General features: G+C 65.7%; 55 protein-coding genes (1 of these 55 only partly in view). 26 read left to right on the top strand and 29 right to left on the bottom strand.

From position 1 onward, the window contains the following. Positions 1-869 carry the 5' portion of an alkene reductase gene (locus tag FG93_RS11340; protein ID WP_043234519.1) on the bottom strand. The gene continues 241 nt to the left of window position 1, outside the view, so only the first 869 of its 1,110 coding nucleotides appear in the window; it begins with the start codon at positions 867-869; its stop codon lies beyond the left edge, outside the window. Between the two features lie 194 nt (positions 870-1,063). Between FG93_RS11340 and FG93_RS11335 the strand changes: the two genes are divergently transcribed. The 3 genes from FG93_RS11335 to FG93_RS11325 all read left to right on the top strand — a co-directional run bounded on the left by FG93_RS11335 (position 1,064) and on the right by FG93_RS11325 (position 2,774). After that, the gene (locus FG93_RS11335) at positions 1,064-1,873 is read left to right on the top strand and encodes a ComF family protein (protein ID WP_081881463.1); all 810 of its coding nucleotides are present in this window, start codon (positions 1,064-1,066) and stop codon (positions 1,871-1,873) included. Between the two features lie 62 nt (positions 1,874-1,935). After that, on the top strand, positions 1,936-2,193 hold the full coding sequence (grxC, locus tag FG93_RS11330) for a glutaredoxin 3 (protein ID WP_043234575.1): 258 nt from the start codon (positions 1,936-1,938) through the stop codon (positions 2,191-2,193). A 101-nt stretch (positions 2,194-2,294) separates the two neighbouring features. Next, positions 2,295-2,774 carry a DUF1178 family protein gene (locus FG93_RS11325; protein ID WP_043234574.1) on the top strand — a complete coding sequence of 160 codons (480 nt, stop codon included), beginning with the start codon at positions 2,295-2,297 and terminating at the stop codon, positions 2,772-2,774. A 296-nt stretch (positions 2,775-3,070) separates the two neighbouring features. Here the strand turns inward: FG93_RS11325 and FG93_RS11320 are convergent, their stop codons facing one another. Beyond that, entirely contained in the window at positions 3,071-3,784 is a 714-nt protein-coding gene (locus FG93_RS11320) for an RraA family protein (RefSeq protein ID WP_244448574.1), read from the bottom strand. Between the two features lie 122 nt (positions 3,785-3,906). After that, entirely contained in the window at positions 3,907-5,151 is a 1,245-nt protein-coding gene (locus FG93_RS11315) for a PLP-dependent aminotransferase family protein (protein ID WP_043234517.1), read from the bottom strand. A gap of 155 nt (positions 5,152-5,306) precedes the next feature. Here FG93_RS11315 and FG93_RS11310 point away from each other — a divergent pair, with 155 nt between their 5' ends. Both FG93_RS11310 and FG93_RS11305 read left to right on the top strand, forming a co-directional pair. Further along, positions 5,307-5,831: an Lrp/AsnC family transcriptional regulator gene (locus FG93_RS11310; protein WP_081881462.1), complete on the top strand. Its 525-nt coding sequence runs from the start codon at positions 5,307-5,309 to the stop codon at positions 5,829-5,831. A gap of 113 nt (positions 5,832-5,944) precedes the next feature. Next, positions 5,945-7,936: a protein meaA gene (locus FG93_RS11305; protein WP_043234514.1), complete on the top strand. Its 1,992-nt coding sequence runs from the start codon at positions 5,945-5,947 to the stop codon at positions 7,934-7,936. A gap of 144 nt (positions 7,937-8,080) precedes the next feature. Here FG93_RS11305 and FG93_RS11300 read toward each other — a convergent pair whose 3' ends face one another. Then, positions 8,081-8,701, bottom strand: coding sequence for a DnaJ domain-containing protein (locus tag FG93_RS11300; protein WP_043234512.1), 621 nt, complete (start codon positions 8,699-8,701; stop codon positions 8,081-8,083). Between the two features lie 175 nt (positions 8,702-8,876). Beyond that, positions 8,877-10,514, bottom strand: coding sequence for a M14 family metallocarboxypeptidase (locus FG93_RS11295; protein ID WP_081881461.1), 1,638 nt, complete (start codon positions 10,512-10,514; stop codon positions 8,877-8,879). A 116-nt stretch (positions 10,515-10,630) separates the two neighbouring features. Between FG93_RS11295 and FG93_RS11290 the strand changes: the two genes are divergently transcribed. Then, positions 10,631-10,903 carry a BolA family transcriptional regulator gene (locus tag FG93_RS11290; protein ID WP_043234509.1) on the top strand — a complete coding sequence of 91 codons (273 nt, stop codon included), beginning with the start codon at positions 10,631-10,633 and terminating at the stop codon, positions 10,901-10,903. A gap of 5 nt (positions 10,904-10,908) precedes the next feature. On the opposite strand, the gene FG93_RS11285 is transcribed toward FG93_RS11290, so the two are convergent. Together FG93_RS11285 and FG93_RS11280 are read right to left on the bottom strand one after the other, a co-directional pair. Next, positions 10,909-12,105: an MFS transporter gene (locus tag FG93_RS11285; protein ID WP_043234507.1), complete on the bottom strand. Its 1,197-nt coding sequence runs from the start codon at positions 12,103-12,105 to the stop codon at positions 10,909-10,911. 9 nt (positions 12,106-12,114) lie between these two features. Next, positions 12,115-13,284 (bottom strand): acetyl-CoA acetyltransferase, encoded by a 1,170-nt coding sequence (locus tag FG93_RS11280; protein WP_043234505.1) that lies wholly within the window; start codon positions 13,282-13,284, stop codon positions 12,115-12,117. A gap of 155 nt (positions 13,285-13,439) precedes the next feature. Between FG93_RS11280 and FG93_RS32860 the strand changes: the two genes are divergently transcribed. After that, positions 13,440-13,592, top strand: coding sequence for a hypothetical protein (locus tag FG93_RS32860; protein ID WP_161783808.1), 153 nt, complete (start codon positions 13,440-13,442; stop codon positions 13,590-13,592). 165 nt (positions 13,593-13,757) lie between these two features. Here FG93_RS32860 and FG93_RS11275 read toward each other — a convergent pair whose 3' ends face one another. From FG93_RS11275 to FG93_RS11255, 5 genes are all read right to left on the bottom strand, one after another. Then, positions 13,758-14,273: a DUF1801 domain-containing protein gene (locus tag FG93_RS11275; RefSeq protein WP_043234503.1), complete on the bottom strand. Its 516-nt coding sequence runs from the start codon at positions 14,271-14,273 to the stop codon at positions 13,758-13,760. Next, positions 14,273-14,503: a hypothetical protein gene (locus tag FG93_RS11270; RefSeq protein ID WP_043234501.1), complete on the bottom strand. Its 231-nt coding sequence runs from the start codon at positions 14,501-14,503 to the stop codon at positions 14,273-14,275. Before FG93_RS11270 ends, FG93_RS11275 begins: the two co-directional genes overlap by 1 nt. Before the next feature lie 48 nt (positions 14,504-14,551). Beyond that, a complete protein-coding gene (locus FG93_RS11265; RefSeq protein ID WP_043234499.1) occupies positions 14,552-14,962 on the bottom strand; it encodes an SRPBCC domain-containing protein in 411 nt (136 codons plus the stop codon). Next, positions 14,959-15,282 (bottom strand): helix-turn-helix transcriptional regulator, encoded by a 324-nt coding sequence (locus FG93_RS11260; RefSeq protein WP_043234497.1) that lies wholly within the window; start codon positions 15,280-15,282, stop codon positions 14,959-14,961. Before FG93_RS11260 ends, FG93_RS11265 begins: the two co-directional genes overlap by 4 nt. 263 nt (positions 15,283-15,545) lie before the next feature. Further along, complete coding sequence (locus tag FG93_RS11255) at positions 15,546-16,448, bottom strand: EamA family transporter (protein WP_043234570.1); 903 nt, start codon at positions 16,446-16,448, stop codon at positions 15,546-15,548. Positions 16,449-16,638: 190 nt separating this feature from the next. Here FG93_RS11255 and FG93_RS11250 point away from each other — a divergent pair, with 190 nt between their 5' ends. Genes FG93_RS11250 through FG93_RS11240 form a run of 3 tightly spaced genes read left to right on the top strand, consistent with a single transcriptional unit; the run spans position 16,639 to position 20,274 of the window. After that, positions 16,639-18,222, top strand: a complete 1,584-nt coding sequence (locus FG93_RS11250) for a D-alanyl-D-alanine carboxypeptidase family protein (RefSeq protein ID WP_052513631.1) — start codon at positions 16,639-16,641, stop codon at positions 18,220-18,222. A gap of 10 nt (positions 18,223-18,232) precedes the next feature. After that, positions 18,233-19,150, top strand: a complete 918-nt coding sequence (locus FG93_RS11245) for a DMT family transporter (RefSeq protein ID WP_043234495.1) — start codon at positions 18,233-18,235, stop codon at positions 19,148-19,150. Positions 19,151-19,158: 8 nt separating this feature from the next. After that, positions 19,159-20,274 carry a GTP-binding protein gene (locus tag FG93_RS11240; RefSeq protein ID WP_152579393.1) on the top strand — a complete coding sequence of 372 codons (1,116 nt, stop codon included), beginning with the start codon at positions 19,159-19,161 and terminating at the stop codon, positions 20,272-20,274. Here FG93_RS11240 and FG93_RS11235 read toward each other — a convergent pair. The 5 genes from FG93_RS11235 to FG93_RS11215 form a co-directional block, all read right to left on the bottom strand. Further along, positions 20,243-21,859, bottom strand: a complete 1,617-nt coding sequence (locus FG93_RS11235) for an AMP-binding protein (protein WP_043234494.1) — start codon at positions 21,857-21,859, stop codon at positions 20,243-20,245. The genes FG93_RS11240 and FG93_RS11235 overlap by 32 nt on opposite strands. Before the next feature lie 95 nt (positions 21,860-21,954). Further along, positions 21,955-22,725 (bottom strand): ABC transporter permease, encoded by a 771-nt coding sequence (locus FG93_RS11230; protein WP_043234492.1) that lies wholly within the window; start codon positions 22,723-22,725, stop codon positions 21,955-21,957. Next, entirely contained in the window at positions 22,722-23,510 is a 789-nt protein-coding gene (locus FG93_RS11225) for an ABC transporter ATP-binding protein (RefSeq protein ID WP_043234491.1), read from the bottom strand. The genes FG93_RS11230 and FG93_RS11225 overlap by 4 nt, the downstream gene beginning before the upstream one ends. Before the next feature lie 25 nt (positions 23,511-23,535). Beyond that, positions 23,536-24,594: an ABC transporter substrate-binding protein gene (locus FG93_RS11220; protein ID WP_244448573.1), complete on the bottom strand. Its 1,059-nt coding sequence runs from the start codon at positions 24,592-24,594 to the stop codon at positions 23,536-23,538. A gap of 194 nt (positions 24,595-24,788) precedes the next feature. Further along, positions 24,789-25,244 carry an Lrp/AsnC ligand binding domain-containing protein gene (locus tag FG93_RS11215; RefSeq protein ID WP_043234565.1) on the bottom strand — a complete coding sequence of 152 codons (456 nt, stop codon included), beginning with the start codon at positions 25,242-25,244 and terminating at the stop codon, positions 24,789-24,791. A 128-nt stretch (positions 25,245-25,372) separates the two neighbouring features. Here FG93_RS11215 and putA point away from each other — a divergent pair, with 128 nt between their 5' ends. Both putA and FG93_RS11205 read left to right on the top strand, forming a co-directional pair. Further along, entirely contained in the window at positions 25,373-28,492 is a 3,120-nt protein-coding gene (gene putA, locus FG93_RS11210) for a bifunctional proline dehydrogenase/L-glutamate gamma-semialdehyde dehydrogenase PutA (RefSeq protein ID WP_043234489.1), read from the top strand. After that, positions 28,489-29,004 (top strand): RNA pyrophosphohydrolase, encoded by a 516-nt coding sequence (locus FG93_RS11205; RefSeq protein WP_043234487.1) that lies wholly within the window; start codon positions 28,489-28,491, stop codon positions 29,002-29,004. The genes putA and FG93_RS11205 overlap by 4 nt, the downstream gene beginning before the upstream one ends. A gap of 81 nt (positions 29,005-29,085) precedes the next feature. Here FG93_RS11205 and FG93_RS11200 read toward each other — a convergent pair whose 3' ends face one another. From FG93_RS11200 to FG93_RS11175, 6 genes are all read right to left on the bottom strand, one after another. Then, positions 29,086-29,499: a F0F1 ATP synthase subunit epsilon gene (locus tag FG93_RS11200; protein ID WP_043234484.1), complete on the bottom strand. Its 414-nt coding sequence runs from the start codon at positions 29,497-29,499 to the stop codon at positions 29,086-29,088. 141 nt (positions 29,500-29,640) lie between these two features. Beyond that, on the bottom strand, positions 29,641-31,110 hold the full coding sequence (gene atpD, locus FG93_RS11195) for a F0F1 ATP synthase subunit beta (protein WP_043234483.1): 1,470 nt from the start codon (positions 31,108-31,110) through the stop codon (positions 29,641-29,643). Positions 31,111-31,183: 73 nt separating this feature from the next. Then, on the bottom strand, positions 31,184-32,053 hold the full coding sequence (locus FG93_RS11190; RefSeq protein WP_043234482.1) for a F0F1 ATP synthase subunit gamma: 870 nt from the start codon (positions 32,051-32,053) through the stop codon (positions 31,184-31,186). A gap of 43 nt (positions 32,054-32,096) precedes the next feature. After that, complete coding sequence (atpA, locus tag FG93_RS11185; protein ID WP_043234480.1) at positions 32,097-33,626, bottom strand: F0F1 ATP synthase subunit alpha; 1,530 nt, start codon at positions 33,624-33,626, stop codon at positions 32,097-32,099. Next, the gene (locus FG93_RS11180; RefSeq protein WP_043234477.1) at positions 33,626-34,198 is read right to left on the bottom strand and encodes a F0F1 ATP synthase subunit delta; all 573 of its coding nucleotides are present in this window, start codon (positions 34,196-34,198) and stop codon (positions 33,626-33,628) included. Before FG93_RS11180 ends, atpA begins: the two co-directional genes overlap by 1 nt. A gap of 211 nt (positions 34,199-34,409) precedes the next feature. Beyond that, positions 34,410-36,596, bottom strand: coding sequence for a primosomal protein N' (locus FG93_RS11175; protein ID WP_052513630.1), 2,187 nt, complete (start codon positions 36,594-36,596; stop codon positions 34,410-34,412). Between the two features lie 75 nt (positions 36,597-36,671). Between FG93_RS11175 and FG93_RS11170 the strand changes: the two genes are divergently transcribed. Beyond that, positions 36,672-37,598: a tyrosine recombinase XerC gene (locus FG93_RS11170; protein WP_043234476.1), complete on the top strand. Its 927-nt coding sequence runs from the start codon at positions 36,672-36,674 to the stop codon at positions 37,596-37,598. Between the two features lie 75 nt (positions 37,599-37,673). Beyond that, entirely contained in the window at positions 37,674-38,243 is a 570-nt protein-coding gene (locus tag FG93_RS11165) for a DUF4337 domain-containing protein (RefSeq protein ID WP_043234475.1), read from the top strand. 87 nt (positions 38,244-38,330) lie between these two features. Here the strand turns inward: FG93_RS11165 and FG93_RS11160 are convergent, their stop codons facing one another. From FG93_RS11160 to FG93_RS11140, 5 genes are all read right to left on the bottom strand, one after another. Then, positions 38,331-39,743 (bottom strand): amidase, encoded by a 1,413-nt coding sequence (locus tag FG93_RS11160; RefSeq protein WP_043234474.1) that lies wholly within the window; start codon positions 39,741-39,743, stop codon positions 38,331-38,333. A 20-nt stretch (positions 39,744-39,763) separates the two neighbouring features. Beyond that, positions 39,764-40,624: an ABC transporter permease gene (locus tag FG93_RS11155; RefSeq protein WP_052513629.1), complete on the bottom strand. Its 861-nt coding sequence runs from the start codon at positions 40,622-40,624 to the stop codon at positions 39,764-39,766. After that, the gene (locus tag FG93_RS11150) at positions 40,621-41,568 is read right to left on the bottom strand and encodes an ABC transporter permease (protein ID WP_043234473.1); all 948 of its coding nucleotides are present in this window, start codon (positions 41,566-41,568) and stop codon (positions 40,621-40,623) included. Before FG93_RS11150 ends, FG93_RS11155 begins: the two co-directional genes overlap by 4 nt. 3 nt (positions 41,569-41,571) lie before the next feature. Then, positions 41,572-42,957, bottom strand: coding sequence for an ABC transporter substrate-binding protein (locus tag FG93_RS11145; RefSeq protein WP_244448577.1), 1,386 nt, complete (start codon positions 42,955-42,957; stop codon positions 41,572-41,574). A 201-nt stretch (positions 42,958-43,158) separates the two neighbouring features. Further along, positions 43,159-43,899 (bottom strand): GntR family transcriptional regulator, encoded by a 741-nt coding sequence (locus FG93_RS11140; RefSeq protein ID WP_081881457.1) that lies wholly within the window; start codon positions 43,897-43,899, stop codon positions 43,159-43,161. A 166-nt stretch (positions 43,900-44,065) separates the two neighbouring features. Here FG93_RS11140 and uxaC point away from each other — a divergent pair, with 166 nt between their 5' ends. From uxaC to FG93_RS11095, 9 genes are all read left to right on the top strand, one after another. Next, entirely contained in the window at positions 44,066-45,469 is a 1,404-nt protein-coding gene (gene uxaC, locus FG93_RS11135; protein WP_152579392.1) for a glucuronate isomerase, read from the top strand. After that, on the top strand, positions 45,466-46,317 hold the full coding sequence (gene kduI / locus FG93_RS11130; protein ID WP_244448572.1) for a 5-dehydro-4-deoxy-D-glucuronate isomerase: 852 nt from the start codon (positions 45,466-45,468) through the stop codon (positions 46,315-46,317). The genes uxaC and kduI overlap by 4 nt, the downstream gene beginning before the upstream one ends. Next, positions 46,317-47,081: a 2-dehydro-3-deoxy-D-gluconate 5-dehydrogenase KduD gene (kduD, locus tag FG93_RS11125; RefSeq protein ID WP_043234470.1), complete on the top strand. Its 765-nt coding sequence runs from the start codon at positions 46,317-46,319 to the stop codon at positions 47,079-47,081. Before kduI ends, kduD begins: the two co-directional genes overlap by 1 nt. Further along, positions 47,078-47,419 (top strand): cupin domain-containing protein, encoded by a 342-nt coding sequence (locus FG93_RS11120; RefSeq protein ID WP_043234468.1) that lies wholly within the window; start codon positions 47,078-47,080, stop codon positions 47,417-47,419. The genes kduD and FG93_RS11120 overlap by 4 nt, the downstream gene beginning before the upstream one ends. A gap of 96 nt (positions 47,420-47,515) precedes the next feature. After that, positions 47,516-48,499, top strand: a complete 984-nt coding sequence (locus tag FG93_RS11115; RefSeq protein WP_043234466.1) for a TRAP transporter substrate-binding protein — start codon at positions 47,516-47,518, stop codon at positions 48,497-48,499. A 175-nt stretch (positions 48,500-48,674) separates the two neighbouring features. Continuing rightward, positions 48,675-49,208, top strand: coding sequence for a TRAP transporter small permease (locus FG93_RS11110; protein ID WP_052513628.1), 534 nt, complete (start codon positions 48,675-48,677; stop codon positions 49,206-49,208). Between the two features lie 3 nt (positions 49,209-49,211). Next, positions 49,212-50,492: a TRAP transporter large permease gene (locus FG93_RS11105; protein ID WP_043234465.1), complete on the top strand. Its 1,281-nt coding sequence runs from the start codon at positions 49,212-49,214 to the stop codon at positions 50,490-50,492. After that, positions 50,489-51,961, top strand: coding sequence for a mannitol dehydrogenase family protein (locus FG93_RS11100; RefSeq protein WP_043234463.1), 1,473 nt, complete (start codon positions 50,489-50,491; stop codon positions 51,959-51,961). The genes FG93_RS11105 and FG93_RS11100 overlap by 4 nt, the downstream gene beginning before the upstream one ends. Before the next feature lie 115 nt (positions 51,962-52,076). Continuing rightward, positions 52,077-52,913, top strand: a complete 837-nt coding sequence (locus FG93_RS11095; RefSeq protein WP_052513627.1) for a transporter substrate-binding domain-containing protein — start codon at positions 52,077-52,079, stop codon at positions 52,911-52,913. A gap of 7 nt (positions 52,914-52,920) precedes the next feature. Here the strand turns inward: FG93_RS11095 and FG93_RS11090 are convergent, their stop codons facing one another. Beyond that, positions 52,921-53,850: a LysR family transcriptional regulator gene (locus FG93_RS11090; protein ID WP_043234462.1), complete on the bottom strand. Its 930-nt coding sequence runs from the start codon at positions 53,848-53,850 to the stop codon at positions 52,921-52,923. Between the two features lie 128 nt (positions 53,851-53,978). Here FG93_RS11090 and FG93_RS11085 point away from each other — a divergent pair, with 128 nt between their 5' ends. The 3 genes from FG93_RS11085 to FG93_RS11075 all read left to right on the top strand — a co-directional run bounded on the left by FG93_RS11085 (position 53,979) and on the right by FG93_RS11075 (position 55,995). Beyond that, complete coding sequence (locus FG93_RS11085; RefSeq protein WP_348270474.1) at positions 53,979-54,509, top strand: ester cyclase; 531 nt, start codon at positions 53,979-53,981, stop codon at positions 54,507-54,509. Positions 54,510-54,610: 101 nt separating this feature from the next. Continuing rightward, entirely contained in the window at positions 54,611-55,366 is a 756-nt protein-coding gene (locus FG93_RS11080; RefSeq protein WP_043234461.1) for a 3-oxoacyl-ACP reductase family protein, read from the top strand. Beyond that, complete coding sequence (locus FG93_RS11075) at positions 55,363-55,995, top strand: NADPH-dependent F420 reductase (RefSeq protein ID WP_280114133.1); 633 nt, start codon at positions 55,363-55,365, stop codon at positions 55,993-55,995. The genes FG93_RS11080 and FG93_RS11075 overlap by 4 nt, the downstream gene beginning before the upstream one ends. Positions 55,996-56,082: the final 87 nt, after the last annotated feature.

Below are 56,082 nucleotides of genomic sequence, written 5' to 3'. Positions count from 1 at the left end.
CGCAGCGCCAGATAATCGAAGGGCAGATAGTCGCGCGCCTCGCGCGTCGCACCTTCGACGACATGGATGAAGGCGATGCCGGTCTCGTTGAGCCGCTCGACCAGATAGCCGAACAGCGCCTGCGGGTCGCTGTCGCGCGCATCATTGGCCGGACTTACCGGCGAGATGCGGAGGCCGATACGGCCTCTCGGGAAAACCGTTGCCACGGCCTCGATCACCTCAAGGACGAGCCGCACGCGGTTCTCCAGCGAACCACCATAGGCGTCGCTGCGCTTGTTGGAACCGTCGCGCAGGAACTGGTCGAGCAGATAGCCATGCGCACCATGAAGCTCGATGCCGTCGAATCCGGCCGCTCTGGCGTTCTCCGCCGCCCGGACATAATCGGCGATGATGCCCGGGATCTCGTCGGCTGCGAGCTCGCGCGGCGCGGAGACCGGGGTGAAGCCGCTTTCGATATAGGTCTTGGTATTGGCCGGGATTGCGGAAGGCGCGACGGGCGCCTGCTGGCCGGGCTGCAGCGAGACATGGCTGACGCGCCCGACATGCCAGAGTTGGGTGATGATCTTGCCGCCGGCCGCATGGACCGCGTCTGTCACCTGCTTCCAGCCGGCGATCTGCTGATCGTTGTAGATGCCCGGCGTCCAGACATAGCCCTGGCCCTGCTGCGAGATCTGCGTGCCTTCGGTGACGATCAGCCCGGCGCTGGCGCGCTGGCGGTAGTATTCGACGTTCAGGGCATTGGGAGCGTCGCTTCCCCGCGTCGCGCGGTTGCGCGTCAGCGGCGCCATGACGATGCGGTTCTGGAGTTCGATCTCGCCGAGACGGAACGGAGAAAACAGGGAGGCAGCATGATCACCGGACTGGCTCATCGGATGGTTCCTCTAGGCTCGCGGCTTTTGCCATGGGGCAATTGAAAACCGCATGACGCGACAAGTCACCCCATCTCGTCATGCGCTGGACGCAAGAGGAGACAGGGCTTGCGCGCGGAATTGGCAGGGGCGCAAATGCTGGCGTGGAATGAAAGCAATGCAGCCGCTCATTCCGGGCCGGGATCGACACAGGCATGGTCGCGCAGGGAACCGATGATAGAAAATCCTTCTCCCTGGCCGGCACCGGCTATCGCTGGCTGAGCGCTGTCGGGGCCGCCTCCCGGCTTGGCTTGCGCAGCGCGATCAGCCTCGTCTATCCGCCGTCCTGCGTTGCCTGCCGGGGTGCGACCGCTGAAGCTCAGGGCCTTTGCCCGGCATGCTGGAGCGGAATTGGCTTCATCGAGCGACCCTATTGCGAGCGTCTCGGCACGCCCTTTGCCATCGATCTTGGCCATGGCACCGTCTCGCCCGCGGCGATCGCCGAGCCGCCGGCTTTTGCCCGCGCCCGTGCCGTCTGCCGTTTCGACGGCACGGCGCGCGAGCTGGTTCACCGCCTGAAATATGGCGACCGCCTCGAGCTCGCGATCACGCTCGGCCGGATGATGACACAGGCTGGCCGTGAGATCCTCGTCGAGGCCGATCTTGTCGTGCCAGTGCCGCTGCACCGCACGCGCCTCTGGCGCCGCCGCTTCAACCAGGCCGCGGCCCTCGCCCAGGTCGTCGCGCGCCAGAGCGGCGTCGCCCTCGCACCCGACGCGCTGACTCGCGTCAAGCGGACGAAACAGCAAATCGGACTGACCCGTCCCCAACGTGTCGAGAACCTGCAGGGCGCCTTCAAGGTCCTGCCGGGAATGGCGCCCATGATCGCGGGCCGTCGCATCCTGCTGGTCGATGATGTCCTGACCACCGGCTCGACCGCCAATGCCGCCGCCCGCGCCCTGCTGCGCGCCGGAGCCAGCCATGTCGATGTCCTCACCTTCGCGCGGGTGGTGACGGATGGCTGATGGCACACTACATGATGTGTCACGACAGTATCATTTATCAGGACAGTATCGCCGGAACCGCCATGCCGCAGATCACGCTCTACACCACCAGCTGGTGCCCCTACTGCACCGCCGCCAAGTCGCTCCTGAAGAAGAAGGGCGCGGCCTTCGAAGAGATCGATGTCGACGGCAAGCCGGAGCTGCGCCGCGCCATGAGCGAGCGGGCCGGCGGTCGCACATCCGTGCCACAGATCTTCATCGGCCACCGCCATGTCGGCGGCTCCGACGACCTGCATGCGCTCGATGCCCGCGGCGAACTCGATACACTGCTCGCGGCATGAGGCCGTATAATTAGGAATGACAGGGTTGCCGGATGCCCGCGCCAGGTGGCGCGGCGACGGTCCGGGTGTATTGCGGCGGCCAGCCGCTTCATGAGTCAACGATGATCCGCTATTCCCTTCTTTGCGACAGCGCCCATGAATTCGAAAGCTGGTTCGCGAGCTCCGCCAGCTTCGAAGAACAGTCGCGCCGCGGCCTCGTCTCCTGCCCGGTCTGCAACAGCAGCAAGGTCGAGCGCGCCATCATGTCGCCGAACGTGACGCGCACGGATCGCGGACCGCGCGCTGAGGCGCCTGGTTCGGAGGCACTCCCTGCCCCGGTGGCGCCCGCTCCAGCCCCTGTCGCGCTGATGGGCGAGAAGGAAATCGCCTTCCGCGAGATGCTGACGGCCCTGCACAAGCATGTCACCGAGACCGCCGAACATGTCGGTCCCCGCTTTGCCGAAGAAGCCCTCAAGATCCATCACGGCGAGGCCGATGACCGTGCCATCTATGGCGAAGCGACGCCCGACGATGCGCGCCTGCTGCATGAGGAAGGCATCGAGTTCATGCCGCTGCCGCGGCTGCCGGGCGGACGAAACTAGCTTTTTTGGCCATCACCGGCCTCACCGGGCCAACCGTGCCCGCCCTTTTGCAGGATCTGTAATCGAGGCGGGGATGCTCGCCCTGTGCGCAAGCGCGACGGCGAGCCCCAACAGTCCGCCTCAGGGGAGCCGATCTGCCGGAGGTGATCGACCGCATCGGCGCCTGCGCAGCCCCACCGGCGCCGCGGCGTGACGTTAGATCATCGGAGCCGATATCGTATCCGGTCCGATGATCTGATCTTCTCTGTTTGCATCGGCTTTCCCGAAAACCGCAATCCACGTTTCGGGCCGATACGTCAGAGCGGCTCGATTGCGGGGACCCTGAAGACCTCGACCGTCGACTTCCCGCTCGCCAGGACCTTCTCCCACTCCACCTCGGCGCGGACGCGGGCAAGGCAGGGCTCGAGCTTCGCCTCGGCCAGCGCATGCGGCACGAAAACCAGCCCGTCATCATCGCCGATGACGAGATCGTTCGGCTGCACCACCACACCACCGAAGACGATCGGGCCGTTGACGATGCCCCGTTCCATCGAGGACGGGCCGCGTGGCATCACCCAGCGCGAGAACATGGCGAAGTCGGGCCATTGCGAGACCGGCCCGACATCCCGCACCGCGCCGTCGACGACGACGCCGGCAATGCCCTTGAGGCGCGCGGCGCCGCCGAGCAGGTCGCCGATCATCGCCGCATCGCGCCGTCCACCTGCCGCGACCACCACCACATCCCCGGGGCCGGCGATCGCGATCGCATGATGCACCGGCCCGTAATCGGCGGGCTCGCACCAGGCCGTCACGGCCGAGCCGGTCAGCCGCGTGCCGGGCGCGAAAGGCCGGATCGGCCGGATGCGCGGGTCGGCATGGCCGACACCGCCGAGCTGGTCGGCAATGACCGAGCTCGGGACCGCACACCAGGCGTCGATCAGGCCATCGGGAAGGCGGGAATTGCGCGGATTGTCGAGGCGGGTCGGCATGGTGATGGCCTTTTCTGGCGGCGGTTCTGAAACGCGATCCACGTCCCGTCATCCCGGACGACCGGAGGAAGGCCGGGAATTGATGTCGGACCATGGCAGGAGAGGCTGAGGCATGGAACCCGGATCGTCGCTACGCGCCGTCCGGGCATTGAGTGCGCGGAAGCTCAGGCTGCCCGCCCGGAACGCCTTGCAAGATAGCGCTGAACAGCTCGCTCCAGCCGGCGCACGCCCTCGGCAAGAACCTCTGGCGAGGAGCGCGTGAAGTTGACCCGCATCGCGCTGTTGAGCGCCCCGTCGGGATCGAACACGCTGCTCGGCACGAATGCGACCTTCTCCTCGAGTGCGCAGCTGTAAAGTTCGTTGGTGTCGATCTCGCTCGATTTCGCCCGCATCCACACGAACATGCCGCCGGGCGGGATATCCCACTCGAACCATTCGCCGAGATGGCGCGAAGCGGCGGCACAAAGCGCGTCGCGCCGTTCGCGATAGGCCGCGACGATGCGCGGAATATGCTCAGCCTCGAAACCGCTTTCGAGCAGTTCGAGCGCGACGGCCTGGGTGAACATGCTGCTGCTGATATCGGTCGACTGCTTGGCGAGCGCCAGTGTCGCGATCATCCCGGCTTCGGCCACGATCCAACCGACGCGCAGGCCGGGCACGAGGCTCTTGGACAGCGTTCCCAGATAGATCACCGGGCCATCATAGGCCCCGTCCGGATGGCGTGCGGCATGGGCAGCGAGAGTGCTGGGCCCGGCTTCACCATCGAGTTGCAGCGGCAGATAAGGGTCGTCCTCGACCAGCCAGGTACCGGCCTCAAGAACCTTGTCGAGCAATGCCGCGCGCTCGGCCTGGCTGACGAGCACGCCGGTCGGGTTGGAGTAGTTCGGCACGGTATAGACAAACTTGGCCTGGCGCAGTGCGGCGTCGAAGCCGGGCCGTTGCAGGCTCCAGTCCAGCCGTTCATAGCGCGGATGGCGCGGCCGCCAGGCATCGAGCGCGCCGAGATAGGTCGGGAACTGATTGACGATGAGATCGCCCGGATCGATCAGCGCCTTGCCGATCAGGTCGAGCCCCTGCATCGCCCCTGTCGTCAGCAGAACATTCTCCGGCCCGAACCGCCTTCCCGTACTGGCCGTGACGCGCTCGGCGATTGCCTGGCGCAGCGCCGGCAAGCCCTCGACCGAGCCGTATTCGAGCGCGACGGCGCCCCAGCGCTTCAGTGCCCGCTCGCTTGCGGCAGCGATCGCATCCACCGGGTAGAGCTCGGCGGCGGGCAACCCGCCGGCAAGGCTGATGATATCCGTCCGCCCGCCGATCGCCATGAACTGCTGGGTGATGCTGTTGCCGGATTTGAACCACCGCGAGAGCGCGGGACGTGCTGCCGGCAGCTGGGCCTTCGATATCGCCATGACGCTTGAACCACTTTCGCTTCAGCCGGGCGGCCAAGGCCCTTTGAGCGATGATAGCAGTCGCTAGGCGAGAGAATCCGTGCAATATTCCGAACTAGCGTAATTTTTGCGCGGATAATCACCTTGATATCGCCATTCTGGAGTGAAAATCACCCATGATCGAACTGGACCGGATCGACCGCCGGATCCTGGCCGCGCTTCAGGATAACGGGCGCATCTCCAATCTCGAACTGGCCGAGAAAGTCGGCCTTTCGCCAACGCCGTGCAGCCGCCGGATCAAGCGGCTCGAAGACGCCGGCGTCATCGAGGGATACTCGGCGCAGATCAGTCCGACGGCGCTCGGCTTCGGCATCTGCGTGATGGTGAGCGTGAAACTGGCCAAGCAGAGCCCCGATGCGGCAAGTCAGTTCATGACGGCGATCCAGGGCCAGCCCGAGATCACGGAATGCCTGCTGGTCACGGGCAATGTCGACTATCTCTTGCGCGTCTGGGTCAGGGATATCGAGGCGCTCCGCACCTTCATCAGCGCTGCATTGCAGGCGATTCCCTGCGTCGCGGAGACTTCGACCATGGTGATCCTCGACACCCAGAAATCCAACCAGCTCCTCGACGTCGCCGGCCATGCACCGGGCAGGAAACCCCGGCTCCCCCAGCCCAGGCAGGGGTCCGACACCGTGTAGTGCCGGCTCATCCGAAGGTCGGAGACGACTTGCGCGGCCCTCTGGCGTTATCTTCGCCGCAGTGCAACATTGAGATTGCATTGGGTCCAGGGTGGAACGGCAAGGGAGCGGCCATGAACGCGATCGGCCCGATCGGCGACAAGCCGGCGCAGCGTGAGAAGCCCTGGATTTTCCGCACCTATGCGGGCCATTCGGACGCGGCCGAGTCGAACAAGCTCTATCGCACCAACCTCGCCAAGGGGCAGACCGGCCTGTCCGTCGCCTTCGATCTGCCGACCCAGACCGGCTACGACCCCGACCATGTGCTGTCGCGCGGCGAGGTCGGCAAGGTCGGTGTGCCGATCAGCCATCTCGGTGACATGCGGGCCCTGTTCGACCAGATCCCGCTGGCGCAGATGAACACCTCGATGACGATCAACGCGACCGCCGCCTGGCTGCTCTCGCTTTACGTCGCGGTCGCCGACGAGCAGGGCGCACCCCGCGCGACGCTGCAAGGCACGACCCAGAACGACCTCGTCAAGGAATACCTGTCACGCGGCACCTATATGTTCCCCCCGCGCCCCTCGATGCAGCTGACCACCGATATCGTCGTGTTCACGGCCCGCGAGCTGCCGAAATGGAACCCGACCAACGTTTGCTCCTACCATTTGCAGGAAGCCGGCGCCTCGCCGGTGCAGGAACTCTCCTATGCGCTGGCGACCGCCATCGCGCTGCTCGACTCGATTCGCGCCCAGGCGGAGGTCAGCGAAGCGGAATTTCCGGGAATCGTCGGGCGCATCTCGTTCTTCGTCAATGCCGGCATGCGCTTCATCACCGAGCTCTGCAAGATGCGGGCTTTCGTCGATCTCTGGGACGAGATCACGCTGAAGCGCTATGGCGTGCAGGACGAGGCGATGCGTCGCTTCCGCTACGGCGTTCAGGTCAATTCGCTTGGCCTGACCGAGCCGCAGGCCGAGAACAATGTCTACCGCATCCTGATCGAAATGCTGGCAGTGACGCTTTCGAAGAAGGCGCGCGCCCGGGCCGTCCAGCTTCCGGCCTGGAACGAGGCCCTTGGGCTCCCCCGCCCCTTCGACCAGCAATGGTCCCTGCGCATGCAACAGGTCCTGGCCTACGAGACCGACCTGCTCGAATTCGGCGACATCTTTGACGGCTCGGCCGCGATTGACGCCAAGGTCGAGGAATTGAAGGCCGCTGCCCTCGACGAACTTGCGAAGATCGATGCCATGGGCGGCGCGCTGGCCGCAGTCGAGTCCGGCTACATGAAACAGGCGCTGGTCGAGAATGGCGCACGCCGCATCGAAGCGATCGAGCGCGGTGAACAGATCGTCGTCGGCGTCAACAAGTTCACCACCAGCGAGCCCTCGCCGCTCTCGGCCGGAGAAGGCAATGTCGTCACCGTGCCGGATTCCGTCGAGCTCGAAGCCATTGGCCGGCTCAAGGCCTGGCGTTCGGCCCGCGACGCCAAGGCAGCGCAAGCCGCGCTCGCGGAGCTTTCGGCAGCCGCCAGGGAAGTCCGAAATGTCATGCCCGCCTCGATCGCCTGCGCCAAGGCCGGCGTGACCACCGGCGAATGGGCCCAGGCCCTGCGCGAGATCTTTGGCGAGTATCGCGCCCCGACCGGCGTCGACACCGGCAAAAGGGGCGATGATCCCGGCCTCGCCACCGTCAAGGCCGCCGTCGCGCGCGCGACCGAAAAGCTCGGCCGCCCGCCGCGCTTCCTGGTCGGCAAGCCTGGTCTCGACGGCCATTCCAACGGCGCCGAGCAAATCGCTGTCCGCGCCCGCGATGCCGGCATGGCGGTGAACTATGGCGGCATCCGCCAGACCCCGGAGGAGATCGTCACGCAGGCGCAGGAGACCGAAGCCGACATCATCGGCCTCTCGATCCTCTCCGGCTCGCATCTGCCCTTGGTGCGCGATGTCACGGCCAGGCTGCGCGTCGCCGGCATGACGATCCCGGTCGTGGTCGGCGGCATCATCCCACCCGACGACGAGAATGCGCTGCGCAACATGGGCGTGGCGGCGGTCTATACGCCGAAGGATTTCGCTCTGGACGGGATCATCGCGGATGTCGCCGGGCTTGCGGCGAAAGCGCAGAAATAGAGAACCGGGTGCGCCATTGGCGAATTCGGCGGGGGTGCCAGCTGGCGCGAGCGGCGAGAACCGGAGCGGACTTGCGCTCCGTCGGAACCCGGGAGCGCAGCAGGTCGTATCAGATAAGCACCCCAGTGGGCTCGATGAGTGGCTTCAGACCAGACCGGTGGTCTTCAGTTGCTGATACGCCTTCAGGATTTCCTGCAGCGTGCCTTCACGCGAGCGGTCGCCGCCATTGGCGTCAGGATGGAAGCGCTTCACCAGTTCCTTGTAGCGCGCCTTGATCGCAACGGAATCGGCTGTGTCGTCCAGTCCAAGCGCATCGAGGGCCTTGCGCGCGACGGCGCCGACGCGAGGTTCCGGCTTTGCCGCATGCTGCTCCCTGCGCGTGCCAAAAATGTTGAAACCGTCCTGCACCTCCGGCCCGGCATCGCCGGCAGCCGCCGCGCGTCCGCGCTGCGACATGCGCGCCGCCTTGGAATTGACGCCGAGTTTCCAGGTCGGCCGGTGGCCGATCTCTTCCTGCTTCTGATAGGCGGCGAGCGCCTCGTCATTCATGCCGGAGAAGTAGTTATAGGTCGCGTTATAGGCCTTCACATGTTCGAGGCAGAACTGGAAAAACTGGCCCTCTCGTCCCCTGCCCTTCGGCGCGCGGAATTCGCCGGCGCGCTGGCAACCGGAATGATCGCAGCGCACAGCCACGGTCTCGACCACCGCTTCCGCCTCGGAAGGGCCGATCCTGATCCGGTCGAAAAGGCGAGAATTGAAGTTCATGGTCTCTCGGTTATGCGGGCGGAAAGCCAAACGGACAAGCTCAGCACGACAGGCGCCGTCAGGCGCCTGCGCGGACACATTCGAAACGCTGCAGAGATCGGCCCCGATCCCGTCAGAATCCCAGCAATCGGGGTGGCCGTCAATGCGTCGTAGATAATGACGCGCTACGCCAGTCTCAACGGCTGCATGCGGGATCACCGCCTGAAGCCAATATTGGCCTGGCCCCGCGCGGCACGCGGTAGATCGGAGCCTCGCCCGAATCCGCCGCGACCTCGACCAAGCCGACACCGACATGAGAGCCCGGAGAATCCGGCTCGAATGAGGCGGCGATGACGTTTGCCCCCGATTGCGTCATCGGCACGAAGACAGCCGTCGCTGGTACGTCCAGCCGGCGCGGCCTGAGCTCGACCTTCACCGACTGGTCCGGATTGATGTTCTCGCGGTCGGCTTTCTTCACCGTCCCCTTCTGCTCGACCACGAAGGCCTCGACATCGAGCGAGGCCGGCCCGCCCAATGCGCAGACGGCGATGCCTTTCAGCTTCAGGGCTTCAAGCGCCGGCTGGCCTGAGGTCAGCACGATATAGCCTTCCGGCCGCGGCCGCTTGCCCGTCACGGTGACCTGGCGCGAGTCGCGAAAATCGACTTCAGTCGGCATGTCGGCAGCTGTGTCGGGATTGACCAGCGGAATCGCCATCCTGACGGTGGCAATCCGGTGGCCGACGATGAGCTCGCCCTCGTTCTTCGCCAGTTCGCCGCGCGCGGCCGCGACCGCCTGCAGCACCGCCTTGTCATTGGCAGCGACCGTATCGAGAACCGACCGGGAAATGACGTAATGCGTCGCGATGCGGCGCTCCAGATTCTCGAGCTTGAGGCCGACGCCGCGCGTCTCGATCAGGAAGGAGACCGCACCTGAAAGCCCGAACAGGTTGCGCGCGATTCCGGGCGCATTACCGCCCATCGAGACGACCTTGTCGTCCTTGTTGTAGCCCGTCGTGAAGTACCAGAAGGAGGAGAGCCCCTTTTCGGCCATCGCCTTGTCCATCGCGGGCTTGACCAGTTCGGACGCGAGCTTCGTCGTCGGCTGCGGCACGGCCGGGTTGGTCGCGTAGAGGATCATCGCATCGGCGGCGTTGAGCCCGCCGAATTTCTCGAGCCAGCGATTGGCGACCGAGAATTCATGCACGTCGACGATGACGTCCGGCGGCAGCTCGGCGAGTTTGGCATGCAGCGCCTTTGTCTCCGGCAAGGTCAGCAGCAGATGATCCCGGTTCAGATCAAAGCCATTGGCGCCGGTGCGCTTGTCGGCCGCCGCCCCGTCGGGGTTGGCGCGTGGCACGATCACAACCACCAGCTTGTCGAGCACGACCTTGAGGTCGGTCGTGGCCAGATCATTGGCGAGTGCGAGCATCGCTTCACCACCCGCCGGCTCGTTGCCGTGCTGCTGACCGACGAACCAGACGATCGGCCGCCCCAGCGCCCTGAGCGCCGCCGCATTCCCGGCGCCCTCCTTGGAGAAGATCAGGTAGGGCAGGTCACGCCCCTGCTGCGACTTGCCGAGCGAGCCGAGCACGACCTGGCCCGGCGCCTTGGCGACGAGATCGGCAACGAAGGCATCGAGCTCGGCCTGCGTGGTCAGTCCGGGGGTGCCACGCGTCAGAGATGGTGTCGCGAGCGGGATCGGCACGGGTTTGTAGCGGGCAAGCACGGCCTCGCTCTGCTTGTAGTCGGCGACCTTGCCTTCCTCCTGCGCCAGGGCGGGAGCGGCTCCGAGCAGTGCCATCAGCCCAAGAGCGAAAGCCGTTCTCGTCCTCATCCCAACCTCCAGCGAAATGCCGCATTCACCTGACACCAGGCGGCGACTATGAAACGGCGACGAAGACCGGACAAGCAATCCGCGATTGCTGACGGCCCAGCGGAACGAGGCGACAGATGACCAGCATGGCGGAACGCATCACCAGCAAGCTCGAGTCGGAGCTGGCGCCGGAGCACCTGCGCGTCATCGATGAATCGCATCAGCATCAGGGCCATGGTGGCTGGCGCGAGGACGGCGAGACGCATTTTCGCGTCGAGGTCGTCTCCTCCGCCTTTGCCGGAAAGAGCCGGCTGGAGCGTCATCGCCTGGTCAACGCAGCGCTGGCCCAGGAACTGGCCGATCGGGTGCACGCACTGGCGATCGTCGCCAAGGCACCGGGCGAGGCCTGAGCCGATCAGGCCCTGACCGGGCGCTCCGGTGTGAAGGCGTAGATCGCGCTCGGGACGAGCAGCAGCGCCGCAAAGCCCCAGTGGAGATGGGCAAAGGTCGTCGCGGCATCGAGCCCGGCCTGGCGCTGCTCGGCGATGAACCAGCCCGAGCCGGACTGGATCGCCGCCGCGCCTGCAATGAACAGGAAATTGATGCAGGTCATGCCGCGCCCGATCAGATGCTCGGGGAAGAACAACCGCGCATGCGCCATCAGCACCGCATAGGTGAAGCCCGTCGCGCCGATCAGCGCGAACAGGCCGATGGCCAGCGCCGCGTGCGTGTTCCCCCAGAGCGCCAGGGCGATGAAACAGAGCGCGGTCAGCCCCGTGCCCCACAGGACCAGCGGCTTGCTGCGGCCGAGCCGCTGTTCGAGCCCGCCATAGAGGAAGGCGCCCGCGATCATGGTCAGCGCCATCACGGTCGCGACATGGCCGCTGGCGATCGCATCGTAACCGTGCACGTCGCTCATGAAGGGCGCGATCCAGAGCCCGCGGACCGTCGCGACGATCGCATAGCCGGTGACCGTGATCGGCGCGAGCAGCCAGAGCGGACGGAGCACGAGAATGCTCCGCAGCCCCTTGAGCAGGCCTTCGTGACCGCCTGAAGCCGCCTTGGCTCGGGGTGGATCGCGGACAAGCGCTGCGGCGAACACCGCCGCGGCCAGAAAGCAGCCGGCCATGACCAGCATCGACGGCCGCCAGCCAAAGCGCGCAGCTGCGATCGCCAGCGGCGCGGCGCCGACGAGGTTGCCGATCGAGCCGAGCCCGATGAAGACCGAAGTCAGGAACCCGAAGCGCTTGGGATCCTGCGTGCGCGCGAACAGGAACAGCGCCGACATGAAAATCGGCGAGCAACCAAGCCCGATCATCGCCATGCCGAGCGTGCCGGTGACGGCGTGGGTCGCTGTCGCGAAGAGGAAAGCGCCGGCCGAGCCGATTGCCATCGTCACGGCGACGGTCCGGCGCGGCCCCAACCGGTCGAGCGCCCAGCCGACCGGGAACTGCGCCAGGGCGAAGGTTATGAACCAGGCCGCGCCCAGGAAACCCAGCTCGCGCGGCCCGATCCCCAGATCCGTCATCACCGGGTTGGCGATGACGCTCAGGAAGGACCGGTAGAAGATCGAGAGGATATAGGCCGGCAGCAGCGCCAGGAAGATCGTCACGTCAGACGGTCACTTGATCCGCTCGAGCACCGAGACATAGTTGGCGACCGCAGCCCCACCCATGTTGAAGATACCGCCCAGGCGGGCGTCCTGGACCTGCATGCCTTCGGGCGCCTCGCCGGTGAGCTGCATGGCGCTAAGCACATGCATCGAGACGCCGGTCGCGCCGATCGGGTGGCCCTTGGCCTTCAGGCCGCCGGAAACGTTCACCGGCAGCTTGCCGTCCTTCTGCGTCCAGCCTTCCTTGATGGCGCGGGCACCCTCGCCTTCCTTGGTCAGGCCCATCGCCTCGTATTCGATCAGTTCGGCGACGGTGAAGCAGTCATGCGTCTCGACGAAGGAGAGATCGTCCAGCGAGACGCCGGCATCGCCGAGCGCCTTCCTCCAGGCTTCCGCGCAGCCGTCGAACTTGAGGATGTCGCGCTTCGACATCGGCAGGAAGTCCTGGACATGGGCCAAGCCGCGGAAGCCGACAGCGCGGCGCATTTCCATCGCAGTCGCCTGATCGGCCAGCACGAGCGCGGCAGCGCCGTCCGAGACCAGGGAACAATCGGTGCGCTTCAGCGGCCCGGCGACATAGGGATTCTTCTCGCTCTCCTCGCGGCAGAAAGCGAAGCCGAGATCCTTGCGCATCTGCGCATAGGGGTTCGCGACGCCATTCTTGTGGTTCTTGGCCGCGATCATCGCGAGCGCATCCGACTGATCGCCATGGCGCTGGAAATAGGCGGCGGCAATCTTGCCGAATACACCGGCGAAGCCACCGGGTGTCTCGCCATCTTCCGGCAGATAGGAAGCCTTGAGCAGGAATTTGCCGATATCGGCCGAGGGCGTCTTGGTCATCTGTTCGACGCCGACGACGAGCACGATCTTGGCGTCGCCGGCCTTGATGGCGCGCACGCCCTGGTGCACCGCGGCCGAGCCGGTGGCGCAGGCATTCTCGACCCGCGTCGTCGGCTTGAAGCGCAGCGCCGGGTCCGCCTGCAACACGAGCGAGGCGGTGAAATCCTGGGCAGAGAAGCCAGCATTGTAGTGGCCGAGAACGATCTCATCGACCTGTTCGGCGGTAATGCCCGCATCGACCAGCGCGTCGGTCGCCACGCGGACGATCAGGCTCTCGATGGTTTCGGCATCCTGCTTGCCGAACGGCGTGTGGGCCCAGCCGACGATTGCAGCGCTCATGACGACCTCTCAGAGTAATGTGCAGTTACACTTATCTGCGCCCGAGCACGGTATCGTTCAAGCCGGAAACAGCGCAATCCGGCCGTGCGCAGAAAGGGGGACTGACCGCGAAGCCCGCTCAGAACGATATAGTGTGTTGCCATTCGCGAGGGGAGATGATGAGCGAACTGTGGAGCGCGTTTCTGGCCAACCCGTTCTGGGTCACACTCGCGCTGATTCTTCTGACCGCGATCCTCGCGTTGGCGATGGCCTGCGCCGAGGTGATCGACCGCGCTTGGAAGCGCGCAATCGGCGTAGATCAGGACTGAAATGAGTTAGCTCCGTTCACGCATCGCGCGTCTGGGAGACAAAGGCACGACGGACATCACACTCGGCGCAACGACGCTTACGAGTGGGCCGTGCGTCGGCGGGCTGGGAGTTTCGTCACTCTCGCGGGGTGGAGCAAGCTCTCGCCTCCACTGCTGTCTGGCCGCTCACATTTTTTCGCCGGGCAGTTGGCTGGCTTGTTTCGCCCAGGCAGCGAACTGCGCCTCATTGAGCTCGCCCTCATGAATGTCGAGATAGCGTACGTCCTTCTGCTTGGACGCACCGGGCGGAACAGGAAGCAGCGACGCGCCGCGGAAGAACGCCACTTTCACGTATTTCGTCATGCAATGAAAGCTGAGGAACCAGCCTTGGTCCTGGTCCTCGACTCCGTAGAAGGGTGAATTCCATTTGACCGCCTTGCGCACGCCGGGGACGGTGCGTTCGATGATGGCATCGAGGCGGCGTCCGACATCGCTTTTCCAGCCCGGCATGGCCGCGATATAGGCCTGCACGGGCGCATCACCATAGCCCTTGGCAATCTGGGGATTGCCACCCGAGAGGAGGACGACTTCGCCCGACGGCGCCTTCAGCGCCGATTTACGCGGCCTGGCCCCCTTCTCGGCAACCCGCGCGGCCGTCTCGTTCTCTGTAACCTGCGCCGGCTTCTTGGACATCCCAGCCATCACTGCTGTCCGGCGGCGCGTCGCCCGCCGCCCGATTTGGCGGCATAGGGCAGCACGAACATGTAGAGCCCGGTGGGCAGGAGCACGAAGAGCGGGAACAGCGGCAAGAAATACACCCACTCGGCAGGTTGTTTCCCAAGACCCAAGGCGATGAAGATGGCGATGACGACCACAGTAAAGATGATCGACATCCAGCGGTGGATTTGCCGAATCCAATCGTTCCAATTCATTGGAACCTCCTCTGAAGGCATGGTGCAGCGGATCGGGCGACGCGGACTTCAGTCCGTCCGCGCCATGACCTCTTCCAGATTTCCAAGGAATCTCTGCCAGCCAGCCATCGCTCCCCGGTAATACGGCTGCTGGTCCGGCCTGAACCCCGCCTGCTCCATACGCAGAAAGGTCCCGGTGCTCGTCGGGATGAGCGTCCAGGTCACGACACTCTCGAGATCCTTGGTATTCCACGTGTAGGTCAGCGTCTTGTTCGGCTCGATCGCCTGTACTTGACAGTCGACGACGCCCCAGTCCGCACTGAGATTGAACCGGTGGCCCACATCTGGCTTGAAGTTGTTCTTCATCAGCCACTCCTCGATGAGATGCGGTTGCGTGAGAGCGCGCCAGAGCTTTTCCGGCGGATGGGCTATTTCACGCTCGACAACGACCGAGAGCGTTTCGATCGACGTTTCATTCATTGATCCATCCTCTTCAGCAGGTCTTCGAGGTCATCGAATTTACGTTGCCAGAACCCCGTCATTTGGTTCGTCCAGTCGATCAGCGGGCTCAGGGCGCCGATTTGCGCGCTATAATGCGTCTGACGCCCTTGATGGCGATCCCGCACCAACCCGGCCTGTTTCAGAATGCCGAGATGCTTTGAGACGGCCGGTTGCGAGATCCCGGCTTGAGCCGTCAAGGCCCCGACCGTCTGCTCACCTTCTCGACACAGCCGTTCGAAAATGCCCCGCCGCGTCGGATCGGCGAGCGTTCTGAAGAGCGCGTCGTGAGTGTTCAGCATCGAGACCCATAACTCATTGGCTATTGATCGAACTCATAACTACAGAGCTATGCGTTGGTCAAGCGAGTCGCTCTGGAAGCGCCACGAGTTTGGTCGCAAGAACCACTGGGCGTGTCGCGCGGAGAGGCAGCTTCGCCGCCATTCGGTGGCTGTTCATCGATCAGCCACCGAATGGCGGCGCTGGATCGAACCTGTCGGGCATCCAATGATCGGCCTCGTCCGGAAAGCGGTCGCCACGAGGCGTGGAGCGGGGGCGGCTCCCGCTAGATCGCCAGCATCAGGAGCAGGCCGACACCGAAGACGATCATTGCCATTCCCAAAAGTTCGCGCCGCGTCGTGCCTTCCGAGAACATCTTGCGCGAGGCGATCTGAGCCAGAGGCACCTCGATCAGCGCCAGGGTCCGGACGTTGGCCGCTGTCGTCAGCGAGAAGCCGATGAACCAGAACTGCGATGCCGCCGCCCCAAGGAAACCCGCCGTCAGCGACCGGCGCCAGTTCTTCAGGCTCAGGACCAGCGCCTTGCGGTTGGCGATCAGCATGTAGAGCGTCAGGATCAGCGTCTGCAGGCCCAGCCCCAGGGCCAGGGTCGTCGTCGCCCGGATCAGGAAGTCGCCATCCGGCAGAGACTGGATCGCGCCGCGATAGCCGATGGCCGACAGTGCGAAGCAGGCGCCTGAACCGATACCGAGCAGCGCTGGGCGCAGGCCCGCCCGGCTCAGCTTCTCGCCCGGCTTCCAGGAAACCAGGACGACGCCAGCCGTTGCGATCACGATTGCAGCGAATTTCGCCGGGCTCAGCGCATCACCGAGCAGCAGCGCTCCGAAGATCGCCACCTGGACCGGCTCCGTCTTGGTATAGGCGGTGGTCACGGCGAAGGAGCGCTCTCGCATCGCTGCCAACATCAGGGCCGTGGCCGCGATCTGGGTCAGCGCGCCCCAACTGGTGATGCCGAGCGTGGCAAGGCTGATCTGCGGCGGCAGCCGCCCCAGGCCGAGACAGACGAGAAGCAGAAATAGCAGCGCGAAGGGTAGGCCGAACAGGAAGCGCACCTGCGTCGCGCCGACGACGCCGATCACCTCCGTCAGCGAGCGCTGGGTGAGGTTTCGCGCCGTCTGCAGCAGCGAGGCGACGATCGTGGCCGGGATCCAGAAGAGGGTAAAGCTCACGCGGGCATCCGGGGCTGAAAATGTGACCAAGGCTTTACGGCCGCCCGACATGACTAGGCAAATCGCTCCGCTGGGGGTAGGTATGCATCCATGGGCGGGCCGATCGGCCGCTCCGTCTCGAAAATGCCGCACGCGTCGCGTTGAACCCTGCGCCTTCAACCCTCGTCCAGACAGGTTCAAGACCCGCCCGATGAACGTTCCCCGTCTCGCTGTCCTCGCCCTTGCCCTGTCCGTCAGCGCTCCGGCCCTCGCCGGCACGAGTCTGGTAGTCGATGCGTCCAGCGGCGCCGTTCTCTCCAGCGAGAATGCCAGCCAGGCCTGGCATCCGGCCTCGACCACGAAGATGATGACGGCCTATCTCGCGCTCAAGGCGGTGCGGGCCGGCAAGCTCGGGCTTGAAACGGCGATCCCCGCCTCGAAGCGGGCCGCGAGCCAGCCGCGCGTCAAAGTCTATATCCGTGCCGGGCAGGAGGTCACGCTCGACAACGCCCTGCGCATCATGATGGTGAAATCGGCCAACGACATCGCCTATGTCATTGCCGAGGGCGTCGGCGGCGATGTCGAGACGTTCGTCGGAATGATGAACGCTGAAGCCCAGCGGCTCGGCATGAATGACACGGTCTTCACCAACCCGAACGGCTGGCATGATCCGAACCAGCAGGTCAGCGCCCGCGATCTCGCGGTTCTCGCCATGGCGCTGATGCGCGAATTCCCGGACTATTCCGATTACTGGAACACCGGCTCGGTTCAACTCGGCAAGCAGGTCCTGCAGAACACCAACGGCCTCGTCGGACGCTATTCCGGCATCTCCGGCATGAAGACCGGATTCGTCTGCGCCTCGGGCTTCAACGTCGTGGCGACGGCGACGCGCGGTGGTCGCACGCTGATCGCCGTCGTGCTGGGTGCGGTGTCCGCCTCCGAACGCACCGTCAAGGCGGCGCAGTTGCTCGATGACGGCTTCTCGAAATGGGGCGGCTCCGGTTACACCATCGCCAGCCTGCCTTCCGGCAATGGCGGACGCGCCTACAACATCTGTGACGAGGTTCGTCGCAGAGGCGGCGGCGTGGCTTTGGCGGACGATTCCGATGTGTCCGGCCCCATCACAGCCGGTGCCGCATCCGGCAGCAGCAACGACAATGCCATGAGCGAACGCTTCGGCGGCCCCCAGCCGCAGGCTCGCGCCACAGGCGCCTTGCTGATGCGCACGCCCTCCGGCCGGATTACGCTTGGGCCGCGCGCGCCGATGACACCGGTACAGGTTTCCTTCGGCCGCACGCCGGGCTCTGCTTCCGCCCCGCTCGCCGCCAACGCCACGGCGCGGCCAGACACGCAGTTCGCTCGCGGAGCCCCCCCGGTCATTATGCCGGGAGCCCCGGTTTCCGCCGGTGTAGCAGCTGGCCCTGCGACACGCACCGCTTCGAGCAATGGCGCCATTCCACGCGGGACGACTGCCTTCGCTCCGAGCAGCGAGGAGGTCCAGCTTCCGTCGAATGCCTTCCAGAGCGGCCCCTTGAAGCTGCAGGGCGCGATCCGGCCCGGCGCGGCTGCCGCGTCCAGCCTGCGCCCAGGCTCGGCCGCAGGCATCAAACAGGTGGCCCGCCCGCCGGCAAGGCCGACACCGGCCAAGCCCGACGCGGCGGCGAAGGCCAAGCCGGAAGCGGCATCGAAGGCCAAGACCAAACCGGGCCAGAGCGAGCCCAAGCCTCAGCCCGCCCGCACGGGCGCGGTCAAGCCCCCCGTCAAGCCGAAGGCCAAAGTGAACGACGACGCCTGAGTCCTGGAGGGTGCGCGCAGAGGCCGCCCGCACCGCCAGTCGACAAGGCATCGCCCTGGCGCTTGCCTCGGCTGCCGCCTATGGCAGCAACATCGTCTCGGCCCAGCTCGCAGGCCAGGCCGGCCTGAGCGGGCCGTTGCTGGTCTTCTACCGGGTTTTCATCATGCTGGCGCTGGTGGCCGGTGCCGCCTGGCTCCTGCGCGCGAGCTTCCGGGTCCCGCGCGACCAATACCGGGCGCTGCTTGCCTTCGGCCTGACCAGCGCTCTCGTCGGCTCGGCCTATTTGTCATCGGTCGCCTTCCTGCCCGTGACCGTTGCCGCCGTCATTTTCTACACCTACCCGGTCATCATCGTCCTCGCCGAGCCGCTGCTGACGCCTGCGCGTTTCGGCCTTGACCGGCTTGCCGTGGCGCTCGCCGCCTTTCTCGGCGTCGGCATGGTCGTCGGACCCGATCTGCATGGCCTCGATCCGCGCGGGCTTGCGCTCGCGCTCGCGGCCAGCCTCGCGGCGGCGGCGCAGTTCTTCGCAGGCTCGGCCTGCGCCGCGACGCCGCTCGCGCCAAAGCTGTTCTGGTCGCATCTGCTCATCCTGCCGGTGACGGCGGGCATCCTCGCCTTCGTCGGTGGCTTTGCGCCTCCGAGCGCGCTGGCCTTGGCACCGCTGGCCGTCGCCATCACCATTGGCGGCTATCTCGTCGGCTTCCTGTTCCAGGTGATGGCATTGGCCCGCGTCGCGCCCGGCCCCGCTGCCCTCACCTTTTGTGCCGAGCCGGTCTTTGCCGTCGGGATCGCGGCTGTGATGCTCGGCGAGCGGGTCGGGACGCTGCAATATGCTGGTGGCGCCCTTGTCGTCGTCGCGATCATGGCTAATGTAATATTGGAACAAAATCGGGCGCGACGCGTGCCCGCCCTCAGCCTTGATCGATGATGCCCGACATGACCGGTAGCGACCAGAGACCCATCCCGATCCCGCTGACCTTGCTCACCGGTTTCCTTGGAGCCGGCAAGACGACCCTGCTCAACCGGCTGCTCAAGGATCCTGCGCTGGCCGATACCCTCGTGATCGTCAACGAGTTCGGCGAGATCGGGCTCGACCATCTGATGATCGAGGGTGTCGAGGAGAACATGGTTCTGCTCGCCTCCGGCTGCCTCTGCTGCACCATTCGCGACGACCTCATCGTCACGCTGGAAGACCTCTTGCGCCGCCGCGACAACCATCGCATCGCGCCGTTCAGGCGCGTGGTGATCGAGACCACCGGCCTAGCCGACCCGGCGCCGATCCTCAACGTGCTGATCAACCACCCCTATCTCGCCATGCGCTTCAAGCTCGACGGTGTCGTCACGCTGGTCGATGCCGTCAACGGCATGTCAACGCTCGACGCCCATGAGGAAGCGCGCAAGCAGGTCGTCGCAGCCGACCGGATCGTGCTGACCAAGGCGGATCTGGTCGCCGATGGCCAGGCGGTCGAGATGCTGCGCCGGCGACTGCTGGCGCTCAATCCCGGGATCAGCCTTCTCGCGCCGGATGCTCCGGCTGGGGACCTGATCAGCGCTGGCCTCTACGACCTTGCCGACAGGCCGCAGGCTCTGCGGGACTGGCTTGCCCTCGAGGCTCTGGCGAGCGACTCGGGCAGCGATCACGATCACGGTCATCATGCCCGCGGGCACGCGCATGACCACCACCATCATGATGTGAACCGGCATGACGAGAGCATCCGCGCCTTCTCGCTCTCAGCCGAAGCTCCGATCAACCTGGCGACCTTCGAGCTGTTCTGGACCTTGCTGCGCTCGACCCACGGGGCGAAGCTCCTGCGGCTGAAAGGGCTCGTCGCCCTAGCCGAACACCCCGGCCAGCCGCTGCTGGTCCATGCGGTCCAGCAGATCCTGCATCCCCCGATCGTGCTCGGCGGCTGGCCCGATGCGGACCGGCGCTCGCGCCTTGTCCTCATCGTCAAGGACCTCGACGAGGCGATGGTGCAGCGCCTCTGGGCCGCCTTCCTCGGGCAGGCTTCGGCGGCGCTCACGCCTCCGCGCGCAACAGCCGCCGGATGATCTTCCCCGTCGTCGTCAGCGGCAATTCCTCGCGAAAGGCGATCTCGCGCGGATATTCATGCGCCGAGAGTCGTTCGCGCACGAAGCGCTGAAGTTCGCTAGCCAGATCCTGCGAAGGCACGAAACCCGCATTCGGTACGACGAAGGCCTTGACGATCTCGGTCCGGAGTTCGTCCGGCTTGCCGACGACTGCCGCCAGCGAAACCGCCGGGTGCTTCAGCAGGCAGTCCTCGATCTCTCCCGGCCCGATTCGATACCCCGATGAGGTGATGACGTCGTCGTCGCGGCCGACGAAACGGACATAGCCATCGACATCCCGCACCGCCTGGTCGCCGGTGGTCATCCAGTCGCCGATGAACTTGTCGACCGTCGCCTCCGGCCGGCGCCAATAGCCGAGGAACATCACCGGGTTCGGCCGCCGGATGGCGATCTGTCCTTCCTCGTTCGGCGCGCATTCCGAGCCGTCCGGCCGGATGATCGCGACCTCGTGGCCGGGCGTCGCCTTGCCGATGAAGCCCGGTCGGCTGACACCGATCGCCGCGCAGGACGACAGCACGAGATTGCACTCGGTCTGACCGTAGGCCTCGTTGATCGTCAGCCCCAGCGCCTCACGCCCCCAGTTCAGCGTCTCGGCTCCAAGCGCTTCGCCCGCTGCCGCGATCGTGCGCAGTTTCAGGTCAAAGCGGTCGCGCGGCTTGCCGACACTGCGCAGCATCCGAAGCGCTGTCGGCGGGATGAAGGCATTGCGGATGCCGAGATCGGCCATCAGCCGGAAGGCTTCTTCGGGATCGAAGCGGGTATGCGGGCGCGCCACGACCGGGACGCCGAAATGCAGCGCCGGCAGCAGCATGTTGAGCAGACCACCGGCCCAGGCCCAGTCGGCAGGCGTCCAGGCGAGGTCGCCGGGCATCGGCAGGAACTCGTGCACCATTTGCACGCCGGGCAGATGCCCCGGCAGAACCCTGTGACCGTGCAGCGCGCCCTTTGGGTTGCCCGTGGTGCCGGAGGTATAGATCATCAGGGCCGGATCATCGGACCCCGTGTCCGCGACCGAAAAATCCTCGCTCGCTTCCGCCAGCAGCCGCCCCCAGTCCTCCGCGCCCGCCCCAGTGCCATCCGTGGACACCATCAGGTCGAGATCGGGCAAGGGCTCCGCGATCTGCCGAACCTTCATCATGCCGGCGGCATTGGTGATGAGCGCACTCGCGCCGGAATCCCGTAGGCGATAGGCCAGCGCATCGACACCGAAGAGCGCCGCCAGCGGCACTGCGATGGCCCCCAACTTGTAAGCGGCGAGATGGGCGGTGAGCACGGCCTCGCCCTGCGGGAGCAGGATCGCGATCCGGTCTCCGACGCCCACGCCGCGCGCCGACAGCGCAGTCGCCAGTCGATTCGACTGCGCTCGCAGGCGGCCGAAGCTGACTGGCGTTACCGTCCAGTCAGGGGAGACTTCGAGAATGGCGGGACGGTCGGGCGCCAGCGCGGCCCAGCGATCGCAGACATCGACGGCAATGTTGTAGCGCTCGGGAATCCGCCACTGGAAGGTCTCGCGCAGGCGGCCGTAATCGCGCAAATCGGGAAGCATGGATCGTGGGGGTCCGGCGTTGATGGCGCGGCACGATAGGCAGCGCGCGCCACGCTGTCACCTTGGCGCTGGGTCAGGCCCGACCTGCGCTTTGCTCAGCCGTTCGCCAGTTGCGAGCGCCGGGCCCAGCCGGTCATGCGGTTCTCGACAAGGTCGACGATCGCGACGAGCAGCACGCCGAGGACCGCAAGCACGATCAGCGCCGCAAAGATCAGCGGCACGTTGAAATCAGCGGAGGCCCGCGTGATCAGGTTGCCGATGCCGAGATTGGACGCGTTCTGCTCACCGATCACCGAGCCGACATAGGCGAGCGTGATCGAGACCTTCAGCGCCCCGAAGAAATAGGGCAGCGCGCGCGGAATCCCGACCTTGGTCATGATGTCATAGCGGCTGGCGCCCAGCGCCTTCAGCACATCCTCGGTCTCGGGCTCGATCGTGGCCAGCCCGGTCGCGACATTGACGACGATCGGGAAGAACGAGATCACGAAGGCGGTCAGCACGGGCGGCTGCCAGCCGACACCGAACCAGATCACCAGGATCGGCACGACAGCGACCTTGGGGATTGAATTGAAGCCGACCAGCAGCGGATTCAGGCCTGCATAGATCAACCGCGACGAGCCGACGAGGAGGCCGAGCGCCAGGCCGAACACGATCGAGAGCACGAAGCCGGCCGATGTCATCCAGAGCGTGTGAAAGGCATTGGTGTAGAGTGGCTTCTGATACTGCACCAGCGCAGCCCAGATCGCTGAGGGCGGCGGCAGGATGAAGGAGGAGATCGCGAAGGCGCGGCAGGCGATCTCCCAAACCGCGAAGAAGCCGAGCGTGAACAGATAGGGCGCGAGCCTCAGCCAGAGAGAACGCTTCATGCCGCCTCCCGCGCCGTGCGGATATGGCCGCGCAACTCATGCACGACGGACGCGAATTCGGGCGTATAGGTGATGTCGAGATCGCGGGGGCGCGGGAAATCGATCTCGCGCTCGGCGATGATCCGCCCCGGCCGCGCCGACATGCAGAAGACCCGGTCGGCCAGGAAAACGGCCTCGCGCAGATCATGCGTCACCAGGATCACGGTGATGCCACGCTCGGCATGAAGATCACGGATCACGCACCAAAGCTCTTCGCGCGTGAAGGCATCGAGCGCACCGAAGGGCTCGTCCAGCATCAAGAGCTTCGGCTCGTGGATCAGCGAGCGGCACAGCGAGGCGCGCTGCTGCATGCCGCCGGACAGTTGCCAGGGAAATTTCTGGCCCATGCCTTCGAGCCCGACCTTGGCGAGCAGGGCCTCGGCCCGCGCGACATAGTCCGATTTGTTGGCCCGCAGGCGCGAGCGATGCGGCTCGACGATCTCCAGCGGCAGCAACAGGTTCCGCAAGGTCGTACGCCAGGGCAGCATCACCGGATTCTGGAAGGCCATGCCGGTGATCTTGATCGGTTGCGTCACCTCCTGCCCGGCGACGATCACCGTGCCGCGCCTGGGCCGCTGCAGGCCGGTCGCGAGCTTCATCATCGTGGACTTGCCGCAGCCGGAGGGACCGACGATGGCCGCGAACTCGCCCTCCCGGATCTTCAGCGAAAGCCCGTCCACGGCGGGAGCGGTTTCGCCTCCGCCATAGACATGGGTGACCTCGTGGAGTTCGACGAAGGCGCTCAACCGCGAACCTGCTGGGTCGAGCGCATCAGAACTTCCGCTCGGCCACCGGCGGCAGGTAGCTGTCATCGAAGGCTGCTCCGGCCTTCGCCTTGTCCTTGAACGTGAAGGTCAGCCCGATCTGATCGAGCGCCTGCTCCCAGCGCGCCTTGTCGATGCCGCCGAAGCCATCGGCCTTGACCGCTGGCGTCATGACGTTCTGGGCGATCGTCATCTTGAGGCGCTCGACCTCGACCTCGAGCTTGGCGACGTCGTTGCGCTGGATCACCAGCTTGCCGCCGAGTTCGGGGTTGGCCACCGTGTCGCGAACGCCCTTGGTGATCGCCCTGAGCAGGCCGCGCACGGCCTCGGGCTTTTCGGTCGCGAATTTCGGCGAGACCATCACGACATTGCCGTAGAGCTCGACGCCATAATCCGACATCAGCATGGTTACGATGTCGTCGACGGGCACGCCGCGTGATTTCAGGTTGATGTAGGAGGAGTTCGCAAAGCCGAACACCGCGTCGACCTCGCCTGAGGCCAGCATCGGCTCGCGTACGGGGAAGCCGACATTCTCCATCCGCATCTTGCTGTCGTCGAGCTTGTTGACGGTCTTGAAGATGGGCCATTGCGCAAAGGCCGCATCAGCCGCCGGCGCACCGAACTTCTTGCCCTCGAGGCTCTTCACGTCGGCACTGATGCCACGGCTCTTGCGGCCAACGATCGAGAAGGGCGGCCGGTCATAGACCATCATCACCGCCTTCAGATCCACGCTGGGGTTCTCGTCGCGGAAGCGGATCAGCGAATTCACGTCGCCGAAGCCGGCATCATAGGTGCCGGACGCCACCCGCGGGATCGCCTCGCGCGAGCCGTTGCCCGTGTCGATCGTGACGTCGAGGCCCTCGGCTTTGAAATAGCCCTTCTCCTGCGCCATCAGGAACAGCGCCGCCGGCCCCTCGAAGCGCCAATCGAGCGTGAAGCGAACCGCGGTCTGAGCAAAGGCGCTGCCCGCGCCGGTCAGGCAGGCTGCGGCGAGCCCCAGGGCGCCCAAAGCACGGCTCATCCCGCGCCGGGAGAGCATCGTGGGGCGGAACGGGTTCGTCGACATCGGCAGCTCCGGATCATCGCATGCAGGCGGGCCGGGAAGACCCGTTCGAACGGAACGCGACCCAGCAAATCCCATGCCGTCGCGCCATATGCTCAAACTGGCCGAATACAAAACAAGGTCAAGCGCATAGCGCCGAAAATGCATGCACTGAGCCTAAAATATATTGCCACGCCACCAGGCCCGGCCGGGATCGGCTAGAGCGGCAGCGCGCCGTCGGTCTTGACCTCTTCCATGACGGCATAGGTCCGCGTCTCACGCACCGCCGGCAGCGCCAGCAGCACCTCGCCAAGGAAGCGGCGATAGGCGTTCATGTCGGCCACCCGCGTCTTCACGAGATAGTCGAACCCGCCGGCAACCATGTGGCATTCCAGCACTTCGGGCGCCCGTTTCACCGCGGTTGCAAAACGATCAAAGGCGTCAGGCGTCGTCTTGTCGAGATAGACCTCGACGAAGACCAGCAGATGCAGTCCGAGTTTCAGCGGATCGAGCGTCGCGCGATAGCCCGTGATGTAGCCGTCACGCGAGAGGCGCTTCAGTCGCTCACCGGTCGCAGTTGGCGACAAGCCAACCTTTTCAGCCAGCTCGACGCCGGCGATGCGCCCGTCGGATTGCAGCATGGCGAGGATACGCCGGTCGGTTCGATCGAGCACGGGATTATTCTCTGCTGTACCGGATTTTGTCAGGGATAGATAAGGCATCGAATGGAAAATGACCATTGATATCCGGCCCTACTAGCGCGATCCTTCAAATCATCCCGTCATTCAATCGGAATCGCTCCATGGCCGCTCCTGCCCCTCGTCCGGTCGCCTCATCCGCTCGCCACGCCTTCCGCGCCCCCTATGCCGAAGACGACGCGACGATTGCGGCGCGGCTGCTTGCCGGCGCCAGGCGCGAGCCGGCTGCCAAGGCGAGGATCGACCAGCGTGCGACCGGGCTGATCGAGGCGATCCGGACCCGCAAGGTCGGCCTGGGCGGCATCGAGGAGCTCCTGCGCGAGTACTCGCTCTCGACCAAGGAGGGCCTTGCGCTGATGGTTCTGGCCGAAGCGCTGCTGCGCGTGCCGGATTCCACCACCGCCGACCAGTTGATCGAGGACAAGCTCGGCCAGGGTGATTTCGCCCATCATGAATCGAAGTCGGATGCCTTCCTGATCTCGGCGTCGTCCTGGGCGCTCGGCATCACGGCCCGCATCATCCAGCCGGGCGAGACTCCAACCAGCATCATCGGCAACTTGTCCAAGCGCCTCGGCCTGCCGGCCGTCCGCACCGCCACCCGCCAGGCGATGCGTGTCATGGGCAATCATTTCGTGCTCGGCCAGACCATCGAGGAGGCGCTGAAACGAGCCCGCTCAGGCACCGGCAAGCTCTATCGCTATTCCTTCGACATGCTCGGCGAAGGCGCCCGCACCCAGGCCGATGCCGACCGCTATTTCGCCTCATACGCCGCTGCCATCGACGCGATCGGCCGCTCGGCCGGCAATGAGCCCCTGCCGAACCGGCCGGGCATCTCGGTCAAGCTCTCCGCCCTGCATCCACGCTACGAGGCCACCAGCCATGAGCGCGTGCTGAGCGAACTCGTGCCCAAGGTCATCAAGCTGGCCCAGCAGGCCAAGGGCTACGACCTGAATTTCACCATCGACGCCGAGGAAGCCGACAGGCTGGAACTCTCGCTCGACGTCATCGACGCGGTGACGGCCGATCCCTCGCTCTCCGGCTGGGACGGCTTCGGCCTCGCGATCCAGGCCTACCAGAAGCGCGCCTCGGCGGTGATCGACCATATTGCGGCCCTGGCCGAGCGCCATGACCGCCGCATGATGGTGCGCCTGGTCAAGGGTGCCTATTGGGATACCGAGCTGAAGCGCGCCCAGGAGCGCGGCCTCGCCGATTACCCCGTGTTCAGCCGCAAGGCGATGACAGACCTCAACTACGAGGCCTGCGCCGCGCAGCTGCTGGCGCTGCGCCCGCGCATCATTCCGCAATTTGCCACCCACAACGCGCTGACGGTCGCGGCGGTCGCCGAGATGGCGGGCGGCTCCCAGGGTTTCGAATTCCAGCGCCTGCACGGCATGGGCGAGGCCCTTTACGAGAAGCTGCTCCAGGAGGATTCCGGCTTCGCCTGCCGCACCTACGCCCCGGTCGGCGGCCATCAGGACCTGCTCGCCTATCTTGTGCGCCGCCTGCTCGAGAACGGTGCGAATTCCTCCTTCGTCAGCGTTTCCGGCGACCCTGACGTGCCGGTCGCACAGCTGCTCGTACCGCCGGCCGACATCATCGGCACCTCGGCAGCGGCCCGCCACCGCCGCATCCCCCTTCCCGCCGACATGTTCGGCGCCTCGCGCAAGAACTCGGCCGGTGTCGAGCTCGGTCATGAGGCAAGCCTCGCGGCGCTCCAGTCGGAGATCGCGAAGGCAGCTACCAGGCCGTTTCCCGAGGCGACGGTGATCATCGACGGCAAGCCGGCCGGCGGCGTCTCCCGCCCCGTCCTGTCCCCGATCGACGCCCGGCAGGTCGGGACCGTCCTGGAGGCCGACGACGCTCTGGCCGACCGCGCAATGCAGGCAGCCCGGGCCGGCTTCACCAGCTGGAGCCGCACCCCGGCCCGGACCCGCGCCGCCGCCCTGCGCAAGGCTGCGGACCTGATGGAGGAACGACGCGGCCTGCTGCTCGCGCTGCTCCAGGCGGAGGCCGGCAAGACGCTTGACGACGCCATTTCCGAGGTACGCGAGGCCGTCGATTTCTGCCGTTACTACGCGGCCGAGGCCGAAGCGCATTTCGCCACGCCGCAGGTTCTGCCCGGCCCGACCGGCGAGGAGAACCGCCTGATCCTGCGTGGGCGCGGGCCGTTCGTCTGCATCGCTCCGTGGAATTTCCCGCTGGCGATCTTCTCGGGCCAGGTCGTTGCCGCGCTCGTCGCCGGCAATAGCGTCGTCGCCAAGCCGGCCCCGCAGACGCCGCTCATCGCCGCCGTGACCGTCCGCCTGCTCCACGATGCCGGCATTCCGTCCTCCGCCCTCCATCTCGTGCCGGGAGACGGCAAGGTCGGCGCCCGGCTCGTCGCTCATCCCGCCGTGGCCGGCGTTGCCTTCACCGGCTCGACCGCGACGGCGCGCGCCATCAACCGTACGCTCGCCGCCAAGGACGGGCCGATCGTTCCGCTGATCGCAGAGACCGGCGGCCTCAACGCCATGATCGTGGACGCCACCGCCCTGCCTGAGCAGGTTGCCGACGACGTCGTGATGTCGGCCTTCCGCTCTGCCGGACAGCGCTGCTCGGCGCTGCGCCTTCTGGTGGTGCAGGAGGATGTTGCCGACAAGATCCTCGAGATGATCGTCGGGGCCGGCAAGGAGCTGAAGCTCGGCGACCCGCGCGCGATCGACGTCCATGTCGGTCCGGTGATCGACGCCGCCGCCAAGAGCCGGCTCGACGATCACGTCGCCGCGATGCGCGGCCAGCGCCGGGTCGAATGGGCCGGCAGCACGCCGGCGCTCGGCGGCACCTTCGTCGCGCCGCATATCGTCAAGCTCGACGGCATTGCCGACCTCACCCAGGAGCATTTCGGCCCGATCCTGCATGTCGTGCGCTGGAAGGCCGGAGAGCTCGACAAGGTCATCGAGCAGATCGAGGCCACCGGGTATGGGTTGACGCTCGGCGTGCATTCGCGCATCGAGACGACTGTCGAGCGGGTCGCCGAGCGGCTCTCCACCGGCAATGTCTATATCAACCGCAACATCATCGGCGCCGTCGTCGGTGTGCAGCCCTTTGGTGGTCACGGCTTGTCTGGCACCGGCCCGAAGGCCGGCGGCCCGCACTATCTCGCCCGTTTCGCCACCGAGCAGACGGTGACGGTCAACACGGCGGCAGCCGGCGGCAATGCCAGCCTGATCGCGATGGGCGAATGAGCAAAGCAGGGCCAGTGGACAAGCCCTATCGGCCCAATGTCGGCATAGCGCTCTTCAACGCACAGGGACTCGTCTTTGCCGGACGCTCATGGAGCGACGGCCCGGAGATCGTCCATCCCGGGCATGACTGGCAGATGCCGCAGGGCGGCATCGACCAGGCCGAGGATATCGTCGCAGCCGCCCGACGCGAACTCGCCGAGGAAACCGGCATCTGCGAGGCCGCATTTCTGGGCGTGACCGCGGCGTGGTGGCGCTATGACTTCCCGCCCTATGACGGGCCGCCGCACCGGCTCGATCGCTTCGCAGGACAGGAGCAGCGCTGGGTCGCGTTCCGCTTTACCGGCAGCGAGGCGGCGGTCGATATCGGCCGCCCGAACGGGGACGCGCCGCCGGAGTTCACCGAGTGGGCCTGGCTGCCGCTGGCCGAGATGCCCGCGCGCGTGACGCCGTTCAAGCGGGAGATCTATGAGCGGGTAGCCGCGGCCTTCGGGCATTTCGCCAAGCCGGTCTGACCGCGGGACGCAGAGTCCAAGAAAAGGGCCGCTAGCGCGGCCCTTATGTCATCTCACTGCCACGTGGCAGAAGATGCGATCTCACGCAGCCTTGCGCTGCTGCAAGACGCCCTTGAACTCCTGGAGCTGGATCAGCAGCTCCCGCAGCCGGCGCTGTTCGTCCTCGGTCGGCGCAGCCGCGAGACGGGTCTCGGCAGTCAGGATTTCCGCGTCGAGGACATCGTTGTCGACGTCCTCGAGGAAGCGGGCTTGCTCGGCCAGGACCGTCAGCGCAGTCTGGTTGACCTCGACGATACCGCCGCCGACGAAGAATTCCTTGCCGTTGCCCGGACCCGTCTGAGCCAACACGATGCCAGGCTTCAGCGCGGCAACGATCGGCACGTGGCCGGCAAGGATGGTCATCTCGCCTTCGACCGACGGCACGATGACGCTGACGACCTCGCCCGAGAACAGGATGCTCTCCGGCGAGACGAGTTCGAACTTGAAGGTGGCCATCAAGGCTCTCCCGCTGCTTCAGTCATCCCGGCCGGAGCGCAGCGTGGAGCCGGGATCCAGGCCAGGGCCTGTGTCGTCGATGCTCGGGCGAGGCTCCCGGGGCTGGCTTATGCCTCCCGGGACAGCCGTTGCCCCAGCGGATTACGCCGCTTCGGCAGCCAGGCGCTGGGCCTTTTCGACTGCTTCGTCGATCGAGCCGACCATGTAGAAGGCCGCCTCCGGGAGGTGATCGTACTTGCCCTCGACCAGTCCCTTGAAGCCCTTGATGGTGTCCTCGAGCGCAACGAGCTTGCCGGGCGAACCGGTGAAGACTTCGGCGACGAAGAAGGGCTGCGACAGGAAGCGCTCGATCTTGCGGGCGCGGGCAACGGCGAGCTTGTCCTCTTCCGAGAGCTCGTCCATGCCCAGGATCGCGATGATGTCCTGCAGGGCCTTGTAGCGCTGGAGGATCTGCTGGACCTGGCGGGCGATGTTGTAATGCTCTTCACCGACGATGGCGGCGGACAGCATGCGCGAGGTCGAGTCGAGCGGATCGACCGCCGGGTAGATGCCCTTTTCCGCGATCGAGCGCGACAGCACGGTCGTGGCGTCCAAGTGGGCGAAGGAGGTCGCCGGCGCCGGGTCGGTCAGATCGTCCGCCGGCACGTAGATCGCCTGGACCGAGGTGATCGAGCCCTTGTTGGTGGTGGTGATGCGCTCCTGCAGGTTGCCCATGTCGGTCGCCAGCGTCGGCTGATAGCCCACCGCCGACGGAATACGGCCGAGCAGCGCGGACACTTCCGAGCCGGCCTGCGTGAAGCGGAAGATGTTGTCGACGAAGAACAGCACGTCCTGACCACGGTCGCGGAAATCCTCGGCGACGGTCAGGCCCGAGAGAGCGACGCGCATGCGGGCGCCCGGGGGCTCATTCATCTGGCCATAGACGAGGGCGCATTTGGAGCCTTCGCCGCCGCCCTTCTTGTTCACGCCCGACTCGATCATCTCGTGATAGAGGTCGTTACCCTCGCGGGTGCGCTCGCCGACGCCGGCAAACACCGAGTAGCCGCCATGGGCCTTGGCGACGTTGTTGATCAGCTCCATGATCAGAACGGTCTTGCCAACGCCGGCGCCGCCGAACAGGCCGATCTTGCCGCCCTTGGCGTAGGGAGCCAGCAGGTCGACGACCTTGATGCCGGTGACCAGGATCTGGGCTTCAGTCGCCTGCTCGGCATAGCTCGGAGCCGGCTGGTGGATGCCGCGCGTGCCGCTGGTCTTGATCGGACCGGCCTCGTCTACCGGCTCGCCGATGACGTTCATGATGCGGCCGAGACACTCGTCGCCGACCGGAACCGCGATCGGCGCGCCGGTATCGGTGACTTCCTGGCCACGGACCAGACCTTCGCTCGAGTCCATCGCGATGCAGCGCACGGTGTTCTCGCCGAGATGCTGCGCGACCTCGAGAACCAGGCGGTTGCCGAGGTTCGTGGTCTCGAGCGCGTTCAGGATCGCCGGCAGCTCGCCATCGAACTGCACGTCGACGACGGCGCCGATGACCTGAGCGACGCGGCCCGTACCGGTATTGGCGGGCTTCTCGGTCTTGGTCTTGGTGGTCTTGGTTGCGGCTTTGGCCATGGTCGAACCTCGATGAGCGTTCAGCTTTACGGACAAGCCTGCGGGCTTAAGCGCCGCGCAGGCCCTTCAGGCGTTAGAGCGCTTCCGCGCCGGAGATGATTTCGATGAGTTCCTTGGTGATCATCGCCTGACGCGAGCGGTTGTAGAGCTGCGTCTGCTTCTTGATCATCTCACCGGCGTTACGCGTGGCGGAATCCATCGCCGACATGCGCGCGCCCTGCTCGGAGGCGGCATTCTCGAGAAGCGCCCGCAGCACCTGGACAGTCAGGTTGCGTGGCAGCAGTACGTCGAGAATTTCGCCCTCGTCGGGCTCGTACTCATAGACGGCGTCGGTCGTCTTGGTTCCCGCCGGGATCTCGGCGGGAATGATGCGCTGGGCCGTCGGAATCTGCGAGATCACCGACCTGAACTTCGAGAAGAACAGCGTCGCGACATCGAACTCACCGGCCTCGAAGCGAGCGAGCACATTCTGCGCGATCGTCTCGGCATTGACGAAGCCGACCTGCTTGAAGCCGCGCAGGTCGACCAGCTCGATAATATCCTGGTCGAACTGCCGGCGCAGGATGTCATAGCCCTTCTTGCCGACGCAGATAATCTTGACCGTCTTGCCTTCGGCCTTCAGCGCCAGCGCCTTGTCGCGCGCCAGACGCGCGATCGAGGAGTTGAAGGCGCCGCACAGGCCGCGCTCGGCCGTGCAGACGACGAGCAGATGGACCTTGTCCGAGCCCGTGCCGCCAATCAGCCTTGGAGCGCCGTCGCCGGCGACACCGGCAGCCAGGCTGGCGAGCACCGTCTCCATGCGCTCGGCATAGGGACGTGCCGCTTCCGCCGCGCCCTGGGCGCGGCGCAGCTTGGCAGCCGCGACCATCTGCATGGCCTTGGTGATCTTCTGCGTCGCCTTCACTGAGGCGATACGATTTCGCAGATCCTTCAATGAAGGCATCGACGATCCTCATATTGCCGGGGTGGTTGGACCCCGGTCGACCTCAAGCGAACGACTTGGCGTAATCAGCGACGATCTCTTTCAGCTTCGCGGCATTCGCGTCCGAAAGATCCTTGGTGTCGCGGATTTCGTTGAGCAGGGCGACATGCTTGCCGCGCACCAACGCGAGCAGGCCGTCCTCAAAAGCGCGAACCTTGTTGACCGGCAGCGGGTCGAGATAGCCGTTGACGCCGGCATAGATCACGACCGTCTGCTCTTCCATCTTCAGCGGCGAGAACTGCCCCTGCTTCAGGAGCTCGGTCAGTCGGGCGCCGCGGTTGAGCAGGCGCTGCGTGACCGCGTCGAGATCCGAGCCGAACTGCGCGAAGGCAGCCATCTCGCGATACTGCGCGAGCTCGCCCTTGATCTTGCCGGCAACCTTCTTGGTCGCCTTGGTCTGCGCGGCCGAACCGACGCGCGACACCGAGAGGCCGACGTTCACGGCCGGGCGGATGCCCTGGTAGAACAGGTCGGTCTCGAGGAAGATCTGGCCGTCGGTGATCGAGATCACGTTGGTCGGAATATAGGCCGACACGTCGTTGGCCTGGGTCTCGATGACCGGCAGCGCCGTCAGCGAGCCCTTGCCGGCCTCGTCGCCCATCTTGGCGGCGCGCTCGAGCAGGCGGGAGTGGAGATAGAACACGTCGCCCGGATAAGCTTCGCGGCCCGGCGGGCGGCGCAGCAGGAGCGACATCTGGCGGTAGGCGACGGCCTGCTTCGACAGGTCGTCATAGATGATGACGGCGTGCATGCCGTTGTCGCGGAAATACTCGCCCATGGCGCAGCCGGCGAAGGGAGCCAGGAACTGCATCGGAGCCGGATCGGAGGCGGTGGCCGCCACGACGATCGAGTATTCGAGCGCGCCGCGTTCCTCGAGCACCTTCACGAACTGCGCGACGGTGGAACGCTTCTGACCGATGGCGACATAGACGCAGTAGAGCTTCTGGCTCTCGTCGTTGCCTTCGTTCAGGGCCTTCTGATTGAGAATCGTGTCGAGCGCCACGGCGGTCTTGCCGGTCTGGCGGTCGCCGATGATCAGCTCGCGCTGGCCACGGCCGATCGGGATCAGGGCGTCGATCGCCTTGAGGCCGGTCGCCATCGGCTCGTGCACGGACTTGCGCGGAATGATGCCGGGCGCCTTCACGTCGACGCGCGAACGGGTCTTGGCCTTGATCGGGCCCTTGCCGTCGATCGGGTTGCCGAGTGCGTCGACGACGCGGCCGAGCAGCTCCTTGCCGACCGGAACGTCCACGATCGCGCCGGTGCGCTTGACGGTCTGGCCTTCCTTGATCTCGCGGTCGGAGCCGAAGATGACGACGCCGACATTATCGCTCTCGAGGTTGAGCGCCATGCCGCGCACGCCGCTCTCGAACTCGACCATCTCACCGGCCTGGACCTTGTCGAGGCCGTAGACGCGGGCGATACCGTCACCGACGGAGAGAACCTGACCGACTTCGGTGACGGAGGCTTCCGACCCGAAATTGCTGATCTGAGCCTTCAGGATCGCGGAGATTTCAGCGGGGCGGATTTCCATCAGCCGACCTCTTTCATGGCAAGACGAATTGAATTGAGTTTGGTTTTCAGCGAGGCGTCGACCATCCGCGAGCCCATCTTGACGACGAGACCGCCAATGATGGCCGGATCGACCTTGATAGTGACGGCAATATCCTTGCCCGCCACATCCTTGAGCGTCGCGCGGATCTCGTCGAGGCGCTTGGCCGACGGCTCCTCGGCGACAGTGACCTCGGCGCTGACGATGCCCTTGGCGTCGGCAACGAGCGCACGATAGCCGCGGATCATGCCGGGCAGCGCAAACAGGCGGCGCTTGCTGGCGACGAAGCCGATGAAATTGCCCGCAATGCCGCCGATGCCTGCCTTGGCCAGCAGGGCAGTGACTGCAGAAACTTGCTCCTCGGCCGTGAAGACCGGGCTGCTGATCAGGCGCTTCAGATCGTCGCTCTCGGCGATCATCGCGCTGAACGCGTCGAGATCGGCCGAAACGACGTCGATCGCGCTGGCCTCCGAAGCCAGTTCGAATAGCGCCGTGGCATAGCGCCCGGCTACGCCCGACACCAATGTCTGATCCTGCGATCCGCCTTCAGCCACGCTCACATCTCTCGTTCAATGGACTGCACCGGCGACCTTCGTGATGAAGGTGGAGTGCATCGTCCTGGCGCTGCGATGTTTCAGACAGACGAAAGCCGCGCGAGTGCGCACCTTGCGTCCGAAATGTGGCGGTGCACTAACATGAGGCTTTGGGGGGCGCAATCCGTAGATCGCGATCAACCGGGCCGTTTTCCGCAGCCGTGCCCTCCACTCACAGGAAGCTTTGCGGGTCGACATCGACCTGAACCCGGACAGAACCCTTGGCTCGCGGAGCGCTCTTCAGCCATGCCCTAAGGTAATCCTGCAAATTGACCTCACGTGCCGTTTTCACGATCAAACGCATGCGATGCCGCCCGCGCAGCACGGCAAGAGGGGCTTCTGCGGGCCCCAGGACGGCGACTCCGTCCGGCGGTGCCGCGCAGCGCGCCAGCGCGCGGGCATGATTCTCGGCCTCCGCCTGGCTGTTCGCGGAGACGATCAGCCCGGCAAGCCGCCCGAAGGGCGGCAGGCCGGCCGCCTCGCGAGACGCCGCCTCTGCGGCATAAAACCGCTCCGGGTCGCCCGAGACCAGCGCCTTGAGCACCGGATGGCTGGGATCATGGGTCTGGAGCAGGGCCCGTCCCGGCTTCTCGCCCCGGCCGGCCCTGCCCGTCACCTGGCGCAGGACCTGGAAGGTGCGCTCGGCCGCGCGCGGGTCGCCTGAGGTCAGGCCGAGATCGGCATCGACGACGCCGACCAGTGTCATCCCCGGAAAATTGTGCCCCTTGGCGACGAGCTGCGTGCCGATGACGATATCGAATTCTCCCTCGGCCACCGCCATCAGCTCCTGCTTCAGCCGTTCGGTGCCGCCGGGAAAATCGCTGGAGAGCACGATCGAACGCGCATCGGGGAACAGCGTCGCGACCTCTTCCGCAAGCCGCTCGACACCGGGCCCGCAGGCCGCGAGGCTTTCAGGCGCATGGCAGGCCGGGCATTCGTGCGGCCGGCGTTCGACATGGCCGCAGTGATGGCAGACCAGCGCCCGGCGAAAGCGATGATCGACCAGCCAGGCCGAGCAGTTCGGGCACTGGAACCGGTGACCGCAATCACGGCAGAGCGTCAGCGGCGCGTAGCCGCGGCGGTTCAGGAACAGCAGCGACTGCTCCTTTGCCTCCAGATTGGTCGTGATGGCCTTGACCAGAGAGCCGGAAATCCAGCGCCCGCGTTCTGGCTTGTCGCGCTTGAGGTCGACCAGATCGAGCGTCGGCAACTCCCGGCCGCCAAAACGTTCCGGCAGTTTCAGATAGGCGTAGCGCCCGCGCTCGGCATTGACGCGGGTTTCCAGCGAGGGCGTCGCCGAGGTGAGGATGACCGGCGCCTTCTCGATCATGCCGCGCACCACTGCCATGTCGCGGGCGTGATAGCTGACGCCGTCCTCCTGCTTGTAGGCGGCCTCGTGCTCTTCATCGACGACGATCAACCCGAGATCGCGGTAAGGCAGAAACAGGGCCGAGCGCGCGCCCGCCACCACTCTGGCCTCGCCGCTCGCGATCGCTGCCTGCAGCCGCTCGCGTCGACGACCCGAGACCGCCGAGTGCCAGAGCCCGGGCCGCACGCCGAACCGGGCCTCGAAGCGGTCGATGAACTGCGCTGTCAGTGCGATTTCCGGCATCAGGATCAGGCTCTGGCGCCCGAGCCGGATCGCCTCCGCCACAGCCTCGAAATAGACCTCCGTCTTGCCCGATCCTGTGACGCCTTCGAGCAGGGTGACGCCGGAGCCCGCCGCCTTGACGGATGCAACCAGTGCCGTCGCCGCCTGCGCCTGCGCCGCCGACAGGGTCGGTCGGGCGTGATCCGGATCGGGAACCTCGGCGACCTCCGCGCGCGGCAGCGCCTCGATGGCGAAGGTCCCCGCATCGACGAGTGAATCGATCACCGCACCGCTCACCGAGGCCGTCTCGGCCAGCGCCGATTTCGCGATCAGCAGGCCGCCCTCCGCCGCCGCGATGGCGCGCGCCCGTGCCGGCGTCATGCGCTGGGGCGGCGGGCCGACGAGTCGAACACCCATCTTCGGACGTTCCGGCGAATCGTCGGGCGGTCGCCGCAACGCCAGCGCCAGCACCGAACCCTTGGCCGCAAGCGTGTACCAGGCAACCCAGTCGACCAGCTTCATCAGGGCCGGATCGAGCGGCGGCATGTCCACCTTGGCGCTGATGCGCTTCAGGTTGCCACCGCGCCCCGAGCCCAGACTCCAGACGACGCCAACAGTCTCGCGCGGGCCCAATGGCACCTGTACGATATCGCCGGGTTTGAGCGCGAGCTCGCCCGGAACCGCATAACTATAGGCCTGATCGAGCGCGAGCGGGATCAGCACGTCGACCGTGCCGCCTGTTTCGATGCCTGTCTCAACCTCGCTCATGCGCCGTGTCTAGCATCGATTCGGTCCCTGTTAAGGCAAGGGCGCCATGCTCGATGCAGACCTCACGGGACGCCGATGACCGATTTCGAGACCCTGCGCCAAAACTGGCTCGTCCATCTCGCGAGCGAGCGCCGACTTTCGCCCAAGACGCTCGAGGCCTATGGCCGCGACCTAGCGCAATTCGCCGCGTTTCTCGAGGGCCATTTCGGCGGCAAGCCGACCCTCGCGGATCTCGCGGCGCTGAAGCCGCTCGACCTGCGCGCGTTTCTCGGGCAGCGCCGGCGTGACGGTGTCGGCAACCGCACGCTGATGCGACAGCTTGCCTCGCTGCGCTCCTTTGCCCGCTTCGGAGAACGCACCGGCAAGCTCTCGGCCTCGGCCTTTGCCGCGACGCGCGGCCCCCGCCTTGGAAAATCGCTGCCGCGCCCGCTTGATGCCAAGGCCGCAACGGCCGTGACGCAGGCGGATATCCGCGCCGGCGAGGACCGTGAAACCTGGATCCTGGCACGAGATGCAGCCGTGCTTGCCCTGCTCTATGGCTGCGGCCTGCGCATCTCCGAGGCGCTTGCGCTGTCGCGCGCGCAGGCACCGAGAAGCGCGTCGGATACGCTGACCGTGATCGGCAAGGGTCAGAAGACCCGCATGGTGCCGGTCCTGCCCGTCGTGATCACCGCGATCGAGGACTATCTCTCGCTCTGCCCCTGGCGATTGCCGCCGGAAGGCCCGCTCTTCGTCGGCGCCAAGGGTGGACCGCTCTCACCCCGCATCATCCAGCTCGCGGTCGAAGGCCTCCGCGGTGCGCTCGGCCTGCCCTCGTCTGCGACCCCGCATAGCCTGCGCCATTCCTTCGCGACGCATCTGCTCGGTCGTGGCGGCGATTTGCGGGCCATCCAGGAGCTGCTCGGCCACGCTTCTCTCTCGACGACACAGATCTATACCCGTATCGATTCCGCCCGTCTGATGGCGGCCTATGATGCGGCCCATCCCCGCGCCCAACGATAGGAATCCAAGGCGCCCCCCCTTGATTCCGCCACGGAACCCGGCCATTGCGCCGTCTCCGGGGGGAACCAGAATCACATGTCTTCGCTCGCAGCCGACCTCACCGAAACCGCCACCAGCAACAAGCGCATCGCCCTGCTCATCGCGATGCTCGCTTTGATGCTGGCCTTCTCCGAAATCGGTGGCAAGAACGCCGAACAGGAATCGATTGCCAAGAACATCGAGGCTTCGAATCTCTGGTCATTCTTCCAGGCCAAGACGATCCGCGGCACGGCGCTGCGCACCGCCGCCGAAGCGATGGAGGTCGATCTTGCAGCAGCGACGGAGCCGGCGACCCGAGAGCGCATGCAGAAGCGCATCGACGGCTGGAAGCAGACCATTGCGCGCTACGATTCCGAGCCCGAGACCAATGAAGGGCGCAAGGAACTGGTCATGCGCGCCAAGACGGCCGAGGCCGTGCGCGACATCGCATCGGCCCGGGACGACAAATATGACATCGTCTCAGGCCTGCTACAGATCGCGATCGTGATTTCCTCGGCCGCGATCATCACCGGCGTGACGATGCTAGCCGTCACCGGCGCCGGCCTCGGCCTGCTCAGCTTCGCCCTCATGATGGTGGCGCAGTTCGCACCGACCGCGCTGTTCTAGCGCCTCACCTGAAGCATCGGCCCGAAAGCGGATTGCGGTTTTTCAGGCAAGCGGATGCAAACACAGAAGGTGAGATCATCGGACCGGTTACGAGATCCGGTCCGATAATCTGGTCTGCGGTGGCGCAGGCCATGGCACCTCGCTACCGCGCAGGATTTCCCAGGCCCGCGCCATTCTCAGCACGCCGAGATCATCGAACCGCTGCCCGGTGATCTGCAAGCCGATCGGCAACCCCTCGGGCGTGAGGCCGGCATGGACCGAGACCGCCGGCTGATCGGACATGTTCGCTGAGACCGTGAATGCGATATGCTCGAAAGGACGTTCGGGGTCGTGGATGGGCGAGGCCAGTTCTGCCGCATAGGCCGGCACGGGGGAAACCGGCGACAGCACGAAATCGAACGGTGCGCAGGCTTTCAGCGCCGCGTCGCGCATCGCCAGCATCTGGCTCATCCCGCGATAGACCCTTTCGCCGCTCAGATTCCGGCCACCCTCGGCCCAGGCGAAGATATAGGGCAGCACCCGTCCCTGCCTCGCATCAGACAGCCCGCCAATATCGACCCAGGCTCGTTGCCGCCAGAAATCATCGAGACCGTCCAGCATTTCGCGGGTCAGGAAGGGCGCGACCGGCTCGATGGTCGCGCCCGCTGTCGCAAACGCCTTGGCCGCTGCCTCGATCGCAGTCCGGGTATGCGGCTCGACAGCAAGCCCGATCCCGGCATCGAGCTGGAGACCCAGCCGCAAGCCCTTGACGTCGAACTCCAGCGACAGCCAGTCGATCTCCTGGGGCGGCAGGCTCATGCCGTCGCGCCGATCCGGCCGGGACAGTTCCCGCATCATCAGGGCCGCGTCCGCGACCGAGCGGGTCATCGGCCCGGCGACGCGGCCGTAATAGGTCGGGTCGATCGGCACGCGGCCGAAGCTGGGCTTGAGGCCGACCAGCCCGCACCAACCGGCCGGCAGGCGGATCGAGCCGCCGATATCGGTGCCGACATGAAGCGGACCGTAGCCCGCCGCTCCTGCCGCGCCCGCCCCCGCCGAGGAGCCGCCAGGATTCTTGCTCAGGTCCCAGGGGTTGCAGGCGAGTTCATGGAAGCTCGACAGTCCCGAGGAGAGCATGCCGTAGTCCGGCATCGTCGTCTTGGCGAGGATGACGCAGCCGGCCTCCCTCAGCCGCGCCGCCGGCGGTGCGTCCGCCGCCGCCGGTTTGAGATCGCGCGCGGCAGTGCCGAGCGGCACCGGCACGCCCTTGGTCGCGATGTTCTCCTTGATCGTGCCAGGCACCCCGTCGAGAGCCAGCGCCTCCCCCTTCAGCCAGCGCGCCTCGGAGGCCTTCGCCATCGCTCGCGCAGCGTCGGGCTCAAAGGCGTAGAGCGCCTTGAGCCGCGGCTCCCACGCGGCGATCCGCGCGATCACCGCCTCGGTCACCTCGACCGGCGAAAATCTCCGTGCGGCATAGCCGGCCAGAAGTTCCGTCGCGCTCAGATCGGCAAGATCAGTCATCGTCTCATCCTCATCATCACTCAGCGGCTTCGGCGCAGGCGCGGGTCGATGGCATCGCGCAGGCCGTCGCCGAGCAGGTTGAAGCCGAGCACCGCGATGGCAATCGCTGCGCCTGGAAAGATCGCCAGCCAGGGCTGCACCGCCATGAAGGTCTGCGCCTCGTTCAGCATGCGCCCCCAGGACGGATTCGGCGGTTGCGTGCCGAGACCGAGATAGGACAGCCCCGCCTCTGCCAGAATCGCCAGCGCGAACTGGATCGTCGCCTGCACGACGATGACGCCAGCGACATTCGGCAGGACATGATGGAAGCTGATCTGCACATTGTTGAGCCCGGCAGCCCTCGCCGCCTGGATATAGTCCCGCGTCCAGACCTGGATCGCCACGCCGCGCGCCAGCCGCGCGAAATAGGGCAGGTTCAGGATGCCGATCGCGACGATGGCGTTGAGCATGCCCGGACCGGCGATCGCCGTGATCATGATCGCGGTCAGCACCGCCGGGAAGGCGTGAGTGAAGTCGGCCGTTCGCATGATCAGGTGGTCGAGGAACCCGTCGCGCCGGATCGCGGCCAGCAGTCCGAGCGTCGTACCGAGGACCAGACCGAACCCGACTGCGCCCAGCCCAACCGCAAGCGAGTTGCGGGCGCCGACCATGATCATCGAGAAGACGTCACGGCCGAACTGGTCGGTCCCGAACCAGTTCGCGGCCGAAGGCGGCTTGAGGCGGTTGAGGATCATCATCTGGTTCGGCGGATAGGGCGTCCAGACATAGGACAGCAGCGCCCCCGTAACGATGATCCCGGTCAGCGCGCAGCCGATCAGGAAGGAAGGCCCCGTCCACCAGCGCTTCGCCGAGACCGGGGTCGCAACGTCAGCCGGTGTCACGACGCCTCCCTCAGGCGCGGGTCGATGAGCCCATAGACGAGCTCGACCGCGAAATTCACCAGGATGGCGAGGCCGGCGAACAGCATCACCAGATCCTTCACCACGATCAGGTCGTGCTGGGTGATCGACTGGAAGATAAGGCGTCCGAGCCCCGGCAGTGCAAAGACATTCTCGATGATGATGGCGCCGGCGATCAGCACCGAGAATTGCAGCCCCATGATGGTGACGACCGGAATCAAGGCATTGCGCAGCGCATGCCTGACGACCGTGACCGGCTCCGCCAGCCCCTTGGCGCGAGCGGTGCGGACGAAATCCTCCTGCAGCGTATCGAGCATCGAGGAGCGCGTTACTCGGGCCAGGATCGCCGCCTGCGGCAGGGCGAGCGCGAAAGCCGGCAGCAGCAGCGCCTTTACGGCAGCGGCCGGCCCGGCCTGCCAGCCCGGAAAACCACCGGCCGGAAACCAGCCGAGCCCGATCGCGAAGAGCAGCACGAGCAAAAGGCCGAACCAGAAATTCGGAACCGCAAGCCCGAGCTGCGCGAAGACCATCACAGCCGCGTCGGCCGGCCGGTTATGATTGGCCGCGGCGAGCAGGCCAAGTGGAACGCCGATCGATGTGGCCAGCCCGATCGCCGCCAGTGCCAATGGCAGGGTCACCGCCATGCGCTCGCCGATCAGCTGCGCCACCGGCACACGGTAGGTGTAGCTCAGGCCGAGATCGCCGGTCAGGAGGCCCAGGATCCAGGCGAGGAAGCGGACCGGCGCCGGCTTGTCGAGCCCCATTTCCAGGCGCAGGGCCGCGAGCGCTTCGGGAGCCGCATTGAGCCCAAGCGTCACGGCGGCCGGATCGCCCGGCAGCACCTCGAGCGCGATGAAGATCACCAACGCCGCACCAAGCAGCGTGGCGACAAGCACCACGCATCGGCGCGCCAGGAACGACAGCACGGCCTAACGCCAGCGCACCTCGGCGAGCGGCGTGATCGGGAGCGGCCAATCCGTCCACATCCCTTCCAGCCCAGCCGCCGTCACGGTGATCTTCGGCAGGATGAAGAGGAAGCCGTTGACTGCATCGCGCGCCAGGATGCGCTGCGCTTCCTTGTACATCTCATTGCGCTGGCCATCGTCGAGGGTAGCGTCGATCTTCGCCATCAGCGCCTTGAACTCGGGGTTCTTGTACTGGAAATAGTAGTCGTCGCGGGCATAGATATTGATGTCGAGCGGTTCGGTATGGGCGATCACGCTCAGGTCGAAATCCTTGCCGCGGAAGACGCGCTCCAGCCATTGCGGGAATTCGAGCGGCTCGATCGAGGCGTTGATGCCGATCTGCGCCAGCAACGCCGCAATGATCTCGCCCGAACGCCGGGCATAGCTCGGTGGCGGCAGTTTCAGCGTGCAGGTGAAGCCGTTCGGGAAGCCGGCTGCGGCGAGCAGCGCCTTGGCCTTGGGGATATCGACCGGGTAGGTGCCGCTCAGGTCGATGTAAGCCGGGTGCAGCGGCGAGAAATGACCGCCGATCAGATCGACATCGAACCCGTAGACCCCGAGCGCGATCGTCTTGCGGTCGAGCACATGGGCAATCGCCTGACGCACACGCAGATCGTTGAACGGCGCCTTGGCATTGTTGATGGCGAGAATGACCTCGCCCTCCGTCTTGCCGAAGCTGACCTTGAGCTTGGGGTCGACCTTGAGTTGCGGCACGGCTTCAGGCGCCGAGAGATTGGTCTGCGCGTGGACATCCCCGGCCCGCAGGGCTGCAACCTGCGCCTGCGGATCGGCAATGAAGCGGAAGGTCGCCTTGGCGAGCGTCGGCTTCTCCCCCCAATAGCCGTCGAAGCGTTCGAGTTCGAGCCTGTCGCCGCGGTTCCAGCGACCAAACGTGAACGGGCCGGTGCCAACCGGGTTGGTCTTGTTGTTGGCGGCGCTCGCTGGCGCGACGATCACCGCATCGCCCCATGCGAGCCCGTAGAGGAAGTTCGCCGTCGGCTGTTTCAGCTTGATGACCACGGTCCCCGGATCAGGCGTCGTGATCTCGGCGATCGGTGCGAAGAGCTGGCGCTGGGCGTTGGTCGATTCCGGCGCCACGGCCCGCTCGAACGAGAACCTGACCTGTTCGGATGTGAACGGCGTACCGTCATGGAACGTCGCGCTCCTCCGCAGCTTGAAGCTGTAGGTGACATTGTCGGGCGCGATCTCCCAGCTTTCGGCGAGGCAGGGCATGATCCTGCCGGTCCGGTCCATCTTGACCAGCCCTTCGAAGATGTTCTGCAAGGTGACTTCGCGGATCGCCTGCGCCGCGCCCGAGGTCGGGTCGAGCGTCGGCGGTTCCAGCGTCATCGCGATGATGACGCTGTCCCTGGCCTGCGCCAGAGCGACGAGGGGCAACTGGGCCGCAAGCGCAGCTGCGCCTGCTCCGGCAAGAAGGTCACGCCGCGTCGTCATCAGCCACTCCCATGCATGTCGCGGGCAAGATGGCGCGGGAGATGGTCCGGGCGCAAGACGGCTCTTCCGTTTCGTCCACGCGGCAGACCGGTCCCGTCAGACGAAGTAATCCGGATGCTCTGCCTGAAGATGCACGAGATCGGGTAGAAGCGTGCCGAGATGGGTGCGCATCGCCGCAGCCGCCTCGGTGGCGCGGCCCTTGCGTATGGCATCGACGATCGACAGGTGCTCGCGGATCACCATGGCCATGCGCCCGGGCACCGGCAGGGTCATGCGTCGGCAGCGATCGATCTGGCTTTTCGCCGCCTGTGCGATTTTCCAGATGCCGGGATATCCCGCGGCATCGGCCAGCGTCTCGTGAAAGGCCTCGTCCGCGAGATGGAAATTCTCCTGATCGTCGATGTCGAAGGCTTCGTGCTGGCGCGCGATGGTTGCATCGAGCCGGGCAATGGTCTCGGGCGTCGCGATTCGGGCGAGCAATTCCACGGTCGCACATTCCAGCGCCTGCCGGATGAACACCGCTTCGGGAATCGCCCCGGTCGGGATGCGCGCAACGAAAGTCCCCGCCTGTGGGAAAATCTCGACCAGCCCCTCCTCCTTGAGACGGATCAGCGCCTCGCGGACCGGGGTGCGGCTGACGCCGAAGCGTGCCGTCAGCTCCTTCTCGGAGAGCGGCACGCCGGGCTTCAGCTCCATGGCCAGGATGGCGCGTCGGAGATCGTCCTGAACCAGCGAAGCGGCCGTCGAGCGCCCGACTGGCGCCACGGCCCGCCCCAGCGGACGTCGCTCGCGTCGATTATCCACCGCATGGCCGCGGCCGCCTGCGAGCTCGCTCATCGTCCCGTCCCAGCCACGTACGTCTCCCGATCGCTCCGGCCCGAGCCTGAGAGCGTCATCGACTTTAGGCGGTACCACAATCACCTTTGACATACTAGTATATTAGTATATTGACCCAATGCGCTTCTCGCCCTTACAGTCGCGGGCCTATCGGGACAGATTGCTGATGTTGTTGCACGATGATCGCCTCTTTCCTGCCGATCCGGTGACGCGAGGCATCGCGCGCCGGCTCTATGCCGGGATTCGCGATCTCCCGATCATCTCGCCGCATGGCCATACCGACCCGCGCTGGTTCGCCGAGGACAATCCGTTCCCGGATCCGGCGACGCTGCTGGTCAAGCCCGACCACTACATCTTCCGGATGCTCTACTCGCAGGGCGTCAGGCTCGATCAGCTCGGCATCGCCCGCAAGGATGGTGGCCCGGTCGAGGCCGACCCGCGCGCGATCTGGCGGCTCTTTGCCAGCCATTGGCGGCTGTTCCGCGGCACGCCGACCCGGCTCTGGTTCGAGCATGCCTTGTCCGACGTCTTCGGCATCAACGAGCGCCTGAGCCCGGAGAATGCCGACCGGATCTACGACCGCATCGCCGACAAGCTGGAGCAGCCGGAGTTCCGTCCCCGGGCCCTGTTCGAGCGCTTCAAGATCGAGGCGATCGCGACCACCGAGGGCGCGCTCGACGACTTGAAATGGCACGACATGATCCGGGAGTCGGGCTGGGGCGGCAACGTCATCACGGCCTATCGACCGGACAGCGTCGTCGATCCCGAATTCGAGGGCTTCAAGGACAATCTCGCACAGTTCGGCGAGTTGACCGGCGAAGATGTCACGAGCTGGACCGGCTACCTCGCCGCCCACCGCGCCCGCCGGGCCTATTTCAAGCAGCGTGGCGCGACCTCCTCGGACCATGGCCACGCCACCGCGCGCACCGCAAATCTCTCGCAGGCCGAGTGCGAGAAGCTCTTCGCCAAGATCCTGAAGGGCAAGTTCTCGGCCGAGGATGCCGACCTGTTCCGCGGTCAGATGCTCACCGAGATGGCGAAGATGAGCCTTGATGACGGCTTCGTCCTGCAGATCCACCCCGGCTCCGTCCGCAACCATAACCCGACGCTGTTCGAAACCTTCGGCCGCGACATGGGCTGCGATATCCCGCGCGGCATGGATTACGTCTCGGCACTGAAGCCGCTGCTCGATGCGGTGGGCAACGAACCCAACCTGACCGTCATCGCCTTCACCCTCGACGAGACCGTCTATTCCCGCGAACTTGCGCCGCTCGCTGGACATTATCCGGCATTGAAACTCGGACCCGGCTGGTGGTTCCTCGATGCTCCGGAAGCCATGCTGCGCTTCCGCGAACTCACGACGGAGACCGCCGGCTTCTACAACACCGTCGGCTTCAATGACGACACGCGCGCTTATCTTTCGATCCCTGCCCGCCACGACGTCGCTCGCCGCTGCGACTGTGCCTATCTCGCCAAGCTCGTCGCCGAACATCGCCTCGGCGAGGACGAGGCAGCGGAGGTCGCCTATGACCTCGCTTACCGCCTGGCCAAGGAGGCCTACCGCCTGTGACCAGCGCAGCGAGCTCGATCGACGAACGCCAGGCCGCGCATCCGCGCGATGTGAAGCGCTATGACACCGAGGCGCTGCGCCAGGATTTCCTGGTCGAGCGCATCTTCGTGCCGGGTGAGCTGACGCGGACCTACAGCCATTACGACCGCATGATCGTCGGCGGCGCGACCCCGGTGAGCAAGTCGCTGGCGCTTGATGCCTTCGCGCCGACCGGCACGCCCTTCTTCCTGGCGCGCCGCGAACTCGGGGTGATCAATATCGGCGGCGCGGGCACGGTCACTGTCGATGGCAAGCCGTTCGAGCTGCCGAACCTCGACGCGCTCTATGTCGGACTGGGCGCGAAGGAGGTCAGCTTTTCCAGCGCCGATCCGGCGAACCCGGCCAAGTTCTATCTGACCAGCGCTCCTGCCCATCGCGAGGCGCCGCATCAGCTCATCCGCCAGGCGGATGCCAACACGCTGCATCTGGGCTCGGCCGAGACCTCGAACAAGCGCACCATCCGGCAGTACATCATGCCGAACACGACGGGCACCAACCAGCTCGTCATGGGCATGACGGCGCTCGAGCCCGGCTCGGTCTGGAATTCCATGCCCTGCCACACGCATACGCGGCGGATGGAGGCCTATCTCTACTTCAACCTCGACCCGGCCCATCGCGTCTTCCATTTCATGGGCGAGCCGACCGAAACCCGCCATCTGCTCGTCGCCAATGAGCAAGCCGTGATCTCGCCGAACTGGTCGATCCATTGCGGCTGCGGCACCTCGAACTACGCCTTCGTCTGGGCCATGGCCGGCGACAATGTCGAGTTCACCGACATGGACGCCGCGCCCGTCGAGATGCTGCGCTGATGACTGCGCGTGCGCCTTTCGATCTCGTCGGGCGCACGGCGCTCGTCACCGGCGCCAATACCGGCATCGGCCAGGGCATTGCGCTGGCGCTGGCCGAGGCCGGAGCCACGGTCGTCGCCGCCGGCCGTTCGTCCATGGCCGAGACGGTGGCAATGATCACCAATGCCGGCGGACGCTGCCTGCCGCTCGCCGTCGATCTGCAGAAATCCGGGATCGCAGCCGAAATTGTCGCCCGAGCCAACGAAGCCGCCGGCCCGCTCGATATCCTCGTCAACAATGCCGGCATCATCCGCCGCGCCGATGCTCTCGATTTCAGCGAGAGCGACTGGGACGAGGTCATGAACGTGAACCTCAAGGCGAGTTTCTTCCTGTCCCAGTCCTTCGTGAAGGCAGCGCTCGCTGGCGGCCGCACCGGACGCATCGTCAACATCGCCTCGCTGCTCTCCTTCCAGGGCGGCATCCGCGTCGCCTCCTATACCGCGAGCAAGAGCGGACTTGCCGGCCTGACCCGACTGCTGGCCTGCGAATGGGCGGGCAAGGGCATCAATGTGAACGCGATCGCCCCCGGCTATGTCGAGAGCAACAACACGCAGGCCCTGCGCGAGGATGCCGACCGCAACGCCGCCATCCTTTCCCGCATCCCCGCCGGCCGCTGGGGCAAGCCCTCGGATATCGGCGGGGCCGCCGTCTTCCTCGCGAGCGACGCGGCGGCTTACGTCCATGGTGCGATCATCCCTGTCGACGGAGGCTGGCTGGCACGATGAGCGAGCGTCTCAACTCCTTCTTCCAGCATGAGCGCGACGTCGCCTGGGAGGCGACCGAACCCGGCGTGAAGCGCAAGATCATGGCCTATGGGCCGGACTTGATGATCGTCCGCGTCGTCTTCGAGGCCGGCGCCATTGGCAAGGCGCACCAGCACCCGCATCGCCAGGCGTCCTATGTCGAGAGCGGCGTCTTCGACGTCACCATTGACGGCAGGACCAGCAGGCTGGCGGCCGGCGACAGCTTTTTCGTGCCCGAAAACCTCGTCCATGGCGTCGTCGCCATCGAGGCCGGGCAGTTGATCGATTCCTTCACGCCGATGCGGAAGGAATTTCTCTAAAGGCCGAAGCCGGCATGGGGCGGCGCGGCTCCCGAACACGGGGCAAGAACGACCGGGAAAATCCGGCGGATCTATTCAAACGGGAGGAACTTGAACATGCTTACCAGACGGACAGTCTCCGCGCTCGTCGGCGCGGCTTTCATCGCGGCCACCGCCGGCGCGGTTCAGGCGCAGAACGTCACCCTGCGCTCCACCGACATCCACCCTGACGGCTATCCGACCATCGAAGCGGTCAAGTACATGGGCCAGCTGCTGGATCAGCGGACCAATGGACGCATCAAGATCAACGTCTTCCACTCCGCCCAGCTCGGCCAGGAGAAGGACACGATCGATCAGACGCGCTTTGGCGTCATCGACATGAACCGCATCAACATGGCGCCGTTCAACAATCTGATCCCGGCGACCAACATACCCTCGCTGCCCTTCATCTTCCGCTCGGTCGATCACATGCGGAAAGTCATGGACGGCCCGATCGGCGACAATCTGCTCAAGGATTTCGAGAAGCACGACCTGATCGGCCTCGCCTTCTACGATTCCGGCTCGCGCTCCTTCTATAACGGCAAGCGCCCGATCAGCTCGCCAGCCGACATGAAGGGCATGAAGATTCGCGTCCAGCAGTCCGACATGTTCGTGGCGCTGGTCTCCGCGCTCGGGGCCAATGCCACCCCGATGCCGTTCGGTGAAGTCTATTCGGCTCTGCAGACCGGCGTCATCGACGGCGCCGAGAACAACTGGCCGTCCTATGAGTCGACCCGCCATTTCGAGGTCTCGAAGTTCTATTCAATGACCGAGCACTCGCTCTCGCCAGAGGTGCTGGTGATGTCGAAGCGCAGCTTCGACAAATTCAACGCGGCGGACCAGGCGCTGATCAAGGCCGCGGCCAAGGAATCCGTCGCCAAGATGCGGGCGCTCTGGGATGCGCGTGAAAAGGAGTCGGAAGCCAAGGTCAAGGCTGGCGGCGCCCAGATCAACGCCGTCGAGAAGCAGCCCTTCATCGACGCAATGAAGCCGGTCTACGACAAGTTCGTCACCGATCCGAAGCTCAAGGAGACGGTGGCTGCCATCCAGGCGGTGAAGTGAAGGCTTGGCGCGGCCTTTCGGGCTGCGCCCAGTCACTTGCGTCTCCCTTTCGGCCTTCCCCGGGTGGAGCGGTTCTGACGATCCGACTTCGCAGGCGGTCTTGACCGCCTGCGAATTGGAACAGACCGGCACCACTCGGGAAAAATGGCGCCTTACGCGGCGCCGGAGCGTCTTGATGCTTCTCCTTGCACAAATCCTGACCCGGTTGGGCGCCAGGCTCTGCCTCATAGCCCTGTTCATCGCCGGGGCAGGTCTTGTCGCCATGACCGTGATCGTCGCATGGGGCGTCTTCGGCCGCTATGTGCTGAACGACACGCCGATCTGGGTCGAGGCCAGCGCGCTCTTCCTGATGTCCTGGTTCATCCTGCTCGGCGCCGCGGTCGGCGTGCGCGAGAGCGATCATCTCGGCTTCGAGGTCGGACTCGCCCTGTCGCCGCCGCCGCTGCGCAACGGCCTGATGATCCTGACCGAACTTCTGGTCATTGCCTTCGGCCTCGCCATGCTGGTCTATGGCGCACAGCTCGCCATCGGGACCTGGAGCGACCGCCTGCCGATCATCGGCATCTCGCGCGGCTGGGACTATGTCCCTATCGCGGTCGGTGGCGCGCTGATCGCCCTCTTCTCCCTCGAAAAGCTCATGCTTTTTCTCACGAAGGCGAAATCGGCCCCGCTCGGCTTCACGCATTTCGGCAGCGCACAGGAAGTCTGAGCGATGGAACTCTGGATCCTCTTCGGCACCTTCTCGCTCTTTCTCCTGATCGGCGTGCCCGTCGCCTTCTGCCTCGGCATGTCGTCGATCGCCACCGTCGTCTATATGGGCCTGCCGCCCGTCGTCGTCTTCCAGCAGATGAATTCCGGCATGAACGCCTTCGCCATGATGGCGATCCCGTTCTTCATTTATGCCGGCGACCTGATGATCCGCGGCGGCATCGCCGAGCGCCTGATCCAGATGGCCTCGAGTCTTGTCGGCCATCTGCGCGGTGGCCTGGGGCAGGTCAATGTCGTCACCTGCACGCTGTTCGGCGGCATTTCCGGCTCGGCCGTCGCGGACGCGTCCGCTGTTGGCGGCCTGATGATCCCGCAAATGGTCAAGCGCGGCTACGACGCGGACTATGCGGTCAATGTCACCGCCAATGCGGCGATCATCGCGCTGCTGATCCCGCCTTCGCACAACATGATCATCTATTCGCTCTCGGCGGGCGGGAACATCTCGATCGCCGATCTCTTCACCGCCGGCATCATTCCCGGCCTGATGCTTTGCGCCGCACTGATGGTCGCGGCCTGGGCCGTCGCGGTGCGGCGCGGCTATCCGCGCGAAGCCTTTCCGGGATTTGCTGCAGTGGGCCGCTACATGGTGTTGGCGCTGCCCGGCATCCTGCTGATCTTCATCATCTTCGGCGGTGTGCGTTCCGGCGTCTTCACCGCGACGGAATCCTCCTGCGTGGCGGTGGTCTACGCCGTCCTCGTCACCATCTTCGTCTATCGCCAGCTCACCTGGACCGCGTTCGTCGAAGCGACCCTCGGCGCGGTCCGCACCACGGCCATGGTGCTGCTGGTGATCGGGACGGCTGGCGCCTTCGGCTGGCTGATGGCCTTCCTGCAGGTGCCGCAGGCAATGATCGGCGCGATGAAGGCGGTCTCGGACAACCCGGTCGTCATCCTGCTGATGATCAACCTCATCCTGCTCGTGCTCGGCACGTTCATGGACATGGCGCCGATGATCATCATCTGCACGCCGATCTTCCTGCCGGTTGTGAAGGCCTTTGGCGTCGACCCCGTGCATTTCGGCGTGATCCTGATCCTGAATGCCGGCATCGGCCTGAACACGCCGCCGGTCGGCTCAGTTCAGTTCGTCGCCTGCGCCATCGGGCGCGTCTCGATCGGGGAATCGATGCGGACGATCTGGCCCTTCTACGGTGCCAGCGTTGCCGTGCTCCTGCTGGTGACCTATGTCCCTGCCATCTCCCTCTGGCTGCCAAGAGTGTTCCATTGACCAGACTGTCACCGCAAAACCTTGGCAGCCTGCCCAAGACCATCCGCCGCCCTTCCTATGAGCGCGCGGGGCTGAAGCCCGGCATCGTGCATCTCGGGCTCGGGGCCTTCGCCCGTGCCCATCTCTGCGAATATACGGATGATGCACTCGAGCACGCCTTCGGCGCCTGGGGCATCATCGGCGCCAGCTTGCAGCGCCCCGACCAGCGCGACAGGCTGAAGCCGCAAGCCTGCCTCTACAGCTTCCTGAAGCGGGCGCCCGAAGGCCCGCAGATGCGCATCATCGGCTCGGTGCTCGATGTGCTTGTCGCGCCTGAGAATCCCGCCGCTCTCGTCGCACGCCTCGCCGCCGTCGAAACGCGCATCGTCTCGCTGACCGTGACCGAGAAGGGCTATTGCCATGACCCGGCCACCGGCCGCCTGCGGCAGGATCATCCCGACATCCTTCACGATCTGGAACATCCCGGCTCCCCGCGCTCGGCCATTGGCCTGATCGTCGCGGCCCTGAAGCTGCGAAAGGCCGAAGGGCTCGCTCCCTTTACCGCGCTGAGCTGCGACAACCTTCCGCATAACGGCAAGGTCCTGCGCGGCCTGGTGCGCGATTTCGCGGCCCTGCAGGACGACACGCTCGCCGCCTGGATCGAAGCGAACGGCGCCTTCCCGGCGACGATGGTCGACCGCATCGTGCCCGCAACCACCGACGCCGATATCGCGGAAGCCGCCGGCCTGCTCGGTGTCGAGGACGCCGCACCGGTGATCGGAGAACCCTTCCGGCAATGGGCGGTCGAGGATCGTTTTGCCAGTGGCAGGCCCGCCTGGGCCGAAGTCGGCGCCCAGATGGTCTCCGAGGTCGCGCCCTTCGAGTTCATGAAGCTGCGCATGCTCAACGGCGCTCATTCCAGCCTCGCCTATCTCGGCTATCTCTCCGGCCATGAGACCGTGGCCGAGGCGAGCGGCGATCCCGTGCTTGCCCGCTTCCTGCAGGGGCTCTGGGCCGAGATCATCCCGACCGTGCCTGCACCGCAGGGCGTCGATCTTTCCGACTATGCCGGCGCCCTGCTCACCCGCTTCCGCAATCCGGCCATCCGCCACCGCACCTGGCAGATCGCCATGGACGGCTCGCAGAAGCTGCCGCAGCGCCTGCTCGGCACGATCCGCGAACGGCTCAAGGTCGGTGCGCCGATCGATCACCTCGCGCTCGGCGTCGCGGCCTGGATGCGTTACGTCACCGGCACGGACGAGACGGGCGCCGTCATCGATGTCCGCGACCCCCTGGCGGGCGAGTTCGGCCGCATCGCGACGCAGGCCGGCCGGAATGCGCAGGCGCTGAGCAGCGGGCTTTTCGGCATCGAAACGATCTTCGGCACCGACCTGCCGCGCGAGACGGCCTTCACCCAGGCCGTCGCCCGGCAGCTTGAAAGCCTGTTCTCGAAAGGCGCAAAGGCAACGGCGGCGGCGATGGCGGCCTGAGGCCGAAGCCTGGGAAACCGCAGCACATGTGGAACCCTCTCCTGAAAGGACAGGGTTCCACGCACTAATACTGAAACCACTTGATCAGGCTCGTCCCCTGTCGCCAGATGCGGCCATGAAGCGGCTTGCCCTTATTGCCTCCACATTCTGCCTTAGCCTGCTGATCGCCGGCACAGCCGCGGCGCAATCCCCCGTGACCATCCCGAATTTCTGGGACGGCAAGATCAGGCTCGACCGACCAGAACCCGGACCGCCGCGCGTGGTTCGCTTCCTGACCGACGACGACTATCCGCCGCTGCATTTCGCTGCGCCGGATGGTACGCTGACCGGCTTTTCGGTCGAGCTCGCCCGTGCCGTCTGCGAGAAGATGATGTGGACCTGCACGGTTCAGGCCCGCCGCTTCGACACGCTGCTCGACTCCCTCGCCGAGGGGCGCGGCGACGTCCTGGCGGCAGCAATGGCGGTGACCCCGCAGATCCGCGCCCGCTTCAGTGCGAGCCATCTCTATTTCCGCTCCCCTGCCCGCTTCGTCACCACCCGCGGCAGTGCCCAGTCGGACCTCGACAGCCGCGAGTTGCAGGGCAAGCGCGTCGCTGTCATCAGCGGCTCGACACACCAGGCTTTCCTCGAAAGGCTCATGCCTTTCGCCCAGCGCCGCGAAGCCCCCAGTCTGCCGGCAGCGATTGCCGCATTGCGCAGCGGCGAGGCTGAATATGTCTTCGGGGACGGCGTCGCGCTGGCGCTTACGCTCGCCGGCCGCAGCGGCGGCGAACTCGCCTTTAGCGGCGGCCCCTTCCTGGAAAGCCGCTATTTTGGCGAGGGTGTCAGCTTCCTGATGCGCAAGGATGACCCTACGCTGATACGCGCAATCGACTATGCGCTCCAATCGCTCTGGGACGACGGCACTTATGCACGGCTCTACCTGCGGTTCTTTCCGGTGAGCCCGTTCTGAAGACAACCTACCCCAGGCTCCCCGCAAACCGCTCCGCCAGCCGCTCCTTCCGGAACGCCTCGGTCACGAAGTCGACGAAGGCCCGCGTCTTCGCCGGCAGCAAGGTCCGGCTGGTGTAGTAGAGCGAGATCGCACCCGCATCGGCATACCAGTGAGGCACGAGACGCTGGAGCGCGCCGCTCTCCAGATGCACCAGTACGTCGGGCACCGCGACAAGCGTCGCGCCAAGACCGAACAGCGCCGCCTTGCACATCGCGGCGGGGTCGTTCAGCACGATGGTCTCAGGAAGGGACGCAGACATCTCCTCTCCGGCCGCATTGCGCATCGTCCAGTGCCGCACGCGGCCCGTCCGCGTCGAGCGCATCACGATGCCGTCCAGGGCGGCGAGCCCGGCGGGAACGGAGGGCTTCACCTTGCCCTCCAGATAGCCAGGCGATGCGACGGCGATGATATGGGCAGGCGCCAGCGCCCGTGCCACCACGCCCGGCGACAGCTCGAAGCCGCCGCCGATCGCAGCGTCGAGCCCCTCACCGACCAGATCGACCTGCCGGTTCTCGAACTGCCAATCGGCCCGGATCCGGGGATAGCGCGCCAGGAAACCGGGCAGAAGCGGCAGGATGTGGTCCGCCCCGAAAGTCGGGCTCATGCTGACCCGCAGCACGCCGGCAGGTTCGCCGCCGTCCGTCGCGATGCCGGCAATCGCCGCCTGGAGCCCTTCGAGATTGTCCGCGATGGCGAACCGAAAGCGCTCGCCAGCCTCTGTCAGCGTGAGCTTGCGCGTGCTGCGCTGGAACAGCCGCACGCCGAGATTGCGCTCCAGCATGGCGACATTCCGGCTGACACCGGCAGGCGTCAAGCCAAGCCGCCGTGCAGCTTCCGAAAAGCTCCCGGCCTCTGCGCTGCGTAGGAAGGATTCGAGATTGGCCAGCGTCTCCACAGATCATCCTTCCATTAATCATTGAAAATGATACCAGTGATTACCGACTAATCACAGCGGAGTGAATAACCCATCTTCGTCCTCGTCAGCACCGCAGCGGCGCTGAACAGATTTCGGAGAGACGGGTCATGAATCAGTTCGAACTGGTCCTGCCGACGCGTCGGCACATGCTTCTCGGTGCCGCCGCCTCCATTCCGACGGCGACAGCGGTACTCATGCCGGCCCAGGGCCAGAGCGCTCAGAACAGCCTCCTCGAGGCAAACAAGGCGGTGGTGCGCCGGCTGATCGAGGGCGTGCAGCGCGACGGCGATTTCGTCCTGTTCGAGCAACTTTTCGCGGCCGATTATGTCGACCGCACGCCTTTCGGCGGGTTTGAGCCGAGCCGTAACGGCACCCGCGCGATCTACCAGAGCTTCCGCGCCGCCTTCCCGGACTGGCGCGCCGTCATCCATCGGCAGGTCGCCGAAGGTGATCTGGTGACCACCCACAAGACCTATTACGGCACGCATCGTGGCCCCTTCATGGGCATCGCGCCGACCGGCCGTGAGACGACCTTCGAGGTCATCGACATCATGCGCATCCGCGACGGCCAGATCACCGATCACTGGGGCATCGGCGATAGCGCCGGCCTGCTGCGCCAGATTGGTCCGCAGAACTGAACCAACCTCGCTTCCCGATATCGCCCCCTCACGGGCGAGGCAGCTTCGGTGGGCTGCCGCAGCCGATCTCCCCCGCCGACATCCCAACAAGGAATCAGACCATGTCCAATAACCACGCTCCCCTGACCGGCAAGGTTGCCCTCGTCACCGGCGGCTCTCGTTCGATTGGCGCCGCCATCGCCAGGCGCCTGGCCGCCGACGGCGCAGCGGTCGCCCTCACCTACAGCGCATCACCGGCCAGGGCCGAAGAGGTGGTCAGCGAGATCGCCGCCAAAGGCGGCCGGGCGCTCGCCATCGCCGCAGACGCCGGCGATCCGCAGGCCGTGCGTGCAGCCGTGGCCAGGACGGTTGAAGCCTTTGGCGGCATCGATATCCTGGTCAACAATGCCGGCATCGCGCTCGGTGGTGGGCCGGTCGATCAGATCAGCGCGGAGGATTACCGGCGCATGATCGCGGTCAATGTCACTGGTGTCTTCGTCGCAACCCAGGAAGCTGTGAAGCACATGAAGAGCGGCGGCCGCATCGTCCATATCGGCTCGTCCATGGTGCGCTATGCCGCCTTCCCCGGCGCTTCGCTCTACACGCTGACCAAGGGCGCCGTTACCGGCTTCAACCGGAGCCTGGTGCGCGATCTCGGTCCGCGCGGCATCACGGTCAACACCGTCCATCCCGGCCCCACCGACACCGACATGAATCCTGATGGCGGGCCGGTCTCGCAGATCGTTGGCCCCGGCATGGCCGTCGGCCGCTATGGCAAACCTGAAGAGATCGCCAGCGCCGTTGCCTATCTCGCAAGCCCCGAGGCGGCCTTCGTCACCGGCGCAGACCTGATGGCCGATGGCGGCTTCACTGCCTGAAGAACAGCTCGAACCGGAAGGATAAGACAATGACCATCGGCATCATCGGCGCCGGTAATATCGGCATCGCTTTCGCGCAGGCTCTGACCAAGGCCGGCATCGCGGCGACCATCGCCAACAGCCGCGGCCCCGACTCCCTGCAGGAGCTGGTCGGGAAGCTCGGCCCCACGATCGAGGCCGGCACACGCGAGGCGGCGGCGAGCGCCGACATCGTGCTGGTTGCGGTCAACTGGTCGAAGCTGCCTTCGGCTCTCGCCGGCCTGCCAGCCTGGAACGGTCGCATCGTCATCGACGCCAACAACCCGATCGAGGCGCCGCTGTTCAAGCCGGCCGAGCTCGACGGCCGCACCTCGAGCGAGATCGTCGCCGATCTCGTGCCTGGCGCCCGCCTGGTGAAGGCGTTCAACCACCTCCAGTCGCATCTCGTCTCGGGCAATCCCCGCTCCGAAGGGGGCCGGCGGGTGCTGTTCTATTCGGGCGATGACACCGGCGCGAAAGCCGAGGTCGCCGGACTGATCGAACGCCTTGGCTTCTTCGGGCTGGATCTTGGGCCGCTCGCGATCGGCGCCCGGCTCGTCCAGTTCCCCGGCGGCCCGCTGCCGACCCACAATCTCGTCAAGTTCGGTTGAACGAAAGAGGAACAAGGGGGGGGGGCGGCCCCCGGCGCCCCCCCCCGCCCCTCCTCCGCCCCGGCCCGTCTCTGCGCGAGTCCCCGC

This window comes from Allobosea sp. LC85 (genome assembly GCF_000735605.1).
GTDB lineage: Bacteria > Pseudomonadota > Alphaproteobacteria > Rhizobiales > Beijerinckiaceae > Allobosea.
The sequence above is the reverse complement of the archived record's forward strand: the minus strand, read 5'-3'. Positions and strand labels throughout refer to the sequence as shown.

What these genes read in the sequence shown, in the direction of transcription:
- FG93_RS11335 (WP_081881463.1), top strand. Translation starts at nt 1,064, where the DNA reads ATGGTCGCGCAGGGAACCGATGATAGAAAATCCTTCTCCCTGGCCGGC.
- grxC (WP_043234575.1), top strand. Translation starts at nt 1,936, where the DNA reads ATGCCGCAGATCACGCTCTACACCACCAGCTGGTGCCCCTACTGCACC.
- FG93_RS11325 (WP_043234574.1), top strand. Translation starts at nt 2,295, where the DNA reads ATGATCCGCTATTCCCTTCTTTGCGACAGCGCCCATGAATTCGAAAGC.
- FG93_RS11315 (WP_043234517.1), bottom strand. Translation starts at nt 5,151, where the DNA reads ATGGCGATATCGAAGGCCCAGCTGCCGGCAGCACGTCCCGCGCTCTCG.
- FG93_RS11310 (WP_081881462.1), top strand. Translation starts at nt 5,307, where the DNA reads ATGATCGAACTGGACCGGATCGACCGCCGGATCCTGGCCGCGCTTCAG.
- FG93_RS11305 (WP_043234514.1), top strand. Translation starts at nt 5,945, where the DNA reads ATGAACGCGATCGGCCCGATCGGCGACAAGCCGGCGCAGCGTGAGAAG.
- FG93_RS11300 (WP_043234512.1), bottom strand. Translation starts at nt 8,701, where the DNA reads ATGAACTTCAATTCTCGCCTTTTCGACCGGATCAGGATCGGCCCTTCC.
- FG93_RS11295 (WP_081881461.1), bottom strand. Translation starts at nt 10,514, where the DNA reads ATGAGGACGAGAACGGCTTTCGCTCTTGGGCTGATGGCACTGCTCGGA.
- FG93_RS11290 (WP_043234509.1), top strand. Translation starts at nt 10,631, where the DNA reads ATGACCAGCATGGCGGAACGCATCACCAGCAAGCTCGAGTCGGAGCTG.
- FG93_RS11280 (WP_043234505.1), bottom strand. Translation starts at nt 13,284, where the DNA reads ATGAGCGCTGCAATCGTCGGCTGGGCCCACACGCCGTTCGGCAAGCAG.
- FG93_RS32860 (WP_161783808.1), top strand. Translation starts at nt 13,440, where the DNA reads ATGATGAGCGAACTGTGGAGCGCGTTTCTGGCCAACCCGTTCTGGGTC.
- FG93_RS11275 (WP_043234503.1), bottom strand. Translation starts at nt 14,273, where the DNA reads ATGGCTGGGATGTCCAAGAAGCCGGCGCAGGTTACAGAGAACGAGACG.
- FG93_RS11270 (WP_043234501.1), bottom strand. Translation starts at nt 14,503, where the DNA reads ATGAATTGGAACGATTGGATTCGGCAAATCCACCGCTGGATGTCGATC.
- FG93_RS11265 (WP_043234499.1), bottom strand. Translation starts at nt 14,962, where the DNA reads ATGAATGAAACGTCGATCGAAACGCTCTCGGTCGTTGTCGAGCGTGAA.
- FG93_RS11260 (WP_043234497.1), bottom strand. Translation starts at nt 15,282, where the DNA reads ATGCTGAACACTCACGACGCGCTCTTCAGAACGCTCGCCGATCCGACG.
- FG93_RS11250 (WP_052513631.1), top strand. Translation starts at nt 16,639, where the DNA reads ATGAACGTTCCCCGTCTCGCTGTCCTCGCCCTTGCCCTGTCCGTCAGC.
- FG93_RS11240 (WP_152579393.1), top strand. Translation starts at nt 19,159, where the DNA reads ATGACCGGTAGCGACCAGAGACCCATCCCGATCCCGCTGACCTTGCTC.
- FG93_RS11235 (WP_043234494.1), bottom strand. Translation starts at nt 21,859, where the DNA reads ATGCTTCCCGATTTGCGCGATTACGGCCGCCTGCGCGAGACCTTCCAG.
- FG93_RS11230 (WP_043234492.1), bottom strand. Translation starts at nt 22,725, where the DNA reads ATGAAGCGTTCTCTCTGGCTGAGGCTCGCGCCCTATCTGTTCACGCTC.
- FG93_RS11220 (WP_244448573.1), bottom strand. Translation starts at nt 24,594, where the DNA reads ATGTCGACGAACCCGTTCCGCCCCACGATGCTCTCCCGGCGCGGGATG.
- putA (WP_043234489.1), top strand. Translation starts at nt 25,373, where the DNA reads ATGGCCGCTCCTGCCCCTCGTCCGGTCGCCTCATCCGCTCGCCACGCC.
- FG93_RS11205 (WP_043234487.1), top strand. Translation starts at nt 28,489, where the DNA reads ATGAGCAAAGCAGGGCCAGTGGACAAGCCCTATCGGCCCAATGTCGGC.
- FG93_RS11200 (WP_043234484.1), bottom strand. Translation starts at nt 29,499, where the DNA reads ATGGCCACCTTCAAGTTCGAACTCGTCTCGCCGGAGAGCATCCTGTTC.
- atpD (WP_043234483.1), bottom strand. Translation starts at nt 31,110, where the DNA reads ATGGCCAAAGCCGCAACCAAGACCACCAAGACCAAGACCGAGAAGCCC.
- FG93_RS11190 (WP_043234482.1), bottom strand. Translation starts at nt 32,053, where the DNA reads ATGCCTTCATTGAAGGATCTGCGAAATCGTATCGCCTCAGTGAAGGCG.
- atpA (WP_043234480.1), bottom strand. Translation starts at nt 33,626, where the DNA reads ATGGAAATCCGCCCCGCTGAAATCTCCGCGATCCTGAAGGCTCAGATC.
- FG93_RS11175 (WP_052513630.1), bottom strand. Translation starts at nt 36,596, where the DNA reads ATGAGCGAGGTTGAGACAGGCATCGAAACAGGCGGCACGGTCGACGTG.
- FG93_RS11170 (WP_043234476.1), top strand. Translation starts at nt 36,672, where the DNA reads ATGACCGATTTCGAGACCCTGCGCCAAAACTGGCTCGTCCATCTCGCG.
- FG93_RS11165 (WP_043234475.1), top strand. Translation starts at nt 37,674, where the DNA reads ATGTCTTCGCTCGCAGCCGACCTCACCGAAACCGCCACCAGCAACAAG.
- FG93_RS11160 (WP_043234474.1), bottom strand. Translation starts at nt 39,743, where the DNA reads ATGACTGATCTTGCCGATCTGAGCGCGACGGAACTTCTGGCCGGCTAT.
- FG93_RS11145 (WP_244448577.1), bottom strand. Translation starts at nt 42,957, where the DNA reads ATGACGCTGGAACCGCCGACGCTCGACCCGACCTCGGGCGCGGCGCAG.
- FG93_RS11140 (WP_081881457.1), bottom strand. Translation starts at nt 43,899, where the DNA reads ATGAGCGAGCTCGCAGGCGGCCGCGGCCATGCGGTGGATAATCGACGC.
- uxaC (WP_152579392.1), top strand. Translation starts at nt 44,066, where the DNA reads ATGTTGTTGCACGATGATCGCCTCTTTCCTGCCGATCCGGTGACGCGA.
- kduD (WP_043234470.1), top strand. Translation starts at nt 46,317, where the DNA reads ATGACTGCGCGTGCGCCTTTCGATCTCGTCGGGCGCACGGCGCTCGTC.
- FG93_RS11120 (WP_043234468.1), top strand. Translation starts at nt 47,078, where the DNA reads ATGAGCGAGCGTCTCAACTCCTTCTTCCAGCATGAGCGCGACGTCGCC.
- FG93_RS11115 (WP_043234466.1), top strand. Translation starts at nt 47,516, where the DNA reads ATGCTTACCAGACGGACAGTCTCCGCGCTCGTCGGCGCGGCTTTCATC.
- FG93_RS11110 (WP_052513628.1), top strand. Translation starts at nt 48,675, where the DNA reads ATGCTTCTCCTTGCACAAATCCTGACCCGGTTGGGCGCCAGGCTCTGC.
- FG93_RS11105 (WP_043234465.1), top strand. Translation starts at nt 49,212, where the DNA reads ATGGAACTCTGGATCCTCTTCGGCACCTTCTCGCTCTTTCTCCTGATC.
- FG93_RS11095 (WP_052513627.1), top strand. Translation starts at nt 52,077, where the DNA reads ATGAAGCGGCTTGCCCTTATTGCCTCCACATTCTGCCTTAGCCTGCTG.
- FG93_RS11085 (WP_348270474.1), top strand. Translation starts at nt 53,979, where the DNA reads ATGAATCAGTTCGAACTGGTCCTGCCGACGCGTCGGCACATGCTTCTC.
- FG93_RS11080 (WP_043234461.1), top strand. Translation starts at nt 54,611, where the DNA reads ATGTCCAATAACCACGCTCCCCTGACCGGCAAGGTTGCCCTCGTCACC.